The sequence below is a fragment of the Clostridium folliculivorans genome, from assembly GCF_024341905.1.
GTDB lineage: Bacteria > Bacillota > Clostridia > Clostridiales > Clostridiaceae > Clostridium_AR > Clostridium_AR folliculivorans.
Map to the genome: position 1 here is coordinate 115,343 of NZ_BQXY01000001.1, position 41,585 is coordinate 156,927.

The following is a 41,585-nucleotide window of genomic DNA, read 5'->3' on the forward strand; positions in this document are numbered from 1 at the left end:
TTAATAGTTTATTTAAAAGCTATAATCAAATTAAACGTTTACTAATAAAATAAAAAAAGAAAGATGGTGGGTTTCCATCTTTCAACTATGGTATAAAAGGGTATTGAGAATTTATGAGAGGTTATATGGTCAATAACCATCTTTATAATACGACATATTTTTTAACTTGTCAACCCAAGATGTAAAAAAAACTTGTTTAATTTCGACAAAATCTGCAGAAATAATTAAGTAAATTTATATAAATATTTAATCATAATTTTGAATCCTATAGTGTATACATTATAGTAGGTATATTATGGGAGGGATGAATTTGGCAGGATTAGATGTGATAAAAGAGAATATCGAATATGAAAGACTTTTCAGTATAAGCTCATCTGATGCAGTATTGAAAGGTGAATACTTAATTCCGGATACCCATCCGGATGTGGTGAGAATACTTACCGTAGAGGCTAAACCTGTTATTACTAATAAGGAAGTAGTACAAGAAAGGGTTTATGTTGAAGGTCAGGTAGAGTACAATGTAATCTATTTAGCAAAAGAAGATGAAGGATTAGGAGTCCATACAATTACTTATAGCGATAAGTTTGCAAACTATATTGATGTTGCCGGCGCTGAACATAGAATGGTATGCGATGCAGAGAGTGAAGTTGAACATATTAATTCAAACATAATAAATGAAAGAAAAGTTAGCTTGGAATGTATTTTTTCAACAAAATGCACTGTGTACAAGAAAGATAACTTTGAATTTGTAAAAGATATTGAAGGTTCAGGCGATATTGAAGTTAAAAAGAGAGTTGAAGCATTTGATAAGCTTGTTTATGAAAAAGGGTTTGATTTATCAACTAAAGCAAGTTTGCAAATTGGAATGGATAAACCACAGATAGGAAAAATCATCAAAATAAATGTACAGCTTCATAAAAAAGAAATAAGGGCCTTAGATGGTAAGGTTCAAGTATCTTGTTATTGTAAATTAGATCTATTATACAAAGCTGCAGATTCAAGAGAATTAGTTCCTATAGAGGATGATTTATTTTTGACAAAAGAAGAAGACGCAGAAAGTGTTTCTTCAGCTATGATTACTGATGGTGAATTCAGAGTTACAGGAACTGAATACAGTATTAGTCAAGATGATTTAGGTGAGGCTAGAACCCTTGATATTGAAGTATTACTAGGTGGACAATTAAAAGTATATAGCAAAGATGATTTGGAAATAATCGAAGACGCATATTCTCCAGTTAGAAATATGGAACTAAAGAAAGATGATGTAGAGATGACTGTGCTACATGGTCAAGGAAATAATGAGACTATTATAAAGGACAATCTAGAGCCTGAACAAAATTCTAATGAGCCATTACAAATCTTAAGCACCACAGGAGAAGTGGTTTCATTAGAAAATAAAATTGTTGATAATAAGGTTGTTATCGATGGTATTGTAAATGTTAATGTAATATACAAGACTGCTGATACAGATAATAATGTTGCAAACATGAAGTCTGAAATTCCATTCACTACAACTGTAGATATGCAAGATATAAAGGATAATATGAAATCTATAGTTAAAGCATGGATAGAAAGTCTTCAAGCTTCTATAGAAGCACATACAATTGCTATAAAGGCAGTTATAAATGCAAGTGCTAAAGTATACCTTTTGAGCAAAAAACAATATATTTCAGAGGTAGAAGAAAAAGAAGGCGAAGTTGCAGGTAAGAAAGCATCTATAACAATCTACTCAGTACAGAAGCACGACACTCTTTGGGACTTGGCTAAGAAGTTTAATACTACAATGGCTGAGTTATTAAAGATAAATAATCTAGAAGGACCAGACTCAATTTGCGTAAATCAAAAGCTTATAATACCTGGAAGAGCTGTAATGTAGCTTTTATGGATTATTAATATTTAGTTATAAATGGACTTTTAAGTGAAAGTATGCTTAAAAGTTCATTTTTTTGTTGCAAAAATCTTTAATTGAGTACTAATTGATGAAGAAATTTGTTGTTAAAAATTGAAAGTATTTTTTGTATATTGGTAGGTAAAGATATAATTACTGCTGTTTTATGTAATAATAATTTTTAGTTTAAATTATGCAGAACATTTATCTAAAGCCTAATTGAAAGAGTCTTTATTTATTCACAATAAACGATATATTAAATTGTGCATGGAGATTGTACTTAATATTATAACAGTTTTATTCAATGGAGATAGAATGTCAATACATAAAGTAATAATGGTCAAAATGAAACTATAGCTAATATGCCCTAGTGGAAGTAAATGGGTAAATGAATAAATATAAACAACATGGTTAAAATAAAAAAATGAATGATTAGAGGTGATTTTTTTGTGAATATAAAATCTGAAGGAAATTTAATCATTATAGGAGGAGCAGAAGATAAAGAGGGAAATAAAGAGATATTAAAATATGTATGTTCTAAAATAAATAAAGAAAATGATGTGTTGGCTGTGGCTACTATAGCTACAGAGAAACCTGAAGAGGCAAAAGATAAATATAAGAAAGTCTTTACAGAATTAGGTGTTAAAAAAATAGAGATATTGGATGTACAACATAGAGATGACTGTTCTCTTCAAAAAAATATAAATATAGTAAGAGAAGCTTCTATCATATTTTTTACTGGAGGAGATCAGTTAAGAATAACAAGTATAATTGGAGGAACCCCAATATATCAGGAGATACTTAGCGCTTCTGAAAGAGGGTGCTATATGGTTGGAACTTCAGCAGGAGCATCTGTTATGAGTGATACCATGATTGTTACTGGTGATGATGAAGAATCTCCTAGAAAATGCACTTTAAAAATGTCTCCAGGTCTTGGACTTGTGAAAAATATTATAGTAGACCAGCATTTTTCTCAAAGAGGAAGAATAGGAAGACTTTTAGGTGGAGTGGCACAAAATCCTCAAGCTTTAGGAATAGGCATTGATGAGGATACTGCTATAGTTATACGGAGGGATGATCATCTTAAAGTTATAGGTTCAGGTGCGGTGTATATTTTAGATGGAAGCCAAATAACATATACGAATGTTTCTGAGCAGCATCAAGATGATTTGCTTAGTATTTTCAATGTGAAAATGCATGTTCTAGCTAAAGGACATAGATTTGATCTAATTAGTAAGGCACCTTTTGAGGAGGAAAATAATTAAAATGAAGCTTATTAAAGAAATAGTTTATGATGGGAAAAACATATATTCCCATAAGAAGTGCATAAGAGCAGATGTTGATTTGGAAGGTTATTGTGAGATTCCAAGTAAAGATATTCCTAATTTTAATGATACTCTTGTAAAGATGTTACCAGAATTAAATAAACATAGATGTGGAATTGATGAGGATAATGGTTTTGTAACGAGATTAAAAGAGGGTACATATCTTGCTCATATATGTGAACATATTACTATTGCTATTCAAAATATATTAGGTATAGATGTAGCTTATGGAAAAGCGCGAGAGATAAAAGATGACCTGTACTATATGATAATCCAATATGAATATAAAAATATGGCTTTAGGAGCTATGTATCTTGCTATAGATTTAATAAATTCTTTGATAGAGCAAAAACCAATTAACTTTGAAGAAAGATTGGAATTCTTAAAACAAACGATGTCACAAGAGATGATGGGGCCAAGTACTAAAGCTATTTGTGATGCAGCGCGAAAAAGGAAACTCCCGGTTCTTAAGCTTGGAGATGGAGGAATGTATCAAATAGGATATGGAAAGCAAGGTAGAGTTATAGCTGCAGCCTTAGGAGATTCTACTAGATGTATAGGAGCTGATATAGCTTGTGATAAGATGCTTACAAAACAGCTTTTAAAAGCTCAGTTTATTCCTGTTGCTATAGGTGAAAAAGTATTTAATACTATAGATTTGTTGCAAAAGGCTGATGATGTAGGATATCCAGTAGTATTAAAGCCTCAATTTGGAAACAAAGGTAAAGGGGTTATACTCAATATAACTGATCAAAAGTCATTGCTTAAAGCCTATAAAGCTATAAATGATGATTATAAAGATATAATTATTGAAAAGTATGTAAAAGGAGAGGATTATAGAGTTTGTGTTGTAAACAATAAAGTTATAGCTGCGGCAAAAAGATTACCTCCCTTTGTAATAGGGGATGGAACTACTAATATTAAAGATTTAATAAGAAATTTAAACAGCGATCCTAGAAGAGGAGAAAAACATGAAAAGCCATTAACAAAAGTTAAGATGGATGAATGTTTAATTAGCTGTATAAGAAAACAAGGTTTCAATATTTCATCTATACCAGTAAAAGGTGAAAGAGTGTTTTTGAGGGAAAATGCTAATTTATCTACTGGAGGCATATCTATAGATTGTACTGATGAGATATGTGAGGAAAATATAAAATTGTGTATTAGAGTAGCGAAAACTATAGGATTAGATATTTGTGGAATAGATATATGTACAGAAAATATATCAGAGCCAATTTCAGGTAAAGGGATTATAGTTGAGGTAAATGCGGCTCCTGGAATTAGAATGCATCATTATCCAACCTTCGGCAAGGAAAGAGATGTAGCAGGAGCGATAGTAGATATGATGTATGAAGGAAATCCGAAAAGTATACCAGTTATTTCTGTTACTGGTACTAATGGTAAGACTACCACAACTAGGTTGATATCTCATGTAATAAGTCTTATGGGATACAGTGTTGGGATGACAACTACTTCGGGAGTAGTTATAAATGGAGAATATATTGATACCGGTGATGATACTGGTCCTAAAAGCGCAAAATCGGTATTGTTAAATAAAGATGTAGATGTAGCGGTGCTTGAAACTGCTAGAGGTGGAATAGTTAGAAATGGATTAGCTTATGATGTTGCAGATGTAGGTATTATAACAAACATCACTGAAGATCATCTTGGTATAGATAATATAGATACAATGGAACAACTGGCTTTTGCAAAGGCTTTGGTTGCTGAAGCTGTTAAAGAAGAAGGATATGCTGTTATAAATGTAGATGATATATGGAGTGTTAAGGTTTTAGATAGAATAAGAGATAAAAAGAAGATATTATTCTCCATGAATAGAGATAACCAGTATATTAGAGAAAATGCTATGGAAGGCAATCCTGTTGTTTATGCTTTTGATGGAACTATATACGTTGAAAATAATAATAAAAAATATGCGGTATGTATGATAAAAGATATCCCAATAACTAAGAATGGGAATTTAAAGTACAATATATATAATTGTTTAGCGGCATGTAGCGCATTAGTTGGTATAAATTTAGACTATGCTATAATTGCTAAAGGTTTAACAACCTTCTTTAGTGATGAAAAATCAAATCCAGGAAGATTTAATGAGTATGATATAAATGGAACTAAGGTTATCTTAGATTATGGGCATAATATAGATGGTTATACTTGCGTTTTAGATGCTCTAAAAGGCATGCCTCATAATAGATTAATAGGAGTAATAGGTGTTCCAGGTGATAGAAGTGATGATAGTATACAAAGATTAGGTGCCTTATCAGCACGCTTTCTAGATAAGATATATATAAAAGAAGATCTAGATAAAAGAGGGCGAAGAGAAGGAGAAGTTGCGGACATTCTCTTAAAGGGAGTCTTGGAATATAAATCAGAAAAAGACATACATGTAATACTTGATGAAGTGGTAGCTTTAGATAATGCTTTAAGTGATTCAATTCCTGGTGATGTAATAGTAGTGTTCTTTGAAGAGTTTGAAAGACTTATTAATTATATTAAAGATAAGTCAGAAGAAGTGGTTGATCTAATTGAATTAGAAAATGTAGTTCATATGTAAAAAGTCTATTAACCATAATTAAAACATGAAAGAGACTTATTATAAAAACAACAGTATGATAGCTTGATTTCGGCTTCAACTGTTGTTTTTTAATATTATTTATGATTATTGTAAACCCAGTTTAGACCTATTTTATTAATTATATAAGGTAAAATCCCATAAAACTATATATTGCATTTATTGCGATAAAATATATAATTATTATAGAACAAGGGGAAGGGTTGAAAATAAATGATACTAAAAGCTTATGCTAAAATAAATATAGCCTTAGATGTTATTGGTAAAAGAGAGGATGGTTATCATTTATTAAGAATGATAATGCAAACAATCGATTTATATGATGTTATTCATATTAATAAAGAATTGAGTAATGATGATATAACTATAACCTGTGATAACCCATTTATACCAACTGACAGTAGGAATCTTTGCTATAAAGCTGCTAAACTTTTTAAAGAAAAGTATAGTATTTCAGGTGGGGTTAAAATTGATATAATAAAAAAAATACCAATGTCTGCAGGTATGGCTGGTGGAAGTACAGATGCTGCTGCTGTAATTAAAGGTATGAATGATATATTTGAAATCAATGCAACTGAAGAAGAACTTTTGGCTTTAGGGCTCCAAATAGGTGCGGATGTACCTTATTGTATGAAAGGCGGAACAGCGCTTTGCGAAGGTATAGGAGAGCAGATTAAGCCTCTTAAGTCCTTTAAAAATTATATATTAGTTGTTGTTAAACCACCATTTGGTGTTTCAACTAAAGAAGTGTATGGGTTACTAGATATAAAACGTATCTATAAGCACCCTAAAATAAATAATTTAATCCACGAGATGAATTCAGGTAATATAAAATTTGTAGCTGAGAATATGAAGAATGTACTAGAAAATGTAACTATTAGAAAACATCCGTTAATAAAAGGAATAAAAGATAGTATGGTTAATTTAGGGTGTTTAGGAACATTGATGAGTGGTAGTGGTCCTACAGTTTTTGCTTTCTTTGAAGACATGGTAAAGGCACAGAATTGCTATGAGAAGATGAAAGAAAAATATAGAGATGTATATATAACTAGAACCATTTAAAATAAAAATGTATAAATAGAAAACCCTTTGGCAATAATTACAAGTGTCAGGGGGTTGATTTTTTTATGAAAAAAATATTATTTATTGTAACTATTATATTCTCATTAACAATAGGAATATTTTCCTATAATACTTTAAACAAGATAACCGTATATGGTCAGGAAGATGGCAGTTCCGTAAGTGATGAAATAAAAGATAAATTAATAAGGTTTCATGTAATAGCTAATAGTGATGATAAAAAGGATCAGGAGTTAAAGCTTAAGGTAAGAGATGAAATACTAAAATATATAACTCCAAAGTTAAAAGATTCAAAATCAATAGATGAATCAAGGAAGATATTAAAGGAAAACGATGAACAAATTAAAAAGATAGCAAGTAAAGTAATAAAAGATAATGGATATAAATATGAGGTAAACAGCACATTAGATCATGAGAATTTTCCGGTAAAAACTTATGGTAATATAACACTACCTCAAGGCAATTATGAGGCTTATAGAGTTATAATTGGATCTGGAAAAGGACAAAACTGGTGGTGTGTTATGTTTCCACCTCTATGCTTTATTGATATAACAAAGGGACAAGTATCCTATGATGAAACGGAAAAGCAAATGAAAAGAGTTTTAACAGATAAAGAGTATGATGAAGTAGATAATCAAAGCAAATTAGGAAAAGATAAATCTAATGATAAGGTTGTATTCAAATTTAAAATAAAAGAAATCTTTGATGATATTGTAAAAAAAATATAGTATTATAAGGTTCTGTTTCTAAATATTAAATTGTTTTGGAATAGAGCCTTAAATTTTTATTCTTTAAGAAATTATATCTCAATTATATCTGTGGATAATTATGCGAACAGACTTAAGACATAGTATAAGTTAAAGGATAAAAAAAGAAGAATATGTCGCCTGCCAGATTTTCCTCATATACATTCGGAAAGGCAGATGCGTTAAAAAAGTTCACTGAAGGAGGTCGCTTCAGCGACTTTTTTACTGTATAGAAAAGTATAAAATTTGAAGTTAGCTAAGTCTACATATTTCAACGGATTTAGAAGTTTTTTTATGGCTATACAGTAAAAAAACAAAACTTATTCGCCTGCCAGATTTTCCTCATATACATTCGGAAAGGCAGATGCGTTAAAAAAGCTCGCTGAAGAAGGTCGCTTCAGCGACTTTTTTATAAATATTTTATATAACACTTGAATAAAGGCATTAAAATTATTAAACTATTATATAGTTGTAAATTAATATGCTTACGAAGCAAAATGCGTATGTAGGCTAGGAGGAAAAGATGAAAAAAAAGGCGATAATTTCAATAGCAAGTAATCAAGTGCCAGCTGATCAAGAAGATCTTATTGAAGTAGTAACTCCGGGGGAGTTTTTAATTAAAGAAGATGGATACGAAGCAATATATGATGAAACAGAAATATCAGGTATGGAAGGAACAAAGACTAAAATCTCAATAACTTCCAATGAGCTTATTCTTGAAAGGGAAGGTACTACTGCAACTAAGATGAATTTTCAAAAAGATAATACATCAATAAGCCTTTACAATACTCCTTATGGGATGTTAGAGCTTAAAATAGATACTAAAGAATTAAAGATAGACATAGATGAGTATGGTGGAGATATATTTATTGATTATGATTTAAGTGTAAGTGGTCAAGAAAGTAATAATACTCAATTGAAAATAAATATAAAGGCAAGAAACTAAGCTGTAACAATATTTATTAAAAAGAATAGAGAAAAGTTTTATATTTAGGTATATGATTTAAATGACAATAAGTATAAAATATCAAACTTACAAAGAGATTTAGTGTTTACTATTAGGTGATTCTTATTCAAGGAATTATCTAGTATGAATTCTAAATCTTTTTTTGCTGTATATAAAAATATAAATTCTGATAAAAGAAGTTTAATGAACAAGATAGATGGCAATAATTACAATATAAGAAGAGGTGAGCAAATTGTATGATAGATACTATAAGATAATTGAATTATTATGCCAGTATCATGGAGTTGACATAAATGAACATAGAGACTTTTTGAAAAGTAGGGAAAATAAATATATGTTTTTGCTATTGATGAAGAAGTATGACTGTATAAAAAAAGAAGAACTGTTAAACATATTGAGAGCGAAGTCTTCTAGAAGCATTAATTATAATGTGAAAAAGGCTGAAGAAAAGTTTTTGATAAATAAAGAATTCAGAGATAAATATCTATATGTGGAAGAAGAAATAGAAAAAATGCTATAAAAACATAAAAAAAAGACTAGAATAAGAATCTGATATGTGATAAAATACTATCATTGTGTTTAAGACAACAATTACCCAGCTTAAATGGTGGGTAATAACTATTATAATAAGAAATCATTACAGTGTCAATAGTTTTTTTAAATAGATTCTTAGGAGGAAATAGTATGAGCAAGAGAACCACAAAGTATGTATTTGTCACAGGGGGAGTAGTTTCATCTTTAGGTAAGGGAATCACTGCTGCGTCTTTAGGAAGATTGCTTAAGAATAGAGGAATGAAAGTTTCAATACAAAAGTTTGACCCGTATCTAAATGTAGATCCAGGTACTATGAGTCCATATCAACACGGAGAAGTGTTCGTAACAGATGATGGAGCTGAAACAGATCTTGATTTAGGTCATTACGAAAGATTTATCGATGAGAATTTGACTAAGAACTCAAATGTTACTACAGGAAAAGTATACTGGTCTGTTATCTCTAAGGAAAGAAAAGGCGAATACTTAGGCGGAACAGTTCAAGTAGTTCCTCATATAACTAACGAATTAAAGAATCGTGTTTATAGAGTAGCGAAAGAAAAAGATATAGATGTAGTTATAACTGAAATTGGTGGAACTGTTGGAGATATTGAATCACTACCTTTTCTAGAAGCTATAAGACAAATTAAGTATGAAGTTGGTAGAGAAAATGTGTGCTTTATACATGTTACACTAGTGCCATACTTAGGAAAAGCAGGAGAATTAAAGACTAAACCTACTCAACACTCAGTTAAAGAATTAACAGGGATAGGTATACAACCAGACATCATTGTTTGTAGAGCAGAAAAACCTTTATCTGATGATATTAAGAATAAGATAGGTTTATTCTGTAATATAGACGGAAGATCAGTAATACAAAATCTTGATGCAGAAGATTTATATGAAGTACCACTTATGTTACATAATGAAGGTTTAGATAAGCTAGTAGTTGAAAAATTGAGCTTAGGATGCTGTGACATTGATAATACACAATGGTCTCAAATGGTAGATAGAATAAAGAGTCTTTCTAAAGTCACTAAGATAGCTTTAGTTGGTAAGTATGTAGAACTTCATGATGCATATATTTCTGTAGTTGAAGCTTTAAATCACGGTGGATTACATAATGATTCTAAGGTTGAAATAGAGTGGATAAATGCAGTTGATGTCACTGCTGACAACGTAGGCACTTTACTTTCAGGTGTTGATGGTGTATTAGTACCAGGAGGTTTCGGAGATAGAGGAATTGAGGGTAAGATAGAAGCTATAAGATGGGCAAGAGAAAACAAAAAGCCATTCCTTGGTATATGTTTAGGTATGCAATGTGCTGTTATTGAGTTCGCTAGAAATGTTCTTGGATATACTGGAGCTAATTCATCAGAAATTGATCCGGAAACTAGTTATCCAGTAATTGATTTAATGCCAGAACAAAAAGATGTAGAAGATCTTGGTGGAACTATGAGACTTGGATTATATCCATGTAAATTAGAAGAAGATTCTTTCTCAAAAGTAGCTTATTCAGATAGTTTAATATATGAAAGACATAGACATAGATATGAATTCAACAATGAGTTCAGAAGTTCAATAGCAGATGCAGGAATGAGAATAGCTGGAACATCTCCAGATGGAAGATTAGTAGAAGTAGTAGAAATAGCAGACCATCCTTGGTTTGTGGCTGTTCAATATCATCCAGAGCTAAAATCAAGACCTAATAGACCACATCCACTATTTAAAGACTTTATAGGTGCTGCTATAGCTAATAAATAATATACATGTAGATTTATAGGTTTAACAAGAAGTGTTCTTGTTAAACCTTTTTCTTAATTATTTTAAAACAGAGCTTAAGAAGTTACTTATATAAATAAAAAGTAACAACTTATTTTATCTGAAAAACTATATACTTTGCATATAAATAGTGAATAAAATTATCATTATTACTCAATAATTATATATATGAAAAAAAATACTTGAAAATATGTTTCTAATAAAGCATAATATAAATGCTAATTGTATTATAAATGTTACTGAAGCTAAATTGTGTTTAGTGCAGAATAAATGCTCAAAAGACCAAAGTCTTTCTTGTTAGTCATTTCTAAATATTTTCAGTACTAATAAATCAAAACCAAGAAGATTTTACGATAGTGAATCAATAAAATGCAATTTATGGATTGCTAATATTACTCTTAATGTCATTGTGTTGATTTATGTTAATTACACTCCGATATTTGGTATATTGCAAAAATTTCAAATATGTAACAACTCAAGATTTGCAAATTAATAAGTTTGTAATACTCATATATTTTAGATTTAGATATAATTAACCTTATACTTTCATTTCTATTGTTTCCTTTGTTGATTCCCTTAAAAAAATATGGAGGTGTCATTTTGACAGCAGAATTTTACGAAAAGAAAACCTTAACTGAGCTAAAAGAGTTAGCTAAAGATTTAGGGATAAAAAATATTTCAAAAAAGAAAAAAAGTGAGCTTATTGAAGAAATAGTTAAAAGCTCTCCAAATGTTATAAAAAAAGATGGGGTTGAACTAAGAGAAAAAATTGCTCCTAAGTTAACCGATGTAGAAAAAGAAGCAAAAACAGTTGATAGACCTGTAGAAAAAATAGAAGAAATAAAAGCTGTTACTGAAAAGGTTGAAGTGCAACAAGAAAATGTAAGTGAAGAAAAAGTTGAAGAAAAGAAAGAACGATTAAAGGAAATGATCAATACCTCTAATTCAGCTAGAGGAATATTAGAAATAATGGAAACAAACAATTTTGGATTCTTAAGATGTAGAAATTATTTGACTTCAGATCAAGACATATATGTATCACCATCTCAAATAAGAAGATTTAACTTGAGAACTGGGGATGAAATTGAAGGTAAAGTAAGAGAAGCAAAAGAAGGCGAAAAATTTAAGGCTTTACTATATGTAGAAAAAGTTAATGGAGAAAGACCAGAGACTGCTATCGGAAGAAAATACTTTGAAAACTTGACTCCTATTTATCCAAATGAGAGATTAAGACTAGAAACTAATGATGAGAAAGATTTATCATCAAGACTTATGGATCTTGTATCACCTATAGGTAAAGGACAAAGAGGAATAATAGTAGCTCCTCCAAAGGCTGGTAAAACAACCTTACTTAAGAAGATAGCGCAAAACATATCTAGAAATTACCCAAATGTAACATTGATGGTTTTATTAATAGATGAGCGTCCAGAAGAAGTTACAGATATGCAAAGAAGTATACATGGTGAAGTAATATACTCAACCTTTGATGAAGAACCAATAAATCATACTAGAGTGGCTCAACTGGTTTTAGATAGAGCTAAAAGAATGGTTGAACACGGCAAAGATGTAGTTATTTTGCTAGATAGTTTAACTAGATTATCTAGAGCATATAACTTAACAATAACACCAACAGGAAGAACTCTTTCAGGTGGATTGGATCCAGGAGCTCTTATAATGCCTAAAAAATTCTTCGGCGCAGCGAGGAAGATAGAAGAAGGCGGAAGTCTTACAATACTTGCAACTGCTCTTGTTGATACAGGAAGTAGAATGGATGATATGATTTTTGAAGAATTTAAGGGAACTGGAAATATGGAAGTTCACTTAGATAGGAAACTTCAAGAAAGAAGAATATTCCCAGCCATTGATATATATAAGTCTGGAACTAGAAAAGAAGATCTACTTCTTAATGATGATGAAAAAGAAGCAGCATATGCTATAAGAAAAGTAATGTATAGAGAAGGTAATGTTGAAAGTATAACTGAAAAATTGATAGCTTTACTTTCAAAAACTAAAAATAATAAAGAATTCTTAAATATGTTTGATAAAAGTATTTTAGATAACAATTCAAGATAAAAATAAACAGGCTGTAAGTAAGAATACTTGCAGCCTGTTTATTTCTTTAGTATATTTTCAGCCAATGAAACTATGGCTTCTAATGAAAATTTTGATGAAAGTCTGTAAAGGTTTTTCTTTAAAGTCTGTAACAATTCCGGGTCTTCTATCAAGTTATCTAAGGATGCATTTAAGGCTTTGAGGTTATCTACATAGATAGCACAACCTTCATTGGTTAGAAATTCAGTGTTTTCTGTTTCCTGACCAGGTATAGCAAATGGAATAACAAGTGGTAGGTTTTTCACTATTGATTCTGTAACTGTGAGTCCACCTGGTTTTGATATAACAATGTCACTGTAATCCATTATTGCAGATATATCATTGGTATAACCAAGGATATGAATCTTTTTGCCTTCAATGGGTTTGGAATATGAATTTAGAAGCTTATTTTTCAAGTTGGTATTCTTTCCGCAAACAACTGTTATTCTAAGCTTATGTTTATTGTTAACCAGTTCCTTAAGTACATAATATATATTGGTAAGTCCCATACTACCACTCATAAGAAGTATATTGAAATAATCAGTATCTTTTACTTCTGCATATTCATGATTTTTAACGTAAAATTCTCTTCTTATCGGAATTCCGTAAGGGAAAATTAAATCTGAATCTATCCCGCGAGAAATTAAGTCGTTTTTTGTATACTCACTTCCGGTAACATAAGCATCTACATAATTAGATACATAAGTATAATGAGCTTTGAAATCAGTGACTATAGAAATAAAAGGCAGTTCAGTAAGCTGATTTTTTTTAAGCATTGATACTACATTTATTGTAAATGGGTGAGTACCTATTATTAAATCTGGCTTGTTTTCATCTATAAATTTTAATAGTTTTCTTGAGGTGTTCCAAAAGGAGATCTTTATTATGTTATTCATAGATTTTATATTGGTAGCTTTGTAAAATGTACCGTAAAGGTTGGGTGCCTTTGTGGCGAATAGTTCATAACCTACAACGAGAACATTATTAAGTAATTTACTACTATTATATAAAAAATCGTATTTAATAACTTCATATCCAAACTGGGAAAAGGTTTCAACTAAAGAGTCTGCTGCTTGATTATGACCTTGTCCTGTAGATGCTGTTAAAATAAGAAGTTTCTTCATGTTTCTCACTCTCTTTGCTGATAAAATAATATAGAAAAATTGTTTTTAGAATATAATTTTCATTTAATTTATATTTTAACATTTATTTCATAATAAAGATATAAAATTTCGTTTTTAGATCATGATCTAAAAATTATATAAGGCATCTTCAAAACAGCTAATTAAGTACTAGCCGTTATTGAAGATGCCTAAATTTCCAACAAAAATGGGAAAGAGTCTATCTTTCCCACGGTTGCTACTTTTCAAGACCAAATCTCTTCTTGAATTTATCAACTCTACCGCCAACATCAATGATTTTTTGTTTACCAGTGAAGAATGGGTGGCACTTAGAGCATATTTCTACCTTAAGTTCTGATTTAACTGAACCAGTTGTAAATGTGTTTCCACATGCGCACTTAACCACAGCGTCGTTGTGGTATTCTGGATGTATGCCTTCTCTCATCTTGTTCACCTCTTTCGAAATAAATACTGTCGCTTTTGCAACTACTAAAGTATAGCATGACATAATACGTGAGTCAATAAGGAGGTAATAATAAATATGTCTATCAAACTACAGTTATTACATTTAATGATTGATGATGAATATTTTACTAATTGACCAATTAATTATAAACAAAATAGAATAATATTAGTGAAAATTATTTTGAGTTTAAGGGGTAAATTGGTTTATCTGTTCATAGAAATAACTATTCCATTTCCATCACTAGAATCGCACTAATAATTGCTTTAACTATTATTTACAGTTAGTTTGATAAATGCATTTTGTTTGAAACTAATCTATCTATAGATATACATATAATGATATAATCATATAAAACACGTTTGAGGATGAAAAAAGGAGATTATTTTATGAGTAAATTATATTTTAGATACGGTGCTATGAATTCAGGAAAGTCAACTCATCTTATGCAGGTGGCATATAATTATGAAGAAAGAGGAATGAATATTTTAATTATAAAATCATCTACTGATAAAAAGGGTGGGGACAAGCTAGTATCTAGATTAGGTGTAGAAAGAACTGTAGATTTGCTTGTTAAAAATGATGACAATATTTTTGAAAAAGTATCTCAATGGGTAGAACTAAATGGTAAAATACATTGCATCTTAGTGGATGAAGTTCAATTTTTAAAAAGCTATCAAATAGATCAGTTGCTTGAAATTGCTGTAGTTAAGGATATACCTATAATATGTTATGGATTAAGAACTGATTTTCAAATGAATGGTTTTGAAGGAAGTGAAAGATTACTATTAATTGCGCATAGTATAGAAGAGATGAAGACTATATGTAACTGTGGAAATAAAGCTATATTAAATGGTAGAAAGATAAACGGCCATTTTGTTTTTGAAGGTGAGCAAATAGCTATAGATAATGTGGATGATGTAGAATACGAGTCTTTATGTGGAGATTGTTATTTTAAGTATAAAAAATCAAGAAACGAATAAAATGTATAACTATAAAAATATTCGGTATAAAAGGATGGTAAATATGAGGAAAACTAAGGTTGGAGGCCAGGCAGTACTTGAAGGAGTTATGATGCGAGGGGCTAGTGGTTTAGCAACGGCAATAAGAACTCCTGATGGAAAGATAGAAGTTGATTTTAAGAACACTGTACCAATATCTAAAAGATATAAAATACTTGGTTTGCCAGTAATAAGAGGTTTTATATCTCTTGTGGATTCGATGATGGAGGGAATCAAATGTATTAATTATTCTGCATCATTTTTTGAGGAAGACGAAGAACCTTCAAAATTTGATAAATGGATAAATGATAAGTTTGGCGAGAAAAGTAATGATATAATAATGGGATTTACATTATTGGTATCTTTAATATTTTCTGTTGGATTATTTGTAGCTATACCTACTGCAATTACTTCATTGTTTAAGCATTTAGGGATAGGAGTAGTAGGGCTCAATATGATTGAGGGTGTAATAAGAGTAATAATACTTTTAGGGTATATGTATATAATAGGAAGACTTGATGACATAAATAGATTGTATCAATACCATGGTGCAGAACATAAGACTATATTTTGCTATGAAAATGAGATGGAACTTACTGTAGAAAATGTAAAGAAGTTTGAAAGATTTCATCCAAGGTGTGGTACTAATTTTATGCTTCTAGTAATGCTAGTTAGTATATTTGCTTTTTCTTTTACTGGTTGGAACTCACTCCTGGAGAGAATACTATCTAGAGTGATTTTGCTACCTTTAGTTTCTGGGATGACTTTTGAACTTATAAAATGGATTGGGGGAAGCGAGAGTTTCTTATCTCACTTAATTGCAGCACCAGGGTTAAAGCTTCAAAATCTAACTACGAGAGAACCAGAAGATGACCAAATTGAAGTTGCTATAAGAGCGCTTAAGGCGGCCGAAGGGATAAAGGATGATGAGACTATCGGTAAACTTCTTAGTAAAGGTAATGAAAAGCTTAAAGCAGCAGAAATAGATAGTTATGTTTTGGATTGTCAACTTATTCTAGGAAAAGTAATAGACAAAGATAAGCTTTATTTAATTACTCATAGAGAAGAATTGGTTGAAGAAGAAAAATGCAAAGAATTCTATGCACTTATTGAGAAAAGAGAAAATAAAATGCCTATAAAGTATATTCTTGAACACGCGGAATTTTACGGAATAGAATTACATGTTGAAAGTGGTGTTTTAATTCCTAGAGCCGATACAGAGGTTTTAGTAGATGAAGTTTTGGGTATAATTAAGGATGGAGAAGCAATTGATTTATGTGATTTATGCTGTGGTAGTGGTGCTATAGGCATTGCGGTAGCAAAAAATCAAGAGAATGTTAAGGTGGATTTTATAGATATAGAAGATACCCCAGAGTTGGTTACTAAAAGAAACATCAGAGATTTAAGCTTAGAAGAAAGATGTAGATTTATAAAAAGTAATCTATTAGAAGAAGTTATAAAAGAAAATAAAATTTACGATATAATTGTTTCTAATCCACCTTATATTAAGGAAGATGTTATTCCTACATTGATGGGAGATGTTAAGGATTATGAGCCTATCATAGCACTTAGTGGAGGGGAAGATGGTCTTAATTTTTACAGAAGAATAATTGATCAGAGTGTAAAAGTTCTTAGAGAAGGCGGGACTATAGCTTTTGAAATAGGGTATGATCAAGGGGAAGCTGTAAAAGAATTACTAGTTGAAAAAGGATATAAAAATGTTAAAATAGTTAAGGACCTGGCATCACTTGATAGAGTTGTAACTGCAATTAGATGATGAAAATCTAAGGTTGTTAAAGATTAATAACTTTAAGACTAAATCTATTTGTAAAACATCTAAGTTTATTGATAAGAGGCTTTAAAGATATGAATTCAATTATAAAGTTATTTATTTATAATAATAAGTAACTTAAATTCAAGATTTATCTTTATAACTTTCATAGTTTTTGGTGAGAGAAATCGAAGATGTAATTCAAGTATAAAGTGGTCTATATATATTTCCTATTGATATGATAGGAATATATATGATATAATAAAAAAATATGAAATTTATTATTACGGAGTGATAGGATGATATTAGATAGATTAAACTTTATAGAAAATAAGTATGATGAACTTTCGGTAAAAATATCAGACCCATCTATCATGGCTAATCAGAACGAGTGGAGAAAACTTTGCAAAGAACATGCGGAACTAGAAATAGTTGTGAATAAGTATACACAATATAAAGATGTTTTAGATGAGATAGAAACCAATAAAGAAATGTTAGCTGAGGAAAATGATAGAGAAATGAGAGAAATGGTTCAAGAAGAGATAAAAGATCTTTCTGAACAAAAAACTACATTAGAAAGTGATTTGCAAGTTTTATTACTTCCAAAAGACCCTAATGATGATAAGAACGTATTTATAGAAATCAGAGCAGGTGCTGGTGGAGAAGAAGCAGCTTTGTTTGCTGCAAATCTTTTTAGAATGTACACAAGATACGCTGAGACCCATAGATGGAAAGTTGAACTTATGAGTACAAATGAAACTGATATTGGTGGTTTTAAAGAAGTTGTATTCATGCTAAAAGGTGATAGTGCATATTCAAGACTTAAGTTTGAATCAGGTGTTCATAGAGTTCAAAGAGTCCCTGATACAGAATCAAGCGGTAGAATTCATACATCAACTGCTACAGTAGCTGTATTACCTGAAGTTGATGATGTAGAATTAGATATAAGTGAAAAAGATATTAGAATCGATGTATTTAGAGCATCTGGTCACGGTGGACAGTGTGTAAATACAACAGATTCAGCTGTAAGAATAACGCATCTTCCAACAGGACTTGTTGTATCCTGTCAAGATGAAAAATCACAGCTTAAGAATAAAGAAAAGGCTATGAAAGTTTTGAGATCAAGACTTTTTGAAAGAGCTGAGGCTGAAAGAGCTGCTGGTATAGCTGAAGATAGAAAGAGCCAAGTTGGAACAGGGGATAGAAGTGAAAGAATAAGAACATACAACTATCCACAAGGAAGAGTATCAGATCATAGAATTGGATTAACACTTTATAAATTAGATTCATTTTTAAATGGGGATATGGAAGAAATGATCCAAGGTCTTATAACTGCAGACCAAGCTGAAAAGATGAAAGCTATGGGAAATACTGATTTTTAATTAGTTTAATTTTTAAGCCTTACATGAAAATGTAGGGCTTAAATAATACGATTAATAAAGGAGAGTAGCTACTATGCATATCTCAAAGGCGGTAAAGAAGCAAAAAAAGTCGTATAGATTATTTTTGTTAAGTATGTTATTTCTCTTTTTTGCTCTACCTATAATAGTATTTCTTCTAGGAAAGACTACAATATTCTATACTAGTTATTTGGCTTTTTTAGAGGTATTCATATTAATTGCTATTTTTGCTGTTGCAAATAGTATAGCTATTGATTTTCAGTGTTCAAATAACAAGCTAAAGATAAGAACAGGTCTTTTGAAAAGTGAAAATGTTATATTGTGCGATAAAGTTGTTTTAGTTCATACTGAAGGAAAAGACGAAAACATGGAAATGATAATTGTAACTACAGTGAAACTTAGAAATAAATTTATGAAGCCGATAACAAAAAGTTTTTTTAAGAAATATCCCTACGTTGCAAATGAATATAGAAAGATAAAAATACTTAAGCCAGAAGAACTATATTATTTTACTATTATAAAACATGGAGGGCTCTTAAAATATCAGCTGTTAGATTTAGTATATAGGAATTGTGTTAAAGCAATATATACTGATTTAAGTATAGAAAATGTTAAGATTGCAAGAGGCCAACTTGAGATTTGAGATCTAGAGGAAGTGAATTGTTTTGAAAACTGAAGTGAGAATAATTAATAATATTGAAGAAAATGTAGACGATATTAAAAGAGCGGCAGAAAGCATAAAAAATGGTGGGACGGTAGTCTTCCCAACTGAAACAGTCTATGGACTTGGAGCGGATGCTCTAAACGAGGATGCAGTAAAAAAAATATTTATTGCGAAGGGAAGGCCTCAAGATAACCCGCTTATTATTCATGTTGCAAGTAAGGATATAGAAAAGTATGTTGAAGACATTCCAGAAGTGGCGGAAAAACTAATGAATAAGTTTTGGCCAGGACCGCTTACTATTTTGTTCAATAAAAAGGCTATTATACCGGATATTACTTCAGCTGGACTTAGCACTATTGGAATAAGGATGCCAGAGGATAAATTAGCACTTAAGCTTATACAGCTATCTAAAACTGCCATTGCGGCTCCATCTGCAAATATATCTGGTAGACCGAGTCCTACTGATATATATAGATGTATTGAAGATTTAAATGAGAAGGTTGACTTTATAATTGGTGGTAATGAAAGTGATGTAGGCTTAGAATCAACCATAATTGATTGTACAGTGACTCCACCTTGCGTACTTAGACCAGGAGGCATAACTTTAGATATGCTTAAGGAAGTGGATCCTGACGTATATATAGATGCTGCAATTATGAAGAAGCCATCAGAAGATATCAAACCTAAGGCTCCAGGAATGAAGTATAGACACTACGCACCTAAAGCAAAGGTTTCGATAGTTGAAGGTTCTTTAGAAAAAAGTGTTGAAAAAATAAATGAAATAGTGCAAAATTATATAGAAAAAGGGTTTACAGTTGGTATTATGGCTACAGAGGAAACTAAGAATTTATATAAAGAAGGTAATGTTATTTCGCTTGGTAGTAGAAATAATATTGAGGAAGTAGCTAAAAATCTTTTTGAAACATTAAGGAAGTTTGATGATTCAGCAGTAGATTATATTATTAGCGAAGCGTTTACTGAAGATGGTATAGGCCTTGCTATAATGAATAGATTAAGAAAGGCAGCTGGATTTGATATAATAAAAGCTTAAATTGGAGGGAAGTATGAATATTCTTTTTGTGTGTACAGGTAACACTTGTAGAAGTTGTATGGCTGAAGCTATATTTAATAGCATTTGTGATATAGATGGCGTAAGAGCATATTCAGCGGGAATTTCAATAGTTCCTGGTAGTAAAACTTCCAAGCACTCAGCTAGTTTAGTCATGAACAATCTGTCTCATGATATTAGTGAAAGATCAGCTGTGCAACTTACTTCTGATATGATAGGTAATGCCGATTTAATATTGACTATGACTAACTATATGAGAGATTTAATAGCTTCAAATTTTCATGAAAAATCTAATAATGTATTTTCGTTATGTGAATATGCTGGCGTAAATGGTGAGATTTCAGATCCATACGGCGGTTCTATTGACGTCTATTCAAAAACATATGATCAATTAAAAAATATAATAGGTAAAGTATTGATAAAAATAAAGGAAGATAAAGGCATTTTTTAATGCTTTAGTCTTCTTTTTTTATAAATTTTGGAGGTGCAATTATGAGGATAGCAATTGGAAGTGATCATGGTGGATTCAGGCTTAAAGGTGAAGTCATTGAACACTTAAAATTAAAAGGGATAGAGGTAAAGGATTTTGGTACATTAACTGAAAGTTCTTGTGATTATGCAGATTATGCCATTCAAGTTGCAGAAGCAGTAGTGACAAAACAGTTTGATTTTGGTATATTAATTTGTGGCACTGGTATTGGAATTTCTATAGCTGCAAATAAAGTTCCAGGAATAAGAGCTGCAGTTTGTGCTGATACTTTTAGTGCTCATGCTACAAGACAACATAATGATGCTAATATTTTAGCTATGGGTGAAAGAGTAGTAGGTACTGGTTTAGCTTTAGATATTGTTGATACATTCCTTTCAGCTGAGTTTGAAGGTGGAAGACACGCAACAAGAATAAATAAAATAGCTGATATAGAAAAAAAATATAATAAATAATATTGGAGGAATTTTTTATGAGTAAAGTTACGCAAATTGGACATCCATTAATATTACACAAGTTGGCATTTATAAGAGATAAACATACTGGATCAAAGGATTTCAGAGAATTAGTTTCAGAAGTTTCAATGCTTATGGCATACGAAGTTACTAGAGACTTCCAAATGGAAGAGGTAGAGATAGAAACACCTATCTGCAAAACTAAATGCAATATGTTAGCTGGTAAAAAGGTTGCAGTAGTTCCTATTCTTAGAGCAGGACTTGGAATGGTTGATGGTATGCTTAAACTAATACCTGCTGCAAAAGTAGGACATATAGGTTTATATAGAGATGAAGAAACCTTACAACCAGTTGAATACTTTTGCAAATTGCCTCAGGATATAGCTGAAAGAGATATAATAGTAGTAGATCCTATGCTTGCAACTGGCGGTTCGGCTGCTGATGCAATAACTCTTTTAAAGAATAAAGGTGGAAAAAATATTAGACTTATGTGCTTGATATCATCACCAGAAGGAATTAAACATGTAACTAGTGTTCATCCTGATGTAGATGTTTATGTTGCAGCTATAGATGAAAAATTAAATGAACATGGCTACATAGTTCCAGGACTCGGAGATGCTGGAGATAGATTATTTGGTACTAAGTAAGAGGGCTATTGAGCCCTTTTTACTCTATAAAATATTATAAATGCTGGATGGAGTCGTATTAGCAGATTTGATTTTCTAATGTATATGAAAGTACATAAATTTCATACTAGCTAAGCCTAGTAACTTCAATTACTTAAGAAAAATTTTTAGGGAATGTAGTAAAAAAAGGCATTGTTCGTCTACCAGATTTCACTAATATGCATTCGAAAAGGCTGATACGCCAGAAACTCACTGAAAAAGATCACTTCAGCTACTTTTTTACTAATTTGGGGTGGAGTATAATGGATAGAAGAGATAAACACAATTATTATTTGGATATTGCAGAAACTGTTCTAGAAAGAGGCACTTGTTTAAGAAGGAATTATGGATCTATAATAGTAAAAAATGATGAAATAATTTCTACTGGATATACTGGAGCACCAAGAGGTAGAACTAATTGCATTGATTTGAAAAAATGCAGAAGAGAAGAACTTAATGTACCAAGAGGTACTCATTATGAACTTTGCAGAAGTGTTCATAGTGAAGCGAATGCAATAATAAGTGCTTCTAGAAAAGATATGATTGGTGCTACATTATATTTAGTAGGTAAAGATGCAAATACAGGTGAATTTGTAAAAGATGCTAATTCATGTGCGATGTGTAAAAGGCTAATTATAAATGCAGGAATTGAGATGGTTGTTATAAGAGATACTAAAAATGAATTTAGGATTGTTTATGTAGACGAGTGGATAAACAATGATGATTCGCTTAGTGCTCAAACAGGTTATTAATTTTTGCTTTTAATAAACAAAGAAATGGAAATTACATAACTATAATGTAAGGGTATATGAAGTTCGCATTTGCATAAATTAGTTTGGAATAATTAAAACAATAACAGCTGCAGTGTTGTTAAAAATGTTCAAATTTTCATTGGTTTGATTTAGGAGGAATAAATTTGAATACTATAAAGATTATGACTATATTTGGAACAAGACCTGAAGCAATTAAGATGGCGCCATTAGTTAAAGAGCTAGAAAAAAATAGTAACATTGTTTCTAAAGTGTGTGTAACTGCTCAACATAGAGAAATGCTTGATCAAGTACTTGAACTTTTCGATATAGTACCTGATTATGATTTAAATATAATGAAGACTAAGCAGACTTTAACAGGTATAACTAACAGAGTGTTAGAAGGTCTTGAAGAAGTGTTTGAAGCTGAAAAACCAGATATGATACTAGTACATGGGGATACAACAACAACCTTTGCTGGTGGGCTTGCTGCATTTTATAAGCAAATTAAAGTTGGTCATGTTGAAGCAGGGCTTAGAACTTTTGACAAGTACTTTCCGTTTCCTGAAGAGATGAATAGAAAGTTGACAGGGGCTATAGCAGATTTACACTTTGCCCCTACAAAAGGATCAAAAAACAATCTTCTTAGAGAAGGAATAAATGAAGAGGATGTATATATAACAGGTAATACAGTAATTGACGCTATGAAACATACAGTTGAAAGTAATTATGTTTTTGCACATGAAGAACTTAACTATATAGATTTTGAAAATAAAAAGGTAATAATGATTACTGCTCATAGAAGAGAAAACTGGGGCGAAGGAATAGAAAATATTTGTGATGCCTTAAATCAAATAGTTACAGAAAATAAAGATGTAGAACTAGTATATTTAGTTCATTTGAATCCTGTTGTTAAAGATGTAGTTTTTAGTAAACTTGAAGGAAAGGAAAGAATTCACCTTCTTCCTCCTCTCGATACAAAACAAACTCATAACTTAATTAATAAGAGCTTTATGGTAATGACAGATTCAGGTGGACTTCAAGAAGAAGCACCTCATTTAGGAAAGCCAGTGTTAGTTCTTAGAGATGTAACTGAAAGACCGGAAGCAGTTGAAGCTGGTACAGTAAAGCTAGTAGGTACTGATGTAGATACGATAGTAAGAGAAGCTAGTGCGTTGATAAATAATGATGAAGCATATAATCAGATGAGTAGATCAATAAATCCATATGGTGATGGTAAAGCATCTCAAAGAATAGTTAAGGCGATATTAAAGTATTTTAATATAACTTCAGAAGAAGTAGAAGAATTCTAAACTTGTTATTTTTTTAACTGGAAGTAGTGGTTTTACTACTTCCTTTTTTTATTACCTTTAATATATTCATAGGCAATATTTTTGCTACATGATTATAGGGATATTTAGGAAAAGAAATATAATAATTTATATAAATCTTTTTTTAGTTGAAAAAGAACAAGATCAAAATTCTAGTATTGCCAATTAATATTAATATGAGAAGTAATATATTAGCTGATATTACCTAAACGTATAAATAAATGAAGTGTCTATTTTGTGTTAACTTGCTAATGGAGATGATAATTAGCAGAAATAACAACTGTATCGCACATTGTGTTTTTTTTAACAATAACTATTGATAAATATATGAAAAATAGTTATAATAAATAAAGAAGTTAAATATTGATAAAAAATTGTCTAATAATAAATAAACCTAGGAGGTAATTTTCATGAGAGAAGTTGTTATTGCGAGTGCAGTTAGAACTGCTGTTGGTTCATTTGGTGGAGCACTAAAGGACGTTCCTGCTGTAGATTTAGGAGCAACAGTTATAAAAGAAGCATTAAATAGAGCTGGAGTTGATGGAGCTTTAGTTGATGAAGTTATAATGGGTAATGTTATTCAAGCTGGGCTTGGTCAAAATGTTGCAAGACAAGCGGTTATAAAGGCTGGACTTCCAGTAGAAGTTTCAGCTATGACAATAAATAAGGTATGTGGATCAGGTTTAAGAGCAGTTAGTTTAGCAGCTCAAATGATTAAAGCTGGAGATGCTGATGTAATAATAGCTGGTGGTATGGAAAGCATGTCTCAGGCTCCATACATACTTAAGACTGCAAGATTTGGTCAAAGAATGGGCGATGGCAAAATGATCGATTCTATGATAAATGATGCATTAACTGATGCATTTAACAACTATCACATGGGTATTACTGCTGAAAATATAGCAGAACAATGGAATCTTACTAGAGAAGAGCAAGATGCTTTTGCAGCTGCATCACAACAGAAAGCTGAAAAGGCTATAAAAGAAGGAAGATTTAAGGATGAAATAGTTCCAGTTGTAATTCCTCAAAGAAAGGGAGAGCCAAAAGTATTTGATACTGATGAGTTCCCAAGATTCGGAACAACTGCTGAAACATTAGCTAAACTTAAACCAGCATTTAAGAAAGACGGAACAGTAACTGCAGGTAATGCTTCAGGTATAAATGATGGTGCTGCAGCATTTGTTGTAATGAGTGCAGAAAAAGCTGCAGAATTAGGAATAAAACCATTAGTTAAGATAGTTTCTTATGGTTCAAAAGGTCTTGACCCAACAATAATGGGATACGGTCCATTCCACGCTACTAAGAAGGCTTTAGAAGTTGCTAACTTAACAGTAGAAGATTTAGACTTAATAGAAGCTAATGAAGCTTTTGCTTCACAAAGTTTAGCTGTTGCTAAAGACTTAAACTTTGATATGAGCAAAGTTAATGTAAATGGTGGAGCTATTGCATTAGGACACCCAGTTGGAGCTTCAGGTGCAAGAATACTTGTTTCATTACTTCATGAAATGGAAAAAAGAGATGCTAAAAAAGGTTTAGCTACTCTATGTATTGGTGGAGGATTAGGAACTGCTTTAATAGTAGAAAGAATATAGTGAAAAACAGCCCTACAAAGGGCTGTTTTTTATTTTGAGAAATTGTAATATTTTTATATAGGTAACTTAGTTTACAATAATATTTTTGTTATTCATATTTTAATTAAAATAAGTTTTTCATATTATGAATAAATAGAATAAAAATATATAGAATAATTATGAGTTGAAATATATTTAAAAGCCTAAGTCATATAAATTTCAGAGTAAAAGCCTATTTTAAAATACAAAAGTAATTTAGTGAAGAGTGAATTAAAGCGCAAGATGTGCGCGTAGTTTAGCTAAAATAAGCTAATCAATGGTGAGAAACTTATTTCGAAAATAATAACTAAATATGCAAGAAAAATTATGGAAAAATTCAGTGGATATTAAAACTTTTCATAAGTATAATAGTAGAGAATTCATTAGATAAAGCATGTTTAGAATGATTTCAGTACTGAGTAGTTTAATAATACAAAAAAATTTTTGAATAATTATAATAATGTTTATTCAATTGTGTTAAAAGATTTTAATATTAATATTCGAGAAAATTTAATATAATTTAATATAATGTAAAAAAACAATGGTTTACAAAAAACTTTATGTAATAAATTGTATAAGTTATGGTTTTGAAAATGTTATCATAGCACATGATGTAGAAAAAAATATATTTTTAAATATTCAGAAAAATGATTGGTTAAATAATATATGTTGCGTAAAAAAAGAAAAATGAAATTTCCAAGAGATATAGGACGTATTAATGAATTACCAAGAGATAATTTCACTTATTTAGCTTAAATAAGCTATTTAAGAACGAAATCAAAACTTTAAAGTAAGGACATACAGTAATATAATAATTTCGTGCTTGAGATTATAGGAGAATAATATGAATCAATCATTAACCAAACTTATTTTCGGAGTTTTTAAATTTAACTTACTTGTAGGGTTAAGTGTTTCACTTATTCTTACGAAACTATATAGTAGGAATCTAGCAGTTGCGTTTCTTACAGGTATTATTATTTCGTCGATAACTTTTGTTATTAAAGGTTATACTATACATACTTTGTTGAATTTTTCAAAAGCTAAAAGAGTGGTAGTGGCGTATATAGGGTATATATTCCAATTCATAATCATTATCGCACTAGCTTTTTTATTTATTAATGATTATACTTGTTTACTAACCTATATACTGGGTACATTTACTCAGTTTTTAGGTATTATTTTATATTGGTTTATAAATAGGAAAGGAAGTGATTAGGTTGGAAGGATTAGATCCTATTGTGATTTACAAGTTGCCAATAGGGGGACTTACATTCAATATAACTTTAGATTTAGTTATTGAATGGATTGTTATAGTTATTCTTGCTGCGATATGTATATTAGCCACAAGAAATCTTAAAAAAGTTCCAGACAAGAAGCAAACTGTAGCCGAAATGCTTTATGAGTTTGCAACTAGTACTGTTGTAGACAATATGGGTGAGAACTTTAAAAGTTTTGTACCATATATAGGAACTTTAGCAATTTATCTTTTAACATTAAATTTAGTAGGACTATTGGGTCTACAGCCACCAACAGTAAATTTTAGTACAGTTGTTTCATTTTCACTTATGACTTTTATTTTAATTCATGTAACTGGAATTAAGAGATTAGGACTAGGTCACTATATAGGTGGATATGCTAAGCCATTTTGGCCGATGGTACCTCTAAATATTTTAGAAAGAGCTATTTTACCAGTTTCATTAAGTCTGAGACTTTTTGGTAATATTTTAGCTGCAACTGTTCTAGTTGACTTAATTTATCAAGCATTGCACAACTTTGGTTGGCTTGCGCAAATAGGTATTCCTGTGATTTTCCACGGATACTTTGACTTATTCGATGGGTTTATACAAATGGTCATCTTTGTAATGTTGACTATGATAAACATAAAAATGGTTGTTGAACATTAAAAACATACTAAAGGAGGATTTTTTAAATGGAGTATATTAAGTATTTAGGAGCAGGTATTGCTGCGTTAGCAGGTATTGGAGCAGGAGTTGGTATTGGTATAGCTACAGGTAAGGCTGTAGAAGGTATATCAAGACAACCTGAATTAAGCGGTAAGATAACAACTACATTATTAATTGGTGCTGCATTTGCAGAAACTACAGCTATTTATGGACTATTAGTATCTATATTATTAATATTTGTTGCAAAATAATTTTTTAAATTTGTATTAAGGCAAACAATTATTATTTGAATTCTTAATATAATTATAATTAGTTTTGCTCCGAAGGGAGGCTAAGATGTAGATGTTGGAGATAGACTGGTTACATGTCTTAGCGGCGTTAATTAATCTTTTGATTTTATATGGTTTTATGAGATACTTTTTCTTTGGAAAGATTGGAAAGGTAATAGAAGACAGACAAAACGATATACAATCAAAGCTTGATAGTGCCGATGAAGACACAGAAAAAGCTAGAACTTTATTATTAGAAAATGAAAGAATCTTAAGATCTGCTAAGGATGAAGCAAAGAAACTTACTGAATCCCAAAAGCATAAAGCAGATAAAGTATATGAAGAAATTGTGGACCAAGCAAAAACAGAAGCTCAAACTATATTAGATAGAGCTACTGTAGAAATAAAAAGAGAAAAAGAGAAAGCAGAGCAAGAAATCAGAGATCAAGTTGTTGATCTAGCAGTACTTATTTCAACTAAAGCTCTAGAAGAAAGTATTGATGAAGATAAACACAGAAAGCTTATAAATGACTTTATTGCTAAGGTAGGTATCTAATTATGTATGAATATTTAGATAGGAGATACGCACTTGCTCTTTATAAAGTAGCAGAAGAAAAAGGAAAAGTTGAAGAATATCTTCAAGATCTTAGGGAAATATGTGATTTGGTTTACAATAATCCTGACTTCTATGAAGTTATTAAACATCCGCAAATAAGCACTGGCAAGAAGAAGAAGACTTTTATTAATATATTTAAAGGAAAAATTGATGATGAATTACTTTCTTTCCTATTAATATTAATAGAAAAGGATAGAATTCTTTATTTAAGACAAAAACTAGACCAGATGGAAAAAATCTATCTAGAAAGAAATAATACACTTATCGCAAACGTGAAAAGTGTAATTCCTTTAGAGGATAAACAATTAAAAAGTTTGAAAGAAAAGCTTGAAAAGAAATATGATAAAAATATTATATTCGAGCAAGAGATTGATAAGAGCATAATAGGTGGACTTTACGTTAGGGTTGGAAATGACGTTATTGACGGAACAATAAAGCTAAAACTTGAAGAGATGAAGGCCCTAATGCTTAAGAGAGAATAGAGGTGAATCCATGAATATTAAACCGGAAGAGATAACATCTATAATTAAAAGAGAAATAGAAAAATACGAAAAGCAAATCGAAACTGTAGATTCAGGTACAATTATTCAAATCGGTGATGGTATTGCTAGAGTTTACGGTTTGGATCATTGCATGGCAGGTGAGCTTCTTGAATTCCCTAACAATGTCTATGGAATGGCTCAAAACTTGGAACAAGATAACGTAGGATGCGTTCTTCTAGGTTCTGAAGAAGGAATCAAAGAAGGAGATATTGTTAAGAGAACTGGCAAGATAGTTGAAGTTCCAGTAGGAGATGCCTTAATTGGAAGAGTTGTAAATTCATTAGGTATACCAATAGATGCTAAAGGACCAATAAAGAATGATGGTTATAGACCAATAGAAAGTCCAGCTCCAACTATAATTGATAGAAGTTCAGTTAATGAACCTCTTCAAACTGGTATAAAAGCTATCGACTCAATGATTCCGATCGGAAGAGGTCAAAGAGAGCTTATAATTGGAGATAGACAAATTGGTAAGACTGCTATAGCTATAGATACAATTCTAAACCAAAAAGGTAAAGATGTTATATGTATATACGTAGCTATAGGTCAAAAACAATCTACTGTTGCTCATATAGTTAACACTTTTACTGAAATGGGAGCAATGGATTATACAATAGTAGTTGCATCAACTGCAGCTGATTCAGCACCACTTCAATATCTAGCTCCATATGCTGGATGTTCAATGGGTGAATATTTTATGAATCAAGGAAAACATGTATTAGTAGTATATGATGATTTAACTAAGCATGCAGTAGCATACAGAACAATGTCATTATTACTTAAGAGACCACCAGGAAGAGAAGCCTATCCAGGAGATGTTTTCTACATTCATTCAAGATTACTTGAAAGAGCAGCAAAGTTGTCTGCTAAGAATGGAGGAGGTTCATTAACTGCGCTTCCTATAATAGAAACACTAGCTGGTGATATCACTGCTTACATCCCAACAAATGTTATATCTATAACAGATGGTCAGATATTCCTTGAGTCAGAACTATTTAATGCGGGTCAAAGACCAGCGGTTAACTCAGGTATGTCAGTTTCCAGAGTTGGTGGTAACGCACAAATAAAGGCTATGAAACAAGTTTCAGGTACATTAAGACTAGAACTTGCTCAGTATAGAGAACTCGCAGCTTTTGCTCAATTCGGTTCTGACCTTGACAAAGATACTCAAAGAAGACTTGAAAAAGGTAAGAGACTAATAGAAGTATTAAAGCAAGATCAATATTCAGGTATGGATGTTGATAAGCAAATAATAATCCTTTATACTGCTGTAAATGACTTCTTATCTGATATAAAAGTATCTGATGTAAAGGCGTTTGAAAAAGACTTCTTAGAATATATTGATACACATCATAGAGATATTCCAAAGTCAATTGCTGAAGGTAAAGTTTTAACTGATGAAATTAAATCAAACCTTGAGCAAGCAATAGCAGAATTTAAGAAGATATTTTTAGCATAGCTTTTTTAAGCTATGCAATCTTTTAGGAGGTGGAATGGATGGCAGGAGCTGGACTTTTAGATATAAAAAGAAGAATTAAGTCAGTAACCAACACCAAAAAGATAACTAAAGCCATGGGACTTGTTGCCACTTCTAAACTAAGAAAAGCTAGAATGGAATTGGAAACCAATAATAGATATTTTAATTCTATCCAGAAAGTTGCAGACGAGTTGATAAAGTCTATAGATGATGATAATAACAGTATTTACATAAAGGGAAATAAATCCGCTAAAAAACTTTATATTGTGCTAACTTCAGATTCAGGTCTCTGTGGAGGCTTTAATCATGGTGTGGCTTCTCAATTAAATGAAGTAGCTGGTTTTGATACTTTAAATAATGTTGTTATGGTCGTTGGTCAAAAAGGCATATCGTATGTAAAAAAATATGGCTTTGAGACAATAGCTGAATATGTTCAAATTTCAGATATACCTACTGTTAAAGAGGCTAAGACTGTAGTTGAGCATGCTTTAAGGTTATATAAAGATAGTGAAGTTGGCGAAGTTAATGTAGTATATACTCATTTTTATTCACCAGTTAGACAATTAGTAACTGTTGATAAACTTTTACCAATAGATAGAAATGAAGATAAAGATGCAAAAAGAAATGATTTCTTAATAGAACCTAATAGTTCTTCAATTGTTGAAAATACATTTGATATATATTTTAGGGGGAAACTTCTTAATTCATTACTTCATTCTAAGGCAAGTGAACAAAATTCAAGAATGCAAGCGATGGACGGAGCTACTAAGAATGCCAATGATCTTTTGGATGCATATAATATTAAATATAATAGAATAAGACAAGGCGCTATTACTCAAGAAATTAGTGAAATTGTGAGTGGAGCAAATGCGCAAAAATAGTGAGGAGGTATACTAATGCCTGGCAGTATAGGAAAAGTAGTTCAGGTTATAGGACCTGTTATTGATATCAAATTTGATACAGATGCACTTCCTAATATATACAATGCTATTGAAATTGATATGGGAGGCCGTACAGTTATAGCAGAAGTTGAACAACATATGGGTGACGATATAGTTAGAACAATAGCTATGGAAGCTACAGAAGGACTTAGAAGAGGTATGGATGCTGTTGATAGCGGAAAACCAATTACAGTTCCAGTTGGTCAAAATGTTTTAGGAAGACTATTTAATGTTTTAGGAAAAACTATGGATCAAGAAGGGGATGTTACAAGTGAATTTAACTACCCAATCCATAGAGCAGCTCCAACTTTTGCGGAACAATCTGTTGAACCTGAGATGTTTGAAACAGGAATAAAGGTAATAGATTTATTAGCTCCGTACCAAAGAGGAGGAAAAATAGGTCTATTCGGTGGTGCCGGTGTTGGTAAAACAGTTCTTATCCAAGAGCTTATAAATAATATAGCAAAGCAACACGGTGGATTATCAGTATTTACAGGTGTTGGTGAAAGATCAAGAGAAGGTAACGACCTTTTATCTGAAATGAAGGAATCAGGAGTTATCAAAAAGACTGCACTAGTATTTGGTCAAATGAATGAACCACCTGGAGCAAGAATGAGAGTTGCTCTTACAGGACTTACAATGGCTGAGTATTTCAGAGATCAAGGTCAAGACGTACTTTTATTTATAGATAATATATTTAGATTTACTCAAGCTGGATCAGAAGTTTCAGCGCTTCTTGGAAGAATGCCTTCTGCCGTTGGATATCAACCAACTCTTGCTACTGAAATGGGTGCTTTACAAGAAAGAATTACATCAACAAAGCATGGATCAATTACATCAGTTCAAGCGGTTTATGTACCTGCCGATGACTTAACTGACCCAGCTCCAGCAACAACATTTACACATCTTGATGCAACAACAGTTTTATCAAGAAGTATATCAGAACTTGGTATCTATCCTGCAGTTGATCCACTAGATTCAACTTCAAGAATACTTGATCCAAGAGTTGTTGGTAAAGAACATTATGATGTTGCTTCAAAAGTTAAGCATATACTTGAAAGATATAAAGAATTACAAGATATCATAGCAATACTTGGTGTTGATGAACTTTCAGAAGAAGATAAATTAATAGTTGGAAGAGCTAGAAAGGTTCAAAGATTCCTTTCGCAACCATTTACAGTTGCAGAGCAATTTACAGGAATGCAAGGAAAATATGTTCCAATTGCTGATACAATAAGAGGTTTTAAAGAAATTCTTGAAGGAAAACATGATAATCTTCCTGAGTCAGCTTTCTTATTTGTAGGTTCTATTGAAGAAGCTATAGAAGCTGCAAAGAAGATGTCCTAATTAGGGCATATAGAGGAGACTAATTATGAATACATTCAATTTACATTTAATTACTCCTAATAGAGAAATATTCTCTGGAGATGTTATTAAGATTCTTTCAAAAAATAGTGATGGTGAATTTGAAGTTTATGCAAATCACATTGCTTATATAACTAATACGATACCTACAGTAACTAAGTTTGTAGATGCTAATAATAAGGAATATTCTGTGGTTACTTCCACAGGAATAATTCAGTTTAAAGATAATGAGCTAATTTTTGCTTGTGATTCTGCTGAATGGCCTGAAGAAATAGATGCTGCTAGAGCTGAGCAAGCTAAAGAAAGAGCAGAAAAGAGACTACAAGGTTCTGTAGATGTAGATGTTTATAGAGCTAAAATAGCCTTAGCAAGAGCTATGGCTAGATTACAGATAAAGAAGTAGAATCTTAAAAAGCAAGTCAATTAATGACTTGCTTTTTCTGTGTAAAAAAATAAGAGTTTTAAACTAATGGCACTTAGAGATTTAATTTAGTTTGTTAGTAGTTTAGATTTATACTAAAAACATAACTCATTCCCTTAATAAATTTCCTAGTATAAATTCAGATTTATAGATGGACAAAAACGCTAAAAATATAATTTTAGCGTTTTTTGTTTTCTAAAATTAAATAAATATTATTTTAATTTATATAATTTATGCTTAATTAACAAAAACTAAATACACAAAGAAATAGAAATTAATATTAATGACATTTAATGTAATATTCACACTTTTTACCAAAACAGATATATTAATAATATATCTATTAATATTCAAGTAGATTTAGGCTTGTAAAATATTATTTTCTATATTTTATTAAAGTTAAGTGAGTAGTTATACAAAGGGAAAAATGGAATTATATTGAATAAAAGCATTGAACTTGGACAATAATCAAATAGAAAGGGCGGGATGATATGAGGATAAAGTATTCTTTATTGTCAACTATTCTATTGATGTTTTCTTTTGGTTTATTGTGTCAGAGCATAAATGTTGATTATGATTCAATATCCAATAATATACTCAAAGAAAATTCAGCAAAAATTATCGAGTGTGGCGTAAAAGTACAGTATAAGTCAAAGAAAAGTTTTGATGATATCTACCAAAATATTTTCACCAATGTAAGTAGCTCATATGTTATTGTGTCTAAAGAGATTGAACCAAGCTACTTTGATATAACCTTCAAGAAAGATAAGATAGCTTATGAGATATTTGCGAGTGTTGAAAACAATATTACTATGGTTTCGGCGACATCTATAGCCACAGATAATAAAAATGAGACAGATGGTTTAAAGAAACAAATAGAAAAAGTACTATATGATGCCTCGATGGATGTACAATATTTTAGCTATGTTAAGGGCAAGATAATTACAGATAGCATTAAAAATAACATAGAATTAACAGAAAGAGCCCTTGTTAAGTATGGTGGAGCTGCAGATGTAGATACTATTAAGCTAAATTCAGGTTTTACTGGTGTAGCAAGATTAAAAGACAACACAGCCGTAAACTATGCTATTAGTGAAAATGATAAAGGAACATACTTAATTATTGGTACACCAATAATTTTTATAACATACTAACAAGGTTAATGGAGGATAATATGGATAAAATCAGAGTTAAGGGTGGGAATGAACTATCAGGTGAAATAAAAGTAAGTGCAGCAAAAAATTCTGTTCTTCCGATAATTGCAGCAAGTATATTAGGAAATGATAAAGTTAAAATAAATAATGCACCTATGCTTGAAGATGTTTATGTAATATGTAATGTGCTACAGGAACTTGGATGCAATATATCTTTAGATAAAATAAACCAATCTATAACTGTTGATTCATGTAATATAAAGCCTATAAATGCTAATAATGACTTAGTTAAAAAAATGAGAGCTTCATTTCTTATTATGGGACCAATGCTATCTAGATTAGGGTATTGTAAACTTTCACTGCCTGGAGGCTGTAATATAGGAAGTAGACCTATAGATTTACATCTTAAAGGGTTTAAGGCTCTTGGTGCAGATATAGAAATTGGTCATGGATATGTTGAAGCTAGGGCTAAAAGGCTTATAGGAAATAGGATATATCTTGATTTTCCATCAGTTGGTGCTACTGAAAACATAATTATGGCATCAGTTTTTGCAAAAGGAACTACAATAATTGAAAATGCAGCTGAAGAACCTGAAATTAAAGATTTAGCTGATTTTCTAAATTCAATGGGTGCTATGATTGACGGTGCTGGCAGAGGGAAAATAATAATTGAGGGTGTTGATAATCTTAGAGGAACTGAGCACACTCCAATATATGATCGTATTGAAGCAGGAACTTACATGATTGCAGGTGCTATAACACATAGTAAAATAAAAGTAATAGGGACAAATGAAGAACATTTAAGACCAGTGATAGAAAAGCTTAAAGAAAGTGGAGTAAAGATTGAAATCTCAGAAGAAGAACAGAGTATAGTAGTTGATGGGAGAAATATAATAAAATCTGTAGATATTAAAACCATGCCATATCCGGGATTTCCTACCGATATGCAAGCTCAAATGATGAGTCTATTAGCTTTGGCTAATGGAGTGAGCGTTATAACTGAAACTGTATTTGAAAATAGATTTATGCACGTCTCTGAATTATCTAGAATGGGAGCAAATGTAAAAATAGATGGAAGAACTGCTCTCATAGAAGGTGTTCCTAAAATTACTGGTTGTGAGGTTAAGGCAACTGATTTACGTGCTGGAGCAGCGTTAATAATAGCTGGATTAGCTGCAGAGGGTGAAACAGATATAACCGATATATATCATATAGATAGAGGTTATGTTGAAATAGAAAAGAAATTAAGATCTATAGGAGCAGCAATAGAAAGATATTCTGCAGATTAATATATTTTAGTTTTATTTAATGAATTTAAATTGAATAATTAACCTATCAATTCAATAAAACTCAGATTGCTATTAAAGTAATCTGAGTTTTATTTTTAGCGTATAGAAAAGTATTTTAATCATGCAGATTATATATTTTAAGTTTTAATAAGTTATGTGAAAAATTAGCTTAAACAAATTTTATTAAAGACATAAAAAGTAATAATATGCTCCTCAAAGCATATAAATTTAGTATAAGAAAAAATAAATATCTACAAAGGGCAAAAAAATAGGAGGCTGCGTTTTAACGCTAACATAAATTGTAGGAGGAGCTTATGAGAGTTGGTAACGGAATAAATAAAAGATATTTATGGGGCTTTGGAATAGTCTTTTTTGTTTGTTTTTTTATACCTATTTTGATTTCCTTATTACAAGGGAGCAGTAGTAATTTTAATAAAAATATATCAAATATTAAAAACTTTATTTATGATAAGAATCAGATTAAAGATGGACGTACTCTAAGTGTTAATAAAATAAGGGTATATAGAACTGATAGTAAGAAGATTGAAGAGATGGACCTAGAACAATATATATATGGGGTAGTTGCTGCTGAAATGCCTGTTAATTTTAATTTAGAAGCATTAAAGGCTCAAGCGGTGGCTGCAAGAACTTTTGCTGTAACAAGAGTAATAAATAAGTGCTCTCAGGCAAATGGTGGTGATATATGTGATTCAACACATTGTCAAGTATATATAGATAAAAATAGTAAGATGAATCAATGGGATAAAGATAAAGCAGAGGCATATTGGAATAAAATTGTACAAGCAGTGGATAGTACCAAAGGACAAATTCTGTCTTATGGCGGTTACTTAGTGATGAATCCACAATATTTTGCTGTTAGTTCAGGCAAGACTGAAAGCTCAAAAGAGGTGTTCGGTAATGATATACCTTATCTCGTTTCAGTTGATAGCCCAGGAGAAGATAAGGCTACAAAATATAAAAGTACGGTTTCTTTAACTTATGATAAGTTTATCAGTTTGATCAATAGTAATTATAAAGATGCTGAACTTAGGAAAGCATCACTGAAATCACAAATAAAGATTCTTTCTAGAACAGAAGGAGGGGGAGTAAGTGAGATTTCACTAGGAAAGGCTACTGTTAAAGGGACTGAGTTTAGAAAATTACTTTCATTAAATTCCACTAATTTTTCAATAGCTTACTCCAATGGAAAGATAGTGTTAAATTGCATTGGATATGGACATGGAGTTGGACTTAGCCAATGGGGAGCAAACGCCATGGCAGGATCTGGAGATGATTACAAGAAGATATTAAAACACTATTATACTGGGGTAGATATAAGTGGTATAGAAGAGGTTAAAGCAAAGTAGAGGAAATTTTAAATAAATATAAGACTCAATTAATTATGTTTGAGCCACCAATAAAAAATGTTATTAGAAATATTAGAGTAATAGAATTGGGCAATACTAAAAATATATGTATTGTTTGATTCTATTTTTTTTACTTCAAAGGAAATTGTAATAAATTAAAATTTATAAGTAGCTGGATTTTAATATAAGAAAGAAATAATTATTACAAATAAGAGGAATATAAAAGAAGAATATATCGGCTACCAGATTTTTTTCATATACATTCGTTAAAGTAGATATGTAAAAAACACAAATATAAAACCAATTAATGATTTTTGCTGATATTTTGTAGAATTTTGTTGGAATTTATATGAAAAAAATATAGGAAAAAATGTATTTTTTAGTAATGGAAGGACAGACTAGTTAATGGAGGTGTTCATATGGACAAAAAAAATAACAAATTTATAAGCTTTTTTAAGAAGGAGGGTTTTTACGTAATTCTATTCGTGTGCTTATGTGTAGTAGCCACATTTGCAGCAATAACTGCAAGAAATAACTCTAAGAAAGCAGCAACAGAAGCAAATAAGAGTAATGTTGCTATGAACATAAATGAGTCAGATAAGTCTACTACTCAAATGCCAGATGCTGAACAAGTAAAAAAACCCGCAACTTCAAGTAATGCAACTGGAGTGACTGTTCCAAATACTAAGACTGTTACAAATACAGCAAAAGTAACTTTTAGTAATCCTGTTTCTGATGGAGCAGTATCTAGAGCATTTTCAGATGGGTCAAAACCAATTGAAATCAAAGGTTTTAATGTTTGGACCACAGTGGTAAAAGGTATAGGTATTAATGCTAAGAAAGGTACTACTGTTACTGCTGCAGCAGATGGAAAAGTTACTGAGGTAACAAATGGAGATGAATTTGTAGGAACTTATGTTGTTATTTCACATTCAAATGGAATGAAAACAATTTATACAAATTTAGACCCTCAAGTTTCTGTTAAGAAAGATGAAGTGGTTAAAGCAAAACAAACAATTGGTAAAGTTGGTGACACAGCAAGAATGCTTAAGTTTGAGTCATATGCTGAACATTTAGGTTTTCAGATACTTGACTCAAAAGATCAACAAGTTGATCCAAGTAAGTATATAAAATTTAATACAGCAGCAAAGTAATAGTTTTTTATTCAGTCATTTTCTAAATAGAAGATGACTGAATACTTAGAAAAAGTAATTTAGTTAAAGGGTAGTGCATATTTATTAATATAGCTAATTAAGGAGGTAGCATTTTGAAAGACTACATTGAGGAAAGAGTCTTAGAAGTTGCACAGTATATTATCGATTCAAAAGCTACAATTAGGAAAACAGCAAAAGTATTCGGAGTGAGTAAAAGCACGATACACAAGGACATGACAGAGAGATTACCAAAGATTAATCCAGTAATTGCTCAAAAAGCAAAGATTATATTGGATTTGAACAAAGCTGAGAGACACATAAGAGGAGGAAAGGCTACAAAATTAAAGTATAAAGCTATTGAAGGTTAATCGCATTCCATGTATAATTTATATGATAAATTATGTAAAAAATACTCAAATTATGTTTATATAAATAGAATTTTAGGAGTGAATTGGAATGTGGTTTTTGGGAATGGGAACAGATATAGGAATTGATTTAGGTACGGCGACTGTGCTTGTTTATATAAAAGATAAAGGCGTCGTTTTAAAGGAACCATCTGTAGTTGCTATAGATAAAAACAGCAATAAAATATTAGCTGTTGGAGAAGAGGCAAGACAGATGATTGGAAGAACACCAGGGAATATTGTTGCAGTACGTCCACTTAGAGACGGTGTAATTTCAGATTATGATATGACTGAAAAAATGCTAACATATTTTATAAGAAAAGGGTGTGGAAAGAAAAGAGTATCGGCGCCTAAAGTCATGGTATGTGTTCCTTCTCAAGCTACTGAAGTAGAAAAAAGAGCCATAATTGATGCTTCAAAAAATTCAGGTGCTAGAACAGTCTATTTGATAGAAGAACCTCTGGCAGCTGCAGTAGGTGCTGGAATCGATATAAACAAGCCAAGTGGTAATATGGTTGTTGATATTGGCGGAGGTACAACTGACATAGCCGTAATTTCATTAGGAGGTATTGTAGTAAGATCTTCTATAAAAATTGCTGGTGACAAATTTGATGAAGTAATTATTAAATATATAAGAAATAAATATAAACTTATGATTGGTGAAAGAACTGCAGAGAATTTGAAGATTAATATTGGATCTGTATTTAAGGATTTAAGAAACCTTACTATGCCTGTAAAAGGAAGAAACCTAATAACTGGACTTCCAGATGTTGTAGATATAACTACAGAGGAAATAAGGATAGCTTTAAAAGAAACCGTAAGAATGATTCTAGAAGCAGTTCATTCTGTGTTAGAGAGAACACCACCTGAACTAGCAGCTGATATTATAGAACATGGAATATTAATGACCGGAGGCGGAGCATTATTACATGGACTTGATAAATACTTAGAGTCAGAGATAGGTGTTTCAGTAAGAGTAGCAGATGATGCAATTTCCTGTGTTGCAATGGGGACAGGCATTGCTTTAAAAAACTTTGAAAAATTAGAACTTAATAAGGATATGGAAGTTGAACTTGTTGAGTAGTAAAAGGGACAGAATATTATTCTGTCCCTTTTACTGTTTATGAAATTATAAAATTTTATGCTATCGTAACTTAGATATTTCAATAGACTTATTAGATTTTCATAATTAAACTAAAAGATAAAACTTATTCACCTGCCACAATTTCTTCACCACTATTAACAAAATTTATATGAGAAAAAAATCACTGAATAAAATAGCTTTGGCAACTTTTACATCTTATTTCTGATAATTGCTTAAATAGTACGAATGCACTATTGAATTAACAATAACTTGTGCCATTTCCATTATTAAATTTAACCTTATAGAGCGACTGGTGAATATCTCAGAATTTTCACTAGAGTCAACGATACCAATTATTGAGGCGTCACCGACATCTGGGAGAGTCTTACCTACACCTTTACCAGGATGTATAGGGTAATCTCTTGTATGAATTTCACCAATTGAGTTTGAATCTCCTAAACATGCATCTATTCCTATTATACAAGCTTTAGGATGGCTTGAGTAAATTTCAGTAAGTTTTCTATCAAGATTTAATGCATGTATTGGTGACGCTATTGTGCCGTATATAGGAAGTGGAAAAAACTTTTCTTTTAGCATTGTACCAACTAGTGGGCCAAGGCAATCTCCTATGCATTTGTCAGTACCTATACAGACTATAACGGTGTTATCTTTAATATAGTTCTTTAAAAAGTAAGCTATCTCGTAGTAAGCAAGCGATGATTTATAATTAACTTTTATCTTATTCACTATCCCACCTCCCTCATAATAAATTTATATGAGTCAAATATATGAAATATTAAAAAAGAATAAAATATTGATATACTGTCAATAGTTTTAATATCAGGAGGTGCTTAGATATGAATAAGAAACAAAAAATATATAGTTGGATAGTTGTTTTTATTACGCTTATTTCAGTTGAAGTAATGGTTGTAAACTATAAATATGATTATAAAAAATTACAAGTAAGTAGTAAACAAGACTTGACTAGCAAACAGAGCGGTATTAAGAAAGAAAAACAACCGACACAAAACAATCAAGCCAATAAGCAATCATCGGATAAATTAAATTCTCAGAGTGAAACTAAAATAAATACTAACATAGATAGTTCAGCAAAAATTGATGTGGACTTAAACAAACAAAATGTAAGTTCAAATGGTTCAGAATTAGAAAATAAGTATAATGATTATGTGAACAAAGAAGATAATTATGACAGTGGTATATTTGATGAGGAATCTGTTCCTACAGTCTCAATTTTCAAGATAGATAAGAATACAATAATAAATAGAATTGGTATGGCTGATAAAGCAAAGTTAATATATTTATCACGAAAGCTATCTATTACTGATTATGATAATATACAGGAAGATCTGAAGAGTAGTAATGAAATAGAGGCATCAAAAGATATATTTACAATATTAAAGAAAAAGTTATCATATAGTGATTACGAAAAAGTGAAAAATATACTTAGCCCATATATAAATGTAGATTACATAGAGAATAGTATAGGAAATTAATTGAATAAGAATAAAAGATAAATGCATAAAGTATACTTTTTTAAATTATAAAAAATATATAGAATGATATAGTATTTAGTATTAATGAGGAGAAAATTGGAGATAGTAGAAAATAAAACGTCAATACGGGTAAATATGGCTTTAAATTGGGGTTGAAAATAATAAGATAACATTATATACTAATCCTTGTCGATTGGCACCGACAAAACAAAACAGCAAAGATTAAACTTGTTAAAAGTTTAGTTAAGGCTTATATGGAGGAGTTCCCGAGTGGCCAAAGGGGGCAGACTGTAAATCT

General features: G+C 31.0%; 39 protein-coding genes. 36 read left to right on the forward strand and 3 right to left on the reverse strand.

The genetic code is table 11. The features are described from left to right. The first annotated feature begins 310 nt into the window (after positions 1 to 310). The 9 genes from OCU55_RS00575 to rho all read left to right on the forward strand — a co-directional run bounded on the left by OCU55_RS00575 (position 311) and on the right by rho (position 12,982). Complete coding sequence (locus tag OCU55_RS00575) at positions 311 to 1,876, forward strand: DUF3794 and LysM peptidoglycan-binding domain-containing protein (RefSeq protein WP_261850388.1); 1,566 nt, start codon at positions 311 to 313, stop codon at positions 1,874 to 1,876. A 461-nt stretch (positions 1,877 to 2,337) separates the two neighbouring features. After that, positions 2,338 to 3,153, forward strand: a complete 816-nt coding sequence (locus OCU55_RS00580; protein ID WP_261850389.1) for a cyanophycinase — start codon at positions 2,338 to 2,340, stop codon at positions 3,151 to 3,153. 1 nt (position 3,154) lies between these two features. Continuing rightward, positions 3,155 to 5,785 carry a cyanophycin synthetase gene (gene cphA / locus OCU55_RS00585; RefSeq protein WP_261850390.1) on the forward strand — a complete coding sequence of 877 codons (2,631 nt, stop codon included), beginning with the start codon at positions 3,155 to 3,157 and terminating at the stop codon, positions 5,783 to 5,785. 231 nt (positions 5,786 to 6,016) lie between these two features. Further along, positions 6,017 to 6,865 carry a 4-(cytidine 5'-diphospho)-2-C-methyl-D-erythritol kinase gene (ispE, locus tag OCU55_RS00590; protein WP_261850391.1) on the forward strand — a complete coding sequence of 283 codons (849 nt, stop codon included), beginning with the start codon at positions 6,017 to 6,019 and terminating at the stop codon, positions 6,863 to 6,865. Positions 6,866 to 6,930: 65 nt separating this feature from the next. After that, on the forward strand, positions 6,931 to 7,611 hold the full coding sequence (gene spoIIR, locus OCU55_RS00595; protein WP_261850392.1) for a stage II sporulation protein R: 681 nt from the start codon (positions 6,931 to 6,933) through the stop codon (positions 7,609 to 7,611). A 541-nt stretch (positions 7,612 to 8,152) separates the two neighbouring features. Further along, complete coding sequence (locus tag OCU55_RS00600) at positions 8,153 to 8,575, forward strand: YwiB family protein (RefSeq protein WP_261850393.1); 423 nt, start codon at positions 8,153 to 8,155, stop codon at positions 8,573 to 8,575. Between the two features lie 253 nt (positions 8,576 to 8,828). Beyond that, positions 8,829 to 9,116, forward strand: coding sequence for a hypothetical protein (locus tag OCU55_RS00605; protein ID WP_261850394.1), 288 nt, complete (start codon positions 8,829 to 8,831; stop codon positions 9,114 to 9,116). 164 nt (positions 9,117 to 9,280) lie between these two features. Beyond that, the gene (pyrG, locus tag OCU55_RS00610; protein ID WP_261850395.1) at positions 9,281 to 10,891 is read left to right on the forward strand and encodes a CTP synthase; all 1,611 of its coding nucleotides are present in this window, start codon (positions 9,281 to 9,283) and stop codon (positions 10,889 to 10,891) included. A 618-nt stretch (positions 10,892 to 11,509) separates the two neighbouring features. Further along, entirely contained in the window at positions 11,510 to 12,982 is a 1,473-nt protein-coding gene (gene rho / locus OCU55_RS00615; RefSeq protein WP_261850396.1) for a transcription termination factor Rho, read from the forward strand. A 38-nt stretch (positions 12,983 to 13,020) separates the two neighbouring features. Here the strand turns inward: rho and OCU55_RS00620 are convergent, their stop codons facing one another. Continuing rightward, positions 13,021 to 14,124, reverse strand: coding sequence for an MGDG synthase family glycosyltransferase (locus OCU55_RS00620; RefSeq protein ID WP_261850397.1), 1,104 nt, complete (start codon positions 14,122 to 14,124; stop codon positions 13,021 to 13,023). 235 nt (positions 14,125 to 14,359) lie between these two features. Further along, positions 14,360 to 14,566, reverse strand: a complete 207-nt coding sequence (gene rpmE / locus OCU55_RS00625; protein WP_183279837.1) for a 50S ribosomal protein L31 — start codon at positions 14,564 to 14,566, stop codon at positions 14,360 to 14,362. Between the two features lie 407 nt (positions 14,567 to 14,973). Here rpmE and OCU55_RS00630 point away from each other — a divergent pair, with 407 nt between their 5' ends. The 26 genes from OCU55_RS00630 (at position 14,974) to mreB (ending at position 39,773) form a co-directional block, all read left to right on the forward strand. Then, positions 14,974 to 15,567 carry a thymidine kinase gene (locus OCU55_RS00630; protein WP_261850398.1) on the forward strand — a complete coding sequence of 198 codons (594 nt, stop codon included), beginning with the start codon at positions 14,974 to 14,976 and terminating at the stop codon, positions 15,565 to 15,567. A 43-nt stretch (positions 15,568 to 15,610) separates the two neighbouring features. Continuing rightward, positions 15,611 to 17,362 (forward strand): peptide chain release factor N(5)-glutamine methyltransferase, encoded by a 1,752-nt coding sequence (gene prmC, locus OCU55_RS00635; protein ID WP_261850399.1) that lies wholly within the window; start codon positions 15,611 to 15,613, stop codon positions 17,360 to 17,362. A 293-nt stretch (positions 17,363 to 17,655) separates the two neighbouring features. Beyond that, the gene (gene prfA / locus OCU55_RS00640; RefSeq protein WP_261850400.1) at positions 17,656 to 18,738 is read left to right on the forward strand and encodes a peptide chain release factor 1; all 1,083 of its coding nucleotides are present in this window, start codon (positions 17,656 to 17,658) and stop codon (positions 18,736 to 18,738) included. 73 nt (positions 18,739 to 18,811) lie between these two features. Continuing rightward, positions 18,812 to 19,399: a hypothetical protein gene (locus OCU55_RS00645; RefSeq protein ID WP_261850401.1), complete on the forward strand. Its 588-nt coding sequence runs from the start codon at positions 18,812 to 18,814 to the stop codon at positions 19,397 to 19,399. A 22-nt stretch (positions 19,400 to 19,421) separates the two neighbouring features. Continuing rightward, positions 19,422 to 20,471, forward strand: a complete 1,050-nt coding sequence (locus OCU55_RS00650) for an L-threonylcarbamoyladenylate synthase (protein ID WP_261850402.1) — start codon at positions 19,422 to 19,424, stop codon at positions 20,469 to 20,471. Positions 20,472 to 20,484: 13 nt separating this feature from the next. Next, positions 20,485 to 20,940, forward strand: coding sequence for a low molecular weight protein arginine phosphatase (locus OCU55_RS00655; protein WP_261850403.1), 456 nt, complete (start codon positions 20,485 to 20,487; stop codon positions 20,938 to 20,940). A 41-nt stretch (positions 20,941 to 20,981) separates the two neighbouring features. Further along, positions 20,982 to 21,431 carry a ribose 5-phosphate isomerase B gene (gene rpiB / locus OCU55_RS00660; RefSeq protein ID WP_280923786.1) on the forward strand — a complete coding sequence of 150 codons (450 nt, stop codon included), beginning with the start codon at positions 20,982 to 20,984 and terminating at the stop codon, positions 21,429 to 21,431. Between the two features lie 17 nt (positions 21,432 to 21,448). Continuing rightward, positions 21,449 to 22,078 carry a uracil phosphoribosyltransferase gene (gene upp / locus OCU55_RS00665; RefSeq protein WP_261850404.1) on the forward strand — a complete coding sequence of 210 codons (630 nt, stop codon included), beginning with the start codon at positions 21,449 to 21,451 and terminating at the stop codon, positions 22,076 to 22,078. A gap of 281 nt (positions 22,079 to 22,359) precedes the next feature. Continuing rightward, positions 22,360 to 22,848, forward strand: coding sequence for a deaminase (locus tag OCU55_RS00670; protein ID WP_183278728.1), 489 nt, complete (start codon positions 22,360 to 22,362; stop codon positions 22,846 to 22,848). A 182-nt stretch (positions 22,849 to 23,030) separates the two neighbouring features. Further along, positions 23,031 to 24,158: a non-hydrolyzing UDP-N-acetylglucosamine 2-epimerase gene (wecB, locus tag OCU55_RS00675; protein WP_261851489.1), complete on the forward strand. Its 1,128-nt coding sequence runs from the start codon at positions 23,031 to 23,033 to the stop codon at positions 24,156 to 24,158. 428 nt (positions 24,159 to 24,586) lie between these two features. Further along, positions 24,587 to 25,768, forward strand: coding sequence for an acetyl-CoA C-acetyltransferase (locus OCU55_RS00680; protein WP_261850405.1), 1,182 nt, complete (start codon positions 24,587 to 24,589; stop codon positions 25,766 to 25,768). An 862-nt stretch (positions 25,769 to 26,630) separates the two neighbouring features. After that, on the forward strand, positions 26,631 to 27,002 hold the full coding sequence (locus tag OCU55_RS00685) for a hypothetical protein (protein ID WP_261850406.1): 372 nt from the start codon (positions 26,631 to 26,633) through the stop codon (positions 27,000 to 27,002). Between the two features lies 1 nt (position 27,003). After that, positions 27,004 to 27,690 (forward strand): F0F1 ATP synthase subunit A, encoded by a 687-nt coding sequence (locus OCU55_RS00690; protein WP_261850407.1) that lies wholly within the window; start codon positions 27,004 to 27,006, stop codon positions 27,688 to 27,690. Positions 27,691 to 27,716: 26 nt separating this feature from the next. After that, a complete protein-coding gene (gene atpE, locus OCU55_RS00695; RefSeq protein WP_183278723.1) occupies positions 27,717 to 27,941 on the forward strand; it encodes an ATP synthase F0 subunit C in 225 nt (74 codons plus the stop codon). Positions 27,942 to 28,035: 94 nt separating this feature from the next. Further along, on the forward strand, positions 28,036 to 28,515 hold the full coding sequence (locus OCU55_RS00700) for a F0F1 ATP synthase subunit B (protein ID WP_206869706.1): 480 nt from the start codon (positions 28,036 to 28,038) through the stop codon (positions 28,513 to 28,515). A 2-nt stretch (positions 28,516 to 28,517) separates the two neighbouring features. Further along, complete coding sequence (locus OCU55_RS00705; protein WP_261850408.1) at positions 28,518 to 29,057, forward strand: F0F1 ATP synthase subunit delta; 540 nt, start codon at positions 28,518 to 28,520, stop codon at positions 29,055 to 29,057. 10 nt (positions 29,058 to 29,067) lie between these two features. After that, on the forward strand, positions 29,068 to 30,576 hold the full coding sequence (gene atpA / locus OCU55_RS00710; RefSeq protein WP_206869390.1) for a F0F1 ATP synthase subunit alpha: 1,509 nt from the start codon (positions 29,068 to 29,070) through the stop codon (positions 30,574 to 30,576). A 38-nt stretch (positions 30,577 to 30,614) separates the two neighbouring features. Beyond that, a complete protein-coding gene (gene atpG / locus OCU55_RS00715) occupies positions 30,615 to 31,475 on the forward strand; it encodes an ATP synthase F1 subunit gamma (RefSeq protein WP_261850409.1) in 861 nt (286 codons plus the stop codon). Between the two features lie 15 nt (positions 31,476 to 31,490). Continuing rightward, positions 31,491 to 32,882 (forward strand): F0F1 ATP synthase subunit beta, encoded by a 1,392-nt coding sequence (gene atpD / locus OCU55_RS00720; protein WP_261850410.1) that lies wholly within the window; start codon positions 31,491 to 31,493, stop codon positions 32,880 to 32,882. A gap of 25 nt (positions 32,883 to 32,907) precedes the next feature. Then, a complete protein-coding gene (atpC, locus tag OCU55_RS00725) occupies positions 32,908 to 33,303 on the forward strand; it encodes an ATP synthase F1 subunit epsilon (RefSeq protein ID WP_261850411.1) in 396 nt (131 codons plus the stop codon). 509 nt (positions 33,304 to 33,812) lie between these two features. After that, complete coding sequence (locus OCU55_RS00730; RefSeq protein WP_261850412.1) at positions 33,813 to 34,475, forward strand: hypothetical protein; 663 nt, start codon at positions 33,813 to 33,815, stop codon at positions 34,473 to 34,475. A 20-nt stretch (positions 34,476 to 34,495) separates the two neighbouring features. After that, entirely contained in the window at positions 34,496 to 35,764 is a 1,269-nt protein-coding gene (gene murA, locus OCU55_RS00735; RefSeq protein ID WP_261850413.1) for a UDP-N-acetylglucosamine 1-carboxyvinyltransferase, read from the forward strand. A 314-nt stretch (positions 35,765 to 36,078) separates the two neighbouring features. Beyond that, positions 36,079 to 37,131, forward strand: a complete 1,053-nt coding sequence (gene spoIID, locus OCU55_RS00740) for a stage II sporulation protein D (RefSeq protein WP_261850414.1) — start codon at positions 36,079 to 36,081, stop codon at positions 37,129 to 37,131. Positions 37,132 to 37,550: 419 nt separating this feature from the next. Continuing rightward, positions 37,551 to 38,285: a M23 family metallopeptidase gene (locus tag OCU55_RS00745; protein WP_261850415.1), complete on the forward strand. Its 735-nt coding sequence runs from the start codon at positions 37,551 to 37,553 to the stop codon at positions 38,283 to 38,285. A gap of 113 nt (positions 38,286 to 38,398) precedes the next feature. Further along, positions 38,399 to 38,653 carry a sporulation transcriptional regulator SpoIIID gene (spoIIID, locus tag OCU55_RS00750; RefSeq protein ID WP_183278713.1) on the forward strand — a complete coding sequence of 85 codons (255 nt, stop codon included), beginning with the start codon at positions 38,399 to 38,401 and terminating at the stop codon, positions 38,651 to 38,653. 88 nt (positions 38,654 to 38,741) lie between these two features. Then, positions 38,742 to 39,773, forward strand: a complete 1,032-nt coding sequence (gene mreB / locus OCU55_RS00755; protein WP_261850416.1) for a rod shape-determining protein — start codon at positions 38,742 to 38,744, stop codon at positions 39,771 to 39,773. A 216-nt stretch (positions 39,774 to 39,989) separates the two neighbouring features. On the opposite strand, the gene yyaC is transcribed toward mreB, so the two are convergent. Continuing rightward, complete coding sequence (gene yyaC, locus OCU55_RS00760) at positions 39,990 to 40,520, reverse strand: spore protease YyaC (protein ID WP_261850417.1); 531 nt, start codon at positions 40,518 to 40,520, stop codon at positions 39,990 to 39,992. Between the two features lie 110 nt (positions 40,521 to 40,630). Here yyaC and OCU55_RS00765 point away from each other — a divergent pair, with 110 nt between their 5' ends. Beyond that, a complete protein-coding gene (locus tag OCU55_RS00765) occupies positions 40,631 to 41,287 on the forward strand; it encodes a hypothetical protein (protein WP_261850418.1) in 657 nt (218 codons plus the stop codon). Positions 41,288 to 41,585 lie beyond the last annotated feature (298 nt).

Excerpts from the sequence above, each read along its gene's own strand:
- cphA (WP_261850390.1), top strand. The coding sequence starts at position 3,155 with ATGAAGCTTATTAAAGAAATAGTTTATGATGGGAAAAACATATATTCC.
- ispE (WP_261850391.1), top strand. The coding sequence starts at position 6,017 with ATGATACTAAAAGCTTATGCTAAAATAAATATAGCCTTAGATGTTATT.
- spoIIR (WP_261850392.1), top strand. The coding sequence starts at position 6,931 with ATGAAAAAAATATTATTTATTGTAACTATTATATTCTCATTAACAATA.
- OCU55_RS00600 (WP_261850393.1), top strand. The coding sequence starts at position 8,153 with ATGAAAAAAAAGGCGATAATTTCAATAGCAAGTAATCAAGTGCCAGCT.
- pyrG (WP_261850395.1), top strand. The coding sequence starts at position 9,281 with ATGAGCAAGAGAACCACAAAGTATGTATTTGTCACAGGGGGAGTAGTT.
- OCU55_RS00620 (WP_261850397.1), bottom strand. The coding sequence starts at position 14,124 with ATGAAGAAACTTCTTATTTTAACAGCATCTACAGGACAAGGTCATAAT.
- rpmE (WP_183279837.1), bottom strand. The coding sequence starts at position 14,566 with ATGAGAGAAGGCATACATCCAGAATACCACAACGACGCTGTGGTTAAG.
- OCU55_RS00630 (WP_261850398.1), top strand. The coding sequence starts at position 14,974 with ATGAGTAAATTATATTTTAGATACGGTGCTATGAATTCAGGAAAGTCA.
- prmC (WP_261850399.1), top strand. The coding sequence starts at position 15,611 with ATGAGGAAAACTAAGGTTGGAGGCCAGGCAGTACTTGAAGGAGTTATG.
- prfA (WP_261850400.1), top strand. The coding sequence starts at position 17,656 with ATGATATTAGATAGATTAAACTTTATAGAAAATAAGTATGATGAACTT.
- OCU55_RS00645 (WP_261850401.1), top strand. The coding sequence starts at position 18,812 with ATGCATATCTCAAAGGCGGTAAAGAAGCAAAAAAAGTCGTATAGATTA.
- OCU55_RS00655 (WP_261850403.1), top strand. The coding sequence starts at position 20,485 with ATGAATATTCTTTTTGTGTGTACAGGTAACACTTGTAGAAGTTGTATG.
- rpiB (WP_280923786.1), top strand. The coding sequence starts at position 20,982 with ATGAGGATAGCAATTGGAAGTGATCATGGTGGATTCAGGCTTAAAGGT.
- upp (WP_261850404.1), top strand. The coding sequence starts at position 21,449 with ATGAGTAAAGTTACGCAAATTGGACATCCATTAATATTACACAAGTTG.
- OCU55_RS00670 (WP_183278728.1), top strand. The coding sequence starts at position 22,360 with ATGGATAGAAGAGATAAACACAATTATTATTTGGATATTGCAGAAACT.
- wecB (WP_261851489.1), top strand. The coding sequence starts at position 23,031 with ATGACTATATTTGGAACAAGACCTGAAGCAATTAAGATGGCGCCATTA.
- OCU55_RS00680 (WP_261850405.1), top strand. The coding sequence starts at position 24,587 with ATGAGAGAAGTTGTTATTGCGAGTGCAGTTAGAACTGCTGTTGGTTCA.
- OCU55_RS00685 (WP_261850406.1), top strand. The coding sequence starts at position 26,631 with ATGAATCAATCATTAACCAAACTTATTTTCGGAGTTTTTAAATTTAAC.
- atpE (WP_183278723.1), top strand. The coding sequence starts at position 27,717 with ATGGAGTATATTAAGTATTTAGGAGCAGGTATTGCTGCGTTAGCAGGT.
- OCU55_RS00705 (WP_261850408.1), top strand. The coding sequence starts at position 28,518 with ATGTATGAATATTTAGATAGGAGATACGCACTTGCTCTTTATAAAGTA.
- atpA (WP_206869390.1), top strand. The coding sequence starts at position 29,068 with ATGAATATTAAACCGGAAGAGATAACATCTATAATTAAAAGAGAAATA.
- atpG (WP_261850409.1), top strand. The coding sequence starts at position 30,615 with ATGGCAGGAGCTGGACTTTTAGATATAAAAAGAAGAATTAAGTCAGTA.
- atpD (WP_261850410.1), top strand. The coding sequence starts at position 31,491 with ATGCCTGGCAGTATAGGAAAAGTAGTTCAGGTTATAGGACCTGTTATT.
- atpC (WP_261850411.1), top strand. The coding sequence starts at position 32,908 with ATGAATACATTCAATTTACATTTAATTACTCCTAATAGAGAAATATTC.
- OCU55_RS00730 (WP_261850412.1), top strand. The coding sequence starts at position 33,813 with ATGAGGATAAAGTATTCTTTATTGTCAACTATTCTATTGATGTTTTCT.
- murA (WP_261850413.1), top strand. The coding sequence starts at position 34,496 with ATGGATAAAATCAGAGTTAAGGGTGGGAATGAACTATCAGGTGAAATA.
- spoIID (WP_261850414.1), top strand. The coding sequence starts at position 36,079 with ATGAGAGTTGGTAACGGAATAAATAAAAGATATTTATGGGGCTTTGGA.
- OCU55_RS00745 (WP_261850415.1), top strand. The coding sequence starts at position 37,551 with ATGGACAAAAAAAATAACAAATTTATAAGCTTTTTTAAGAAGGAGGGT.
- mreB (WP_261850416.1), top strand. The coding sequence starts at position 38,742 with ATGTGGTTTTTGGGAATGGGAACAGATATAGGAATTGATTTAGGTACG.
- OCU55_RS00765 (WP_261850418.1), top strand. The coding sequence starts at position 40,631 with ATGAATAAGAAACAAAAAATATATAGTTGGATAGTTGTTTTTATTACG.